We start from the raw sequence: 57671 nt of genomic DNA, 5'->3' as shown, positions 1-57671 counted from the left end.
TGGCTGCACCCTCCTGCGCAAGTGCCTTGGTGAAGCCGAGGTCGCCGGCCTTGGCCGCCGAATAGTTCGCCTGCCCCATCTGCCCCTTCTGGCCGTTGATCGAAGAGATGTTGACAATCCGCCCGTAGCTTCGGTCGCGCATGCCACCCCAGACCTGGTGCGTCATGTTGAAGAGTCCGGTGAGGTTGGTGTTGACGACCTCGTGCCACTGTTGCGGCGTCATCTTGTGGAACATTGCGTCCCGGGTGATCCCGGCGTTGTTGACAAGGACGTCGACCGGACCCAGTTCAGCCTCTACCTTCGCGATGCCCTCACCGCATGATGCATAGTCGGAAACATCCCATTTGAAGACGGGAATGCCTGTCCTGCTGTGAAAGGCGTTCGCCTTCTCGTCGTTGCCCGCGTAGTTGGCGGCAACTGCATAGCCTGCATTCTTCAGTGCGACGGAAATCGCGGCGCCAATGCCGCGGGTACCACCAGTGACAACAGCCACCCTGCTCATGTTCAGCTCCCTCATTTGAAGGCCCCGCTATCCTGCGGGGCTCAGGTTATGGTTGGATTGCCTGCTGTTCAAAGAGCTTCAAAGCACATCGCGACGCCCATGCCGCCACCGATGCACAACGTCGCCAATCCCTTCTTGGCGCCACGGCGCTTCATCTCGAAGAGGAGCGTGTTGAGCACCCGCGCGCCGGACGCGCCGATTGGGTGACCGATCGCGATCGCGCCACCGTTGACGTTGACGATCGAAGGATCCCAGCCGAGGTCCTTGTTGACCGCGCATGCTTGCGCGGCAAAGGCTTCGTTTGCTTCGACCAGATCGAGATCGCCGACAGACCAACCCGCCTTTTCCAGCGCCTTGCGCGACGCTGGGATCGGTCCGGTTCCCATGACCTGCGGATCAACGCCTGCCGTAGCCCAGGAAACAATGCGGACGAGCGGCTGGATACCACGACGGGAGGCCTCAGCTTCAGTCATAAGCACGGCTGCAGCAGCGCCATCATTCAGGCCGGAGGCATTCGCCGCGGTCACCGTGCCTTCCTTGTCGAAGGCAGGACGCAGCTTGGCCATCGATTCGAATGTCGCACCATGACGGATGTACTCGTCGGCATCGACAGTGACGTCGCCCTTTCGTGTCTGGATAACGTACGGAATGATTTCATCGGCGAAGCGACCCGCCTTTTGCGCGGCTTCCGCCTTGTTCTGCGACGCGACGGCAAAGCGGTCCTGCTCCTCGCGGGAGAGCTGCCACTGGCGGGCAATGTTCTCGGCGGTGATGCCCATGTGATAGCCGTAGAAGGCGTCCGTCAGGCCGTCCTTGATCATGGTGTCGACCATCTTCATGTCGCCCATTTTGACGCCGCCGCGCAGATGCGCAGCATGCGGCGCCATCGACATCGACTCCTGACCGCCGGCGACGATGATCTTTGCGTCACCGAGCGCGATCTGCTGCATGCCGAGCGCCACCGCCCGAAGACCGGAGCCACAGAGCTGGTTGACGCCCCATGCCGTCGCCTCCTTGGGAACGCCCGCCTTCATGGCGGCCTGGCGGGCCGGGTTCTGGCCTTCGCCAGCCGGAAGAACTTGGCCGAGAATGACTTCATCGACTTCGCTGGCATCGACGCCTGCACGCTCCAGCGCACCTTTGACCGCGGCCGCACCCAGTTCATGGGCCGGAACGGTGGCGAACGCGCCATTAAATGAGCCAACGGCTGTGCGGCCTGCACTAGCGATGACGATGGATGAACTCGACATGACGATCTCCTGTTAACTCCATCAGATACAGAGGAAACTGACAAAGCTTCAGCGCCAAGTCAAACGACAAGACGCTAACATTCAATTTTAGGCACTGCTTACGCTGGGGCAAATTATCTCTGCTGCAAAAGGGGTTGCCGCATCGCACAAAGAGATTGTCACTGGGCTTCGTTTGCGTCTACATTCCTCCGTGGAGGAATTTCCATAACAATCAGACGGGCTTCGGGAGACTGATATGGCGAAGAATGACGGGCAGATCGTAATCAAGAAATACGCCAATCGCCGCCTCTACAACACAGGCACCAGCACTTACGTAACGTTGGAAGACCTGGCGGAGATGGTAAAGAAGGGGGAGGATTTTACGGTCCAGGATGCAAAAAGCGGGGACGACATTACCCACTCGGTACTGACACAAATCATTTTCGAACAGGAATCCAAGACGGGCAACACGCTCCTGCCGATCTCGTTCCTCCGCCAGCTGATTACCTATTACGGCGACCAGATGCAGATGGTCGTTCCGAGCTTCCTGGAACACTCCATGCGCGCCTTTACCGAACAGCAGGCGCAGATGCGCGAGCAGGTCACGCGCGCTTTCGGCGAAACGCCGATCGGCAAGAACCTGCAACTGCCGATGCAGCTGGTCGAAGACCAGGTCCGTCGCAATACCGAGATGTTCCAGCAGGCCATGCAGATGTTTTCACCGTTCATGACGCCGCCGGCCAAGGAGAGCCGCAAGGCGGAAGCAAAGGACATCGACGAGCTGAAGGAACAGCTGCGCGCCCTTCAGAACAAACTCGATAGTCTCTAAGCGTCAGAGCCCGATCGAAACATCGCGCCTGGCGGTGCGAATAGATACGGCAAAGCCGCCAATCACATCGATCAACACAATCGTCATCAGGATGAAGAAAACCTGGGTGGCCGCATCCTGGACGAGGAGAAACTCGACCAGGAAGGCAATAAAGACGAGCATCGACAATATGTGATTGGTAAGGCTGCCGTCATTGCGGGTCGCCTTCAGTATTTCGAAGAACAGAACCGCAAGCGCGATGACGATGAAGAGGTCGCCGAGCGACATGCTCCACATGGCCCCCGAAATCATCGACAAAACGATGACATCGTTTTCGAGCGATGGAAGCCCGCCGCCGCCCATCAAGCCCAGCATCGACATATTGTAGAGAATGAACGGAATAACCATCAGCGGCACAGCATTGAACATGTGGCAAATCTCCCCCAGCGAGAGAATAGTGCCGTAAATCGCCGCGTGACTTCAAGCCATCCAAAGAATGTATTTGTCGTCGGAAAAAGCAAAAGGCCGGCACATGGCCGACCTCGCAAGTCTTACTCAGACAGAGCGCAAATGTATTATGCGCTTTCCTTCGGCGTCAGAACCTGACGGCCGCGATACATACCGGTCTTCAGATCGATATGGTGCGGACGGCGCAGTTCGCCGGAGTTCTTGTCTTCAACGTAGGTCGCAGCCTTCAGCGCGTCGGCAGAGCGGCGCATACCGCGCTTGGACGGGCTCGTTTTTCTCTTCGGTACAGCCATTTCTCTTACTCCACTTCACGGGCAAACACATCCTACGGCCAGACTGGCGGCCGAAACGACGTATCGCGATTTCGGAAATTTTGCGCGCTTATACATGCCTTGAGGGGGCTTGACCAGTCCCCAAGCTTATTTTTTGAGATTCCTGCGATTCAAGGGTCAGACCTCGTCTTCCTCGACAATCCAGGGCTCGGATCGCGCCGCCTCTTCCCACTTTTTCCAGGCGGGATGCGCCTTGATGGCTGCAATATAACTGAGCGTGTCGCCGGCAGATACCAGGTCGTATACATCGAAACGACTGACAACTGGCGCGAACATCGCGTCGGCGCCTGAAAAACCGCCAAAAAGGAACGGCCCGCCGGAGTGGGCGCGCAGGTCGCGCCAGATCGTCTCGATGCGGGCGACATCGGCCATGACCCCATCAGCAAGCGCGATCTTGCCCTTCGGCCGCCGGATATTCATCGGGCAGGCGTTCCGCAGGGCTCCGAAACCCGCAAGCATTTCCATGGAAACAGCGCGCGCGACCGCTCGCTTCCCACGCTCCCTTGGCCATAGCCCGGCTTCCGGGAAGAGCTCGGCAACATATTCGATGATCGCCAGTGACTGCCAGACACGAACCTCGCCGTGCAGAAGCACAGGAACCTGCCCCGTTGGCGAGAACTCCCTGAAGCGCGGATTGCCGGCGGGAAAATCGAAGGGAACCAGCACCTCCTCGAAGGGAATGCCGGCGGCCGTCATGGCGATCCATGGCCGAAGCGACCAGGACGAATAGTTCTTGTTGCCGATATAGAGCGTGAGCTTGTCCATGAAATCTCCCTTTACGCTGCAGGCGCGAACACAAGCCGCTCCTCGAAATGGTTCATATCGTCGAAAGAGCAGAAGGCCGGAGGCTTCAATTCTATCACCGGAGCGGTTTCGCGCAGTGTGGCAAGCGCGCCATCGAGCATCGCCTGCCATGCCGGGAGCGCCGCTTCCGGCAGCCTTGCGATCGGATAGCAGAATGTGACGTGGAACGCATAGGTGTCATGATCCGGGTGCCGGTAGCCGAACACAGGGGCGAACGCGTCCCGCCAGTCCTTCATGATCCGCCGGTCCGCTGCGGTAATGCCGTCCACCGTAAGTCCGACCGGCGTGACCTCGGTGACTTCAACCTCAAACGGGCCCGGTGGCTCGTAGGATTGCAGCCGATCCAGAAAGATCTCGCTCATGCGCTCGATCCCGGTATCAAGCGCCACGTCCTCCGGCCAGTAAGGCGGCGTGCGGCGATACTCGATAATACCCTGAAACAGGGTCATGTGCAGGCTGGAGATCGGCGTGAAGGCGAACTGCGAAGCTTCCGGCATCGCCAGAAACGTCTCACGCGCTTCAACGATCGCCCGCTGCGAGCGCGATCCCTCGACCAGATGACAGACTACCGTATTGCCGGGCTCGCGCAGAAACGTCCCAGTTGCGTCGTAGCGGGTCCCGAGATGCCTCGGCGGGACAGGATTATGAATGGCGGAATAGGTCAGAAGGCTGGGCGAAAGGGCAGAAATCATCGCTGGTAATCCGGTCTTTGATGGAGGGATTTCCGTCCATAATTTTAAAGCACGAATGCCAGATGACACTCATGAGCACCAACGACTTATTGCGATATCAATCATAAATGCATCTGATGTAATCGCCCGACCCTCGCGCGCGGCGCTCGATCAGGCCGGCGAGCCGTCGCAAGCCACGCCCGGGCTTGCCGGCGTTGCGATCGAAGGGGTTGGGAAGCGACACGGCAAGAAGAGCGGCCTGCCGACTGGTCAACTTCGATGCCGGCACGTTGAAATGGTGACGTGCCGCGGCCTCGATGCCGTATACCCCCGGCCCCCATTCGGCAATGTTGAGATAGATCTCCATCAGGCGCCGCTTCGACCAGACGAAATCTGCGGTCACAGCCAACGGCAGCTCCATCGCCTTGCGAACGAAGGACCGGCTATTCCAGAGGAACAGGTTCTTCACCGTCTGCATCGGGATCGTACTTCCGCCACGGGTCGCCTGGCCGCTCAGCGTATCCTCCAACAACATCCGCATCTCGCCCCAATCGACACCGCCGTGGAAGCAATATTGTCCATCCTCGGACATCATCACCGACTGGACGAGAACCGGCGAGATATCGTCGAGCGATACCCATTGCCGGTCGTAGCCGCGCAGCAGCACCAGATCGCGAAGCATGAGCGTGGAAACGGGGTGAACGAAAGGCAGCAGATAGAGGACAATCAGGACATAGGGAAGAATGACGAGCGCCGCCAGTGCGAGAGCGATGCGCATGATCACGGGCCGGCCCTTGAGCCAAAACAACGCGTGCCTGTGAAACGGCACGGTCATGCTTTCCTCTCTCTCCGGCGTGATGTCCAATTCCCCGACCCAGTCTCTTGCCCTTCTCCTCCATACCGTTTGCGAACTGGCATTGCCAGAGACAAAGGAAATCTTCGCCGGATGATCGACAATTCCGTTGCAGAGGGAAGGCAGCTCATGCCAAACAGCGCGCCATGGACGCAAGCTCTGAAACATTCGAAGCCAGATTGACGGCCACCGCGCGCGAGGTCGAGGCTGTGCTCGACACCCTGCTGTCGTCATCCGTATTGAACGGCGAGATCGCCCGTCCGGAACGGCTGCGTTCAGCCGTGCACTATGCCAGCCTGAACGGCGGCAAGCGGCTCCGCCCTTTCCTGGTCATCGAGGCGGCATCGCTGCTCGGCGGGGACAGAGACGCGGCGCTGCGTGTGGGCGCGGCACTCGAATGCGTGCACTGTTATTCGCTGGTTCACGACGATCTGCCGGCAATGGACGACGACGACCTGCGTCGAGGCAAGCCGACCGTGCACATCGCCTATGACGAGGCGACCGCCATCCTCACTGGCGATAGTCTGCTCACCTATGCCTTTGACATCATCGCTGCGCCCGAAACGAAATTGCCTGATGCCGCCAAAGTGGCGTTGACGCTCGCGCTGGCGCGAGCCGCAGGCATCGGGGGCATGGCAGGCGGTCAGGCACTCGACCTTGCCGCCGAGAAGCAGGCGCCGGACGAACAAGGCATCGTGACGCTGCAGGCAATGAAAACAGGCGCGCTCATCCGCTTTGCCTGCGAAGCCGGCGCCATCATTGCCGGCGCTTCGCCGGAGGATCGTACACGACTGCGTCAGTTCGGCGAGAGGATCGGCCTCGCCTTCCAGCTCGCGGACGACATTCTCGATCTCACCTCCGATGCAACCACAATGGGCAAGGCGACGGGTAAGGACGCCGGTCGCAGCAAGGGCACATTGGTGGCACTGCACGGCATGGCATGGGCGGAAGCCAAGCTTGCCGAGCATGTGCGCGAGGCCGAAGCACTGCTGTCTCCCTATGCCGGGCGCGGCACAGTTCTGACTGAAGCAGCTCGCTTCATTGCCGGACGCAAGAGCTGAAAAAGCGTCACCGAGACAATATTTCCGCCACCTGACGAGATGCAGTCCCTTGTCGTTCGCGTGGAGCCGGGGCAAAAAAACCGGCAATAGCCGAGTGGCCGAACAAGAGACGCAAGATGCATGAGATCCCGACCTACCTGCCGCAGATCCTGCCGGCCTACGTCGCCTATCTGATCGCCGTCATCAGCCCTGGTCCGGCAATCATGGCCATCGTGTCGACGTCGATGACGCACGGCCGGAAGGCAGGCATGACCATCGCGCTTGGCATCTTCGCGGGTTCGTTCACCTGGGCCTGCGCCGCCGCTCTCGGTCTTGCGACCATCCTCCAGACCTACGCCATCGCGCTTGAGATCCTGAAGGTCTTCGGCGGCCTCTATCTGCTTTATCTCGCCTACAAGGCCTTCAAGGCCGTACGCGCCAACAATGACCTGCCGACAGCTGTCGTGCAGAGAAACCTTTCGACGCGGGCCCAGTTGCTGCGCGGCTATGGTATCCACATCACCAACCCGAAGGCCATTTTCGCGTGGCTGGCGATCATCGCCCTCGGCATGCCGCAGGGCGCGCCGGCACCCGTCGCCGGCCTGATCATCGGAGTGTGCATGGTGACAGGCTTTACCGTCTTCATGGGCTACGCCGTGTTGTTCTCGACACCACATGCGTTGAAGATCTACCGCAACATACGCCGCTGGATCGAGGGGGCCATGGCCGCCTTCTACTGTGTCGCGGGGCTGAAGCTGCTGACCAGCCGAATCTGAGCGTTTTCGATTGCCGCTTATTCGGCGGCCGTCTTCTGCCCGAAGCGCTTTTCGATGTAGTCGACCACGAGCGCCTCAAAGTCAGAAGCGATGTTCGGCCCGCGCAGGGTCAACGCCTTCTTGCCGTCGATGAACACGGGCGCAGCCGGCGTTTCGCCGGTGCCGGGCAGGGAAATGCCGATGTCGGCGTGCTTGCTTTCACCTGGTCCGTTGACGATGCAGCCCATGACCGCAACGTTCAGCGCTTCGACACCCGGATATTTCTCGCGCCAGACCGGCATGTTCTTGCGAAGGTCGTTCTGGATGTTCTGCGCCAATTCTTGGAATACGGTCGAGGTCGTGCGCCCACAGCCGGGACAAGCCGCAACGACAGGCACGAACTGGCGGAAGCCCATCACCTGCAGCAGCTCCTGGGCAACCTGCACTTCGCGCGTCCGGTCGCCATTCGGCTCCGGCGTCAGCGACACGCGGATCGTATCGCCGATTCCCTGCTGCAGCACATAGCCCATGGCAGCCGATGAAGCGACGATCCCCTTGCTGCCCATGCCGGCTTCGGTAAGGCCGAGATGCAGGGCGTGGTCGGAGCGTTCGGAGAGCATCGAATAGACGGCGATCAGATCCTGGACCTGGCTGACCTTGGCGGACAGGATGATGCGGTTGCGCGGAAGGCCGATCTCTTCGGCCAGATTGGCCGAGATCAAGGCGGACTGCACGATTGCCTCACGCGTCACTTGACGCGCCGAAAGCGGTGAGCCAGCCTCGGCGTTCTGGTCCATCAGCGCCGTCAGCAACTCCTGATCCAGCGAACCCCAGTTCACACCGATGCGCACCGGCTTGTCGTAGCGGATCGCCATCTCGATGATGTCGCCGAACTGCTTGTCCTTCTTGTCCTTGAAGCCGACGTTGCCCGGATTGATACGGTATTTCGCCAGTGCCTCGGCGCAGGCCGGATGGTCGGCAAGAAGCTTGTGGCCGATGTAGTGAAAATCACCGACGAGCGGGACGTCCATGCCAAGGCGCAGCAGCCGTTCGCGAATCTTCGGAACCGCGGCAGCGCTCTCGTCGCGGTCGACGGTGATGCGGACAATCTCGGACCCCGCTTTGAAAAGAGCCGCCACCTGCGCAACGGTGGAGTCTATATCCGCAGTGTCGGTATTCGTCATCGACTGGACGACAACAGGCGCACCACCACCCACGATGACGCCACCAACATCGACCGCAACGGATGCGCGGCGCGGCTTCGGATCAAAATCTGCAGCAGAAGACATATAGAGTTCTTGAACCCCTGAATTTCGTGTCTTTCAGGTGGATCATGCCCGCTTTGTTGTCAACCGCCCCGCACATCACTTTTGCTTGGAGCCGTCTCAGTGACCGCCACCCGATATGCCGTCGGCATAGCGTGCAAGGTTCGAAAACAGCAGCACGACGACCAGCAACACCGGCAAAGCCATGAAGACGACGCTGAAGCCGATATGCTCCGCCACGAAACCGATTGCCGACGGAGCCACCAGCATGCCGGAATAGCCCATGGTGGTTACCACCGAGAGGCCAATGCCGGCGCGCAGGCCCGGAATATTGCCGGCAGCCGAAAAGGCAATCGGAACCATGTTCGAGATCCCGATCCCGCAAAGCGCAAAGCCTAGGATCGCAATTTCCGCATTGGGCGCAAAGGCGGCGAGCAGCATGCCTGATATTGCAAACAGCGTGCAGATCCGAAGCGTCATCACGCCGCCAAGCCGGTCGCGAACAAGATCGCCGCCAAACCGCATGACCGACATCGTCAGCGAAAACGCCGCAAAGCCGAAGCCGGAAAGCGCCACCGATGCTCCCAGTTCTTCACGCAGGTAGAGCGCGCCCCAATCCAGCACAGCGCCCTCGGGAACCATCGAGAACAGCGCCATCAATCCGATCAGCCATGGCAGCGGCACCAGAGGCAGCCGGAGCTTTTCCTTCTTCTCGTCGGGATGCGGAGGGTCCGCAAGGATCATCCTCCAGGCGATACCCAAAACGATCGCCGCAAGCGCAGTCGCAATCTGCGCATGCCAGAGCACGCCGACCTTGGCGATCAGCAGGCCACCGAGGCCGGCACCGATCAAACCGCCCAAACTCCAAAAGGCGTGGCACGAGGACATGATCGACCGCCGCATCGATTGCTCGACCGCAACCGCATTCGCATTCATGGCAACGTCCATGGCGCCCATGAAGCCGCCAAACAGAAAGATCGAGATCGCCCCTGTCGCAACGTTCGGCGCAAGCGTCAGTGCAAGCAGCGCAGGCAGAAGGCACACCGCGGCGATCTGCGCGACAAGTTTCGAGCCATAGCGCGCGATTTGCGCCCCCGCGATTGGCATCAGGGTAAGCGAACCGACACCAAGAACCAGGATCATCAGACCCAACTGAAACTTGCTCAGCTGCAGGCGCTCTGCGAATTCGGGAATTTTCGGCGCCCAGCAGCCAACGATGAAGCCGTTGACGAGAAACAGCAGCGAAACCGCTATCCTGTTCTTCGTTACGTAGCCGCTTCTGACCATCGGCGCTGTGTTAACGTGGTTATCCATGTCTCTTCCCACAGTGTCTCGACGTCGGCACTCGCGCCCGACGCGTTTATTGAATGGTAGTTACGTCGTTCCGCCAGCCACGATCGTCCTGCAGCCGCTGTCGCGATAGCGCGCCAGCATGGCCGGGTCGGCGTCCTGCTCGACCACCAGGCATTCGCACTGCGCCACCGGAAGTACACTGTGCGGCGCGGCAGTGCCGAACTTGTCGGACGTCGCGGCGACCAAAACCTTCTTGCTTCGCGATGCTGCAAAACGCTTGAATTCAGCATCTTCGAAGCCGAAAGTCGTCACGCCAGCCGTCAGATCTATCCCGCAAGCACCGAGGATGCAAAGATCGGGCGAGAGGGACTCCATGTCGCGCATGGCCTTCGCGCCGAGCGCACCGCTGACCTGCCGGTCGATAAGCCCGCCGATCAGGATCACGTTAACCGCCGGCTTCTCGATCAGGGCGGCGGCGATCGCTGGCGCGTTGGTCGCTGCCGTCAGGGTCAAATCCATTGGCAGGGCCGTCGCAATTGCGAGGTTGGTGCTGCCCGCATCGAAAAACACGGTCGAGCCGGGAACGATCTGCGACACAGCGGCGACGGCGAGCGCCTGCTTGCGATCCCGCGCGATCCCTGCCCGGTGGCCAAGGCTCCCGCCGGCGGGCGCAACCGGCAACGCGCCACCATAGACGCGCTCGCACAGGCCGGCAGCTGCCATCTCGCGCAGGTCCCTGCGGACCGTGTCTTCGGATACACGGAATTCAACTGCAAGATCTGCGGCTAGCACCCGACCATCACTCTGTAGCTTCCGCAGGATGACGCTTTGGCGCTCCTGCAGGAGAAGTTCGTTCATGTTCATGCCGACTTCAGCCTGGTTGATCAAAAACTGATAAAAACATGCATAAACGGATACAAACGTGCACGCAAGTGTGGTGCGCTATCTCGATCTTCACAAACTGAAACAGGGCGCGCCAAATCTGTGATAAATGAGAAAAATATTCGCAGATGCCGATTTTCTTCGCAGTTTTCTACGCTTCGCAGCGATCAGCTTTTCTGCGATTTTTCGTGCATCAAACACCCTGTGAATTGGATAAAAAAATGAACCTCCTGAAGACCATCGCCGCTGCAGCACTGATCCAGGCCGCCGCCCTTCTTCCCGCCGTTGCCGGCGAAAACCTCGCCGCCGTCAAGTCTGCGGGTGTCTTCAAGATCGGCACGGAGGGTACTTACGCCCCGTTCACCTATCATGACGATAGCGGCAAGCTGGTCGGCTTCGACGTGGAGATCGGCGAGGCGGTTGCTGCCAAGCTCGGCGTCAAGGCCGAATTCGTCGAAGGCAAATGGGACGGCCTGATCGCCGGTCTTGATGCCAAGCGCTACGACACGGTCATCAACCAGGTCGGTATCACCGAAGCCCGCAAGCAGAAGTACGATTTCTCCGAGCCCTACATCGCATCCAAGGCCGTTCTCATCATTCGCGACGGCGACGACAGCATCAAGGGCTTTGCGGACCTGAAGGGCAAGAAGTCGGCTCAGTCGCTGACCAGCAACTTCGGCAAGCTTGCCGAACAGTCCGGCGCAGAACTCGTCGGTACCGATGGTTTCGACCAGTCGATCCAGCTCGTATTGACCAAGCGTGCAGACGCGACGATCAACGACAGCCTCTCCTTCCTCGACTTCAAGAAGCACAAGCCTGACGCTCCGGTGAAGATCGTCGCCCAGCAGGAAAATGCCGATTTTTCCGGCATCATCATCCGCAAGGGTGAGCCGGAGCTACTGGAAGCCATCAACAAGGCACTGGCCGACATCAAGGCCGACGGCACCTACAAGAAGATCTCCGACAAGTACTTCGGTCAGGACGTTTCGAAGTAACTCGTAACGCAGGCGGCTTGCTGCCGCCGCCACATCCTTTATATGTTCCCGAGAAAGCGTTCAGCGAAACCTCGCTGGACGCATCTTCTTTGAGGATTGAACCTTGCCGCACTGGCTTCAACTGATGGCGGAGTCGCTTGGTCCGCTCCTCTGGGCCGGCCTGATCTTCACGATCCCGCTGACGCTCCTGTCATTCACACTCGGTCTCATCCTTGGACTGCTGACGGCAATCGCACGGCTTTTCGCGCCGGCGCCGGTCGCCGCCATCGCGCGCTTCTATGTCTGGGCCATCAGGGGCACGCCGCTGCTGGTGCAACTCTTCGTCATCTTTTACGGCCTGCCGAGCATCGGCATCCTGCTCGACGCCTTTCCGGCAGCGCTGATCGGCTTCACCCTCAACATCGGCGCCTATAGCTCCGAAATCATCCGCGCCGTCATCTCCTCCGTGCCGAAGGGGCAGTGGGAAGCGGCCTATTCGATCGGCATGAGCTGGCGCCAGGCGATGAGCCGCACGATCCTGCCCCAGGCCGGGCGCGTTGCTGTACCGCCGCTCTCCAATACGTTCATTTCGCTGGTGAAGGACACGTCGCTGGCGGCCGCCATTACGGTCCCTGAGCTGTTCCAGGCTGCGCAGCGCATCGTCGCGACCACTTACGAGCCGCTCATCCTCTACATCCAGGCCGCATTGATATACCTTGCTTTGAGCTCCGTCCTATCAGCGTTGCAGGTTCGCCTCGAGCGTCGCTTCGCGCGCTATGGCGGCATGCTGGAGGCAAACGCATGATCGAGCTTTCCCATATCGAAAAGCGCTTCGGCGACGCCGTCATCCTGAAAGACATCAGCATCCGGATTCCGGAAGGCAGCGTCACCGCACTCGTCGGCCCCTCGGGCGGAGGCAAGAGCACGCTGCTGCGATGCATCAACCTGCTGGAGATCCCGACAGCAGGCACGATCCGCCTCGGTGACGAGAAAATAAGCTTTACGCTGGGCCAGAAGACCGGCTGGCAGGCGATCCAGAAGATCCGCCGGCAGACCGGAATGGTATTCCAGAACTTCCAGCTCTTTCCGCATCAGACGGCCATCGAGAATGTAATGGAGGGCCTCATCACCGTGCTCAAGTGGCCGAAGGAAAAGGCGCGTGAACGGGCGATGGAATTGCTGACAAAGGTCAACATGGCGCACAAGGCCGACGCCTGGCCTTCGACGCTCTCGGGTGGACAACAGCAGCGCGTCGCAATCGCCCGCGCGCTCGCTCCCTCTCCGCGAGTTCTTCTCTGCGATGAACCGACGTCGGCGCTCGACCCCGAGCTTTCCGCCGAAGTCGTCGATGTTCTTGGCCGTCTCGCCCGCGAGGGCACGACGATGGTGATGGCGACGCATGACCTGCGCCTTGCCTCGAAGATCGCCAACGACGTTGTCTTCCTCGAGGCCGGCAGTGTGGTCGAGACGGGAAGCGCAAGGAACATCTTCACGGCGCCGGAGCGAGAGCGCACCAAACGCTTCATCTCGACGATCAACGCCGCCCATACCTACGATATTTAGGGGGCGCGTCGAGCGACAGCGCGCAGCGCGTTCCCCCGACAATCTTGAGCTTGCTCATATCAATTCGCGCATAAAAAGCAGAAGGGCGGCCCGAAGGCCGCCCTCTTTTTGTCCTTCGCATCTTCGTCAGCCCGCGTAGCTGACCAACAGATCCTTGGCGTCGATCTGGTCGCCGGCTTTGACAAGCACTTCCGCGATCGCACCGTCCTTTTCGGCGTGGATCGCCGTTTCCATCTTCATAGCCTCGATGGAAACAAGCACGTCACCGGCATTGACCGCCTGCCCGGGCGAGACAAAGACGCGCGAGATGACGCCTGGCATCGGCGCACCGACATGCGCGGCATTGCCCGGTTCCGCCTTGCGGCGGGCGGCGGCACCGGTCGCACCATGGGCGCGATCCGGCACCTTGATGCGGCGCGGCTGGCCGTTGAGTTCGAAGAAGACAGTCACCATGCCTTGCTCGTCGGTCTGGCTCATCGCCTGGTTGACGACGACAAGCGTCTTGCCCTTTTCGATATCGGCAAACAGTTCCTCGCCATCGGCAAGGCCGTAGAAATAGGCCGGTGTCGGCAGGACGGAGACCGGGCCGTAGGTGTCGGAGGCCAGCGCAAAGTCGGTGAAGACTTTCGGATACATCAGGTAGGACGCGAATTCGAAGTCATTGACCTCGCGCTCCAGCTTGGTCTCGATCGTGTTGCGCTCGGCATCGAGGTCAGCGTCGGCAAGCAGCGAACCCGGACGCACCGTATAGGGCGCATCGCCCTTCAGTGCCTTCTTCTGCAGCGCCTCCGGCCAGCCTGATGGAGGCTGACCGAGATCGCCCTTCAGCATCGAGACAACAGATTCCGGGAAGGAGACTTCCTTGTCGGCGCTGACGACATCGGCAACCGTCAGGTCTTGCGAGACCATCATCAGTGCCATGTCGCCGACGACCTTCGAGGACGGCGTCACCTTGACGATATCGCCGAACATCTGGTTGGCGTCGGCATAGGCCTGCGCCACTTCGTGCCAGCGCGTCTCGAGGCCGAGCGAACGGGCCTGTTCCTTGAGGTTGGTGAACTGGCCGCCCGGCATTTCGTGCAGATAGACTTCGGAGGCCGGTCCCTTGAGGTCGCTTTCGAAGGCCGCGTACTGATGGCGCACCGCTTCCCAATAGAAAGAGATCCGACGGATCCATTCCGGATCGAGACCGGGATCGCGCTCGGAGCCGCGCAGGGCCTCGACGATCGAGCCAAGGCAGGGCTGCGAGGTGTTGCCGGACAGTGCATCCATTGCCGCATCGACCGCGTCGACGCCGGCATCGACCGCCGCGAGAACCGTCGCCGCTGCAATGCCCGAGGTGTCGTGCGTGTGGAAGTGAATCGGCAGGCTGGTGGCGTCGCGCAACGCCTTGAACAGCACCTTGGCGGCAGCCGGCTTCAGCAGGCCCGCCATATCCTTCAGCGCGATGATATGCGCACCGGCCTTTTCGAGCTCAACGGCGAGGTCGGTGTAGTACTTGAGATCGTACTTCGGGCGCGCCGAATTCAGGATATCGCCGGTGTAGCAGATCGCCGCTTCGCAGAGCTTGTTCTCCTCGGCCACCGCATCCATCGATACGCGCATATTCTCCACCCAGTTCAGGCAGTCGAAGACGCGGAAAAGGTCGATGCCACCGGCAGCAGCCTGCCGGACGAAGTATTTGACGACGTTGTCAGGGTAGTTCTTGTAACCGACGCCGTTTGCGCCGCGCAGCAGCATCTGCAAAAGCAGGTTAGGCGCGGCTTCGCGCACCAGCGACAGACGTTCCCATGGATCTTCCGTCAGGAAGCGCATCGAAACGTCAAACGTCGCGCCGCCCCAGCATTCGAGCGACAGGAGGTTCGGCAAAGCGTGCGCATAGGTGCCGGCGATCCGCGCGATGTCATAGGTGCGCATGCGGGTCGCAAGCAGCGACTGGTGGCCGTCGCGCATCGTCGTATCGGTCATCAGGATGCGCTTTTCGTTGCGCATCCACTCGCCGAACTTCCTCGGGCCGAGCTTGTCGAGAAGCTGCTTGGTGCCGTCGGCGATGCCGCTACCGTTGGTATAAGGGACGATCGGCTCGGCGATATCGGCGGACGGCTTCGGTCGATCCTTGGCTTCCGGATGGCCGTTGACCGTCACATCAGCGAGGTAAGTCAGAAGCTTCGTCGCGCGATCCTGTCGCTTGACCTGCTGGAAGAGCTCCGGCGTCGAGTCGATGAAGCGCGTAGTGTAGCTGTTATCCTTGAAATTCGGATGCGTGATGATCGCTTCCAGGAAGGTGAGGTTCGTCGCAACGCCGCGGATACGGAACTCACGCAATGCACGGTCCATGCGGGAGATCGCTTCCAGCGGGTTCGGGGCCCAGGCAGTGACCTTGACCAGCAGCGGATCGTAGTAGCGGGTGATGATCGCGCCGGAATAGGAGGTGCCACCATCGAGACGGATGCCGAAGCCGGATGCCGAACGATAGGCGGTGATGCGGCCGTAGTCCGGAATGAAGTTGTGCTCCGGATCCTCTGTCGTGATGCGGCACTGCAGGGCATGGCCGTTGAGGCGGATGTCCTTCTGCTCGGGAACGCCCGATTCCGGTGTACCGATCGCAAAGCCATCAAGGATGTGGATCTGCGCCTTGACGATATCGATGCCTGTAACGACTTCGGTGACCGTGTGCTCGACCTGGATGCGCGGATTGACTTCGATGAAGTAGAATTTGCCGGTGTCGGCATCCATCAGATATTCGACGGTGCCCGCACCGATGTAGTTGGTGGCACCCGCGATCTTCAGCGAGTACGCCGCCAGTTCCTGGCGCTGGGCTTCCGACAGGTAAGGCGCCGGCGCACGCTCGACGACCTTCTGGTTGCGGCGCTGGATCGAGCAGTCGCGCTCGAAGAGATGAACGACATTGCCATGCGTGTCGCCAAGGATCTGGCTTTCGACATGGCGCGCACGCTCGACGAGCTTTTCGAGATAGACCTCGTCCTTACCAAAAGCCGCCATCGCTTCGCGCTTGGCCTCCGTCACCTCGCGTGCAAGGTCGGCTTCCGAACGGATGACGCGCATGCCGCGTCCGCCGCCACCCCAGGAGGCCTTCAGCATCACAGGGTAGCCGATCACCGCCGCCATCTTGGCGACCTCAGCCATATCATCCGGCAGTGGCTCGGTTGCCGGCACGACAGGCACGCCGACCGAGATTGCCAGATTGCGTGCTGCGACCTTGTTGCCGAGCTGGCGCATGGTATCGGCCGTCGGGCCGATGAAGATGATGCCCGCCTTGTTGCAGGCATCGACGAATTCCGGACTTTCCGACAGCAGACCGTAGCCGGGATGGATCGCATCGGCGCCGGAAAGCTTGGCGACGCGGATCACCTCATCGATCGACAGATAGCTTTCGATCGGACCGAGGTCGCGGGCAAGATGCGGGCCGCGGCCAACCTGATAGCTTTCGTCTGCCTTGAACCTGTGCAGCGCCAGTTTGTCTTCTTCCGCCCATATCGCGACCGTTTTTATCCCGAGCTCGTTGGCCGCGCGAAACACGCGGATGGCAATTTCCGAACGGTTGGCAACAAGTATCTTGGATATGGGCAATGCAGTCTCCTCACGGCATCGAAACGGGCAATGCTGCACCCGCGAAGAGAAGTCTTAACGCGCTGTCACGGAAAGTTCAATTTCCGGAACCGTCCGAAATAGAATTTCTCTAAGACTAGGTGATCAGCCCATGCCGGAAGGCGACAGCGACCGCGTGCTGTCTATTCTTTGCCTTCAGCTTGTCTTGCAGGCCGTTCATGTACCAGTCGACGGTGTGGTTTGAAATCTTGAGGCGTTTGCCAATCTCAACCGAGGTCATGCCTTCCGCGAGATATTGAAGTATTTCCATCTCCCGGCGCGTCAAACGCGTGTCGATGCCGGAAACTTCTTCAAGCGCATCCGCCTCCCCCTTAAGCTCAAGAAGACGCCAGAAAGCCTTTCGGGCAACGGCATCAAAGAGCGAGATCTCGACAGGAGAGAGGTCTACCGGTGTCCCGCCTATGCTCATATTACCAAGGATGCCGTTTCTGCCCTGGATGGGGAAAATGTAGCCGTCCTTCAGGCCATGGCTATGCGCGTCGGCCATCATTTGCTCCATCCGGCGGTGATGCGGGTCCTTCCGGAAGGCCGCCAGACTATCCTTCCAGCGAAACGGCCTTTGCGCATATGCGAGATAGCGAACCGTCGGATCGCTGAGAACGTATTTTTTCGAAATATAGATCTGCGGCCATTTCTCTGGCCAATGACCGGCAAACATCAGACTGATTGGATCTTCAGTCGCTTTCAGGTGTCGCAAAAGGCCATAATACTGGAAGCCGTAGGCGTGGATGACATGCTCCAGTTCGCCAACAACTCCTTCGGGTCTTCGACACTCTTCCAGAACGACAAGCAATTGAATTAATGAATGAATACTCAAAATAAATGCCCCTACGCCAGTTGGGCTCCTAGCGGAATGATCACGACCAAGGGAAGTGTTTGGTTGGGCGCCCCTGCGACGCATTTAGACGTCAATCTATGGTGTGCCAGCGCGACCATGCAACGCAAGTGAAAATTGCGAGATTTGCGATACGTCCCAAAAAAGTTCAGTCCCTCGGAATGGATTGCTGTGGGTGCGCTCCGTAAAAGAATCTTGCCGCGACCGCTCGTCTGAACGCTTCGTTAATCGCTGGTTCAGGTATCTTTTTGTAGCGTTGCAGCGTCCATTATTTCGCAAATGCACAAGAGGTATCGCCGTGTCGCTATTCAAGGTCTATGCTAGAGCTTTGCGCTATCTCGGCGCCTACAAGCTCCGCGTATCCCTGGTCGTTATTGCGAACATCGTGCTTGCCGCGATCACAATCGCCGAACCGATTTTGTTCGGTCGCATCATCGATGCAATTTCAGGCAAGGGCGAAGTCAAACCCATCCTTTTCATGTGGGCCGGCTTTGCCGTTTTCAACACCATAGCGTTCGTTCTTGTCGCTCGTGAGGCCGACCGGCTGGCCCATGGCCGCCGCGCCACACTGCTGACGGAAGCGTTCGGCCGTATCATCTCCATGCCGCTGTCCTGGCATCATCAGCGTGGCACGTCGAATGCGCTGCATACGCTGCTGCGCGCATGCGAAACGCTCTTTGGCCTTTGGCTCGAGTTCATGCGCAACCACCTGGCGACTGCCGTTGCCATCGCGCTTCTGGTGCCGACTGCGATGTCGATGGACCTGCGTCTTTCGGGCGTGCTGGTCGTGCTCGGCGTCGCCTACTGGCTGATTGGTCGTCTCGTCATGAGCCGCACCAAGGATGGCCAGGCGTCGGTCGAAAACCACTACCACACCGTTTTCTCACACGTCAGCGACTCGATCAGCAACGTATCGGTCCTCCATAGCTACAATCGCATCGAAGCAGAAACCAAGGCACTGAAGTCGTTTGCCGAGCGCCTGCTGCAGGCTCAGTATCCGGTTCTCGACTGGTGGGCTCTCGCGGGCGCCATGAACCGCATGGCTTCGACCATTGCGATGATGATCATCCTCGTCATCGGCACGCTCATGGTTCAGTCCGGCGAGCTGCGCATCGGCGACGTGATTGCCTTCATCGGCTTTGCGAACCTGCTGATCTCGCGTCTCGACCAGATGCGCCAGTTTGCCACGCAGATTTTCGAGGCCCGTTCGAAGCTCGAGGATTTCTACTCGCTCGAAGACTCCGTGCGTGAACGCGAAGAGCCTGCCGGCAATGACGATATCGCCGACGTGAAGGGTGAAGTCGAATTCCGCAACGTGTCGTTCCGCTTCGGCAACACCGCGCAGGGCTTGCACAACGTGTCCTTTACCGCCAAGGCTGGTCAGACGGTTGCGATCGTCGGTCCGACCGGTTCGGGCAAGACCACGATGATCAACCTGCTGCAGCGCGTGTATGACCCGGATAGCGGCCAGATCCTCGTCGATGGTCACGACACGACGAAGATCACCCGCAAGTCGCTGCGCCGCTATATCGCGACGGTGTTCCAGGATGCCGGCCTGCTCAACCGCTCGATCAGCGACAACATTCGCCTCGGCCGGGAAGGCGCCTCGGATGAGGACATGCGTCGAGCAGCTGAAGCGGCCGCTGCCGCCGACTTCATCGAGACGCGCGAAGAGCAGTACGACACCCATGTCGGCGAACGCGGCAACAGGCTCTCCGGCGGCGAACGTCAGCGTGTGGCGATTGCCCGCGCCATCCTCAAGGATGCCCCGATCCTCGTGCTAGACGAAGCGACAAGCGCGCTTGACGTCGAAACCGAAAATCGCGTTAAGGCCGCAATCGACAACCTGCGCCAGAACCGCACGACATTCATCATCGCGCACCGTCTTTCCACTGTTCGCGAAGCGGACAAGGTCCTGTTCCTGGACGGTGGCCGTGTCGTCGAAGAAGGCAGCTTCGATGAGCTCAGCCATAGCAACGGCCGGTTCGCGGCGCTGCTGCGCGCCAGCGGCATCCTCACGGACGAAGAAGTTCGCAAGGCACACACGACCGAGGCCGCATAAGACGGATCGCTCAAGGGAAAAACAGAAGCCGGACGGTACCTGCCGCCCGGCTTTTTTCTTGCCCGCGGGGAGTTCGCGCATAGCTTAAGGGAAACGGTATTGCCGGAGGCGATATGAAGGTCCTGCGAATCGTAGCGAACATCGAAACAGCCGATCCGGCCGCTGCCAAGGTCTTCTATAAGGATATCCTTGGCCTCGACGTACTGATGGATCACGACTGGATCTCCACCTATGGCTCAAACCAATCAATGCGGGTCCAGGTGGGCTTTGCGAGCGAGGGCGGCTCAGACACACCGGTTCCAGGCCTCTCGATCGAGGTCGACGATGTTGACGAGGCCTTCGCAGCCATGAGTGCATCAGCCTTCGAAATCATCTATGGGCCGGCCAATGAGCCCTGGGGCGTTCGGCGCTTCTACGTGCGCGACCCCTTTGGAACAATCGTGAATATTCTTTCTCATAGACCGTGAAGCCGGCAACGCCCGACTCCTCGGGCGGGACGCGCTGCGCCATCCAGCGGCAATTCGCGCGAAGGTGTTAGACTAAAGTCATAATCCCAAAGCCGCTCTCTGTATGGATGAGCTTTTCTGTCACACTCTTGTCAGGCGAACCGCGACCCGAGGGTATGCTTTGAGGAGAGCATGGTGGTCGCGCGCCGCGTTTCACATCATTCTGTGGAGGACAGAAAATGGCAAATATCGCAAGCGTCGACGGCCCCAAGGCCGGTCCGATGACGGGCGAGGAGAAGAAGGTTATCTTCGCTTCATCGCTCGGCACCGTTTTCGAATGGTACGACTTCTACCTTTACGGTTCGCTCGCAACCTATATCGGCGCGACCTATTTTACCCAGTATCCGGAAGCAACGCGAAACATCTTCACGCTTTTGGCCTTCGCTGCCGGCTTCCTCGTGCGTCCGTTCGGCGCACTGGTCTTCGGGCGTCTCGGCGATCTCGTCGGACGCAAATACACGTTCCTGGTGACGATCCTTATCATGGGCCTCTCCACCTTCCTCGTCGGCATCCTGCCGGGTGCGGCGACGATTGGTATCGCAGCACCGATCATCCTGATCGGACTTCGCCTCTTGCAGGGTCTTGCGCTCGGCGGTGAATATGGCGGTGCGGCGACTTACGTGGCCGAACATGCCCCGCATGGACGCCGCGGATACTTCACGTCGTGGATCCAAACCACGGCTACGCTCGGCCTCTTCCTGTCACTTCTCGTCATCGTCGGCGTCCAGTTCCTGATGGGCAAGGAAGCCTTTGCGGCATGGGGCTGGCGCATTCCGTTCCTCGTCTCCGTCGTGCTCCTCGGGATTTCCGTCTGGATTCGACTGAAGATGAACGAATCTCCGGCATTCCAGCGCATGAAGGCCGAAGGCAAGGGATCCAAGGCACCGCTGACGGAAGCTTTCGGTCAGTGGAAGAACGCCAAGATCGCCCTGATCGCGCTTCTCGGCGCAACGATGGGTCAGGCGGTCGTCTGGTACGGCGGCCAATTCTATGCGTTGTTCTTCCTGCAGAACGTGCTCAAGGTTGATCTGCAGTCGGCAAACATCATGGTCGCCATTGCGCTCTTCCTGGGCACGCCCTTCTTCGTCATCTTCGGCGCCCTGTCCGACAGGATCGGCCGCAAGCCGATCCTGATGGCCGGCCTCTTGATCGCCGCCGTTACCTACACCCCGCTGTTCAAGGCCATGACCTGGACTGCCAATCCGGCGCTTGCGGAAGCCCAGGCTTCTATCCGTGCAACCGTGACGGCCGATCCGGCGGATTGCAAATTCCAGTTCAACCCAACTGGAACGTCGAAGTTCACCAACTCTTGCGATGTGGCCACTGCCTTCCTGACCAAGAACTCGGTGCCTTATGATGTCGTGCCCGGCCCGGCAGGCCAGCCTGCCACGATCAAGATCGGTGACGAAACCATCCCCAGCTTCGACGTCGTCGCCGCCGGCGACAAGGCAAAGGCAATGACGGGCGCGTTCGAAAAGGGCGTCAACATCGCCCTTCATGATGCCGGATACCCGCTGAACCGCGGCGCCATCAAGGTGCCGGATGCGAAGCTGGACCCCTTCATCGCGGCCAACCCTGAGCTTGCCCTCAACGCTGACGCAGTACGCGCCGGTGAAAAACAGACCGTACCGGTCGACAAGCTGGTTGCCGACAAGCTGCTGACGGCCGATGAAGCAAAGGGCGCCACCGACATGGCGGTCTATAACATTGCCAAGGGTGGCAGCTTCTCCATGGTAGCCGACCCTGCCCGTGTCAACTGGATCGGCACGATCGCCATTCTGTTCGTGCTCGTTCTCTATGTGACGATGGTCTATGGCCCGATCGCAGCCCTGCTGGTCGAACTCTTCCCGACCCGCATCCGCTACACCGGCATGTCGCTGCCTTACCATATCGGCAACGGCTGGTTCGGCGGCTTGTTGCCGGCGATGGCCTTTGCAATGAGCGCGGCCAAGGGCGATATCTACTTCGGCCTCTGGTATCCGATCGTCTTCGCAGCCATCACGCTGGTCATCGGCCTGATCTTCCTGCCGGAAACGAAGGACCGCGATATCCACGCCATGGATTGAGCCGATTGAGGACTGCAAACATCTGCCCGGCGCTCTCAAGGCGCCGGGTATTTTATTTATGGAAGGCTAGAGAAGACGGCTCAGCCGCGGCGTCGGCCAGCCGCCATCGCGATCGATGGAGAACACCAAGCCGAAGCGCGCGAAGAGGACCGAGGTGGCAAAGGCGAACCAGGCGCCCAACGCAAGGCCGGCCACGACATCGCTTGGATAATGCACGCCGATGATGACGCGTGTGGCGCCAAGCCAAAGGCCTATGCCGATAAAACCAAGGCGAAAGCGCGGGAAGAGAAGTGCGAGCGCCACGAACAGCGCGCCGATGTTGGCCGAATGGCCCGACGGAAAGCTCTGATGCAGGAAGTCAGCATTGAAAGGCGCGAAGCTGAAGATACCCTCCTGCTCATAGATCAGCGGTCGGGCCCGGCCGATTGCAAACTTCAGCACGTTGGCGACGATGCTGGTGGATAGAACGGACAGCCCGACATAAGCCGTCATCTGTCCAAAATAGATCATGCGGAACTGCCTGCGCACCTTCCAGAGCCGGCGGCGAACGAGATAGCTGGTGGCGAAGATTGTGCAAAGGCCCGCCAGGATCCAGGCGAGCCTGCCGATATCGGTAATGTCCCCGGCAACGGTGATCAGCCGCGGGGCCAGGTCCTTGGCCGCCTGTCCGAGCGGACGGTCGAAGACGAAGAAAGCAATGGCAACCGCGTTGATGGCGGTGAACACGAAGCCCTTCCAGGGAACCCGCCGATGGATCGTACGCCGCGTCTCATAACGCTTTCGCAGATAGTTCCAGAAACTTGGCTTGCGATCGACGGCCCCGCTCATTCCACTCCGCTCTTTCCTCAATGCAGAAGGGAGATAGGGGCGACAATAACTGCCTTCAAGCAAAGGCCCTCCGCATCGGTGGATGCGAAGGGCCAAAAGCGTGTTTCACGTGAAATATCAGGCAGAAAGCGCCTTGAACTCGGCGAGGATCGCGTCGCCCATCTCAATGGTTCCAACCTTCGTGCAACCTTCGGCCATGATGTCGCCGGTGCGGATGCCCTTGTCGAGGACGTTGGCGATCGCCTTTTCGAGGTTGTCGGCTTCCTTCACGAGGTTGAAGGAATAGCGCAGGCACATGGCGAAGGAAGCGATCATCGCGATCGGATTGGCGATGCCCTTGCCGGCAATGTCAGGAGCCGAACCATGCACCGGCTCATAGAGCGCCTTGCGCTTGCCGGTCTTGGCATCCGGGGCGCCAAGCGAAGCCGAAGGCAGCATGCCGAGCGAGCCCGTCAGCATGGCGGCAACGTCGGACAGCATGTCGCCGAACAGGTTGTCGGTGACGATGACGTCGAACTGCTTCGGCGCGCGCACCAGCTGCATGCCGCCGGCATCCGCCAGCATGTGCTCGAGCTTGACGTCGGAATACTTGTCCTTGTGCGTCGCTGTGACGACCTGGTTCCACAACACGCCCGACTTCATGACGTTGCGCTTTTCCATCGAGCAGACGCGATTCTGACGCGTGCGGGCCATTTCGAAGGCCACGGCCGAGATGCGCTCGATTTCGTATGTATCGTAGACCTGCGTGTCGATCGCGCGTTTCTGGCCATTGCCGAGATCTGTGATGGTCTTCGGCTCGCCGAAATAGACGCCGCCTGTCAGTTCGCGGATGATCAGGATATCGAGGCCTTCGACCAGCTCCGGCTTCAGCGAGGAAGCGGAAGCGAGCGCCGGGTAGCAGATGGCCGGACGCAGGTTGGCGAAAAGCTCCAGATCCTTGCGCAGGCGCAGCAGGCCGGCTTCGGGGCGTACTTCATAGGGAACATCATCCCACTTCGGACCGCCGACGGCGCCGAAGAGAACGGCGTCGGCTGCGAGCGCCTTCTGCATGTCGCCTTCGGAGATCGCCGCGCCGTGCGCGTCATAGGCGCTGCCGCCGACCAGACCTTCGTCGGTGACGAAGCCGGCATTCATTGCCTCGTTCATATAGGCAATGATCTTGCGGACCTCGCCCATGGCCTCTGGGCCGATGCCGTCGCCCGGCAGCAGGAAAAGATTGCGCGCTGTCATGAAACCCTCCGCGGAAAAACAAGTTGCGGCTTCTTAGACCTGCAAAAACGGCATTTCAAGCGAGTGGGCGGCCGATTCGGTACGGTTGCGGAATTACTGCCGCGATCCCTCGTTGACCGATCGGCGCATGCGGGTCCACAAGAAGAGCCTCCATCGCCACGGTCATCGGACACCATCATGCCATCTGCACCGCTCCACCTCGACACGCCGCTTTTCCGCACCTCCGCCGACTACAGCGCAAGCAACAAGCCGCTTTGGCTGAAGCTCGACGCGCTGCAGCCCTCTGGAAGCTTCAAGCTTCGCGGTGTTGGCAGGCTTTGCCAGCACGAGATCGAGAACGGCGCACGGGAGATCTTCTGCGCCTCCGGCGGCAATGCGGGGATCGCCGCCGCTTATACGGGACGGGCGCTCGGCATTCCGGTGACGATCGTCGTACCGGAGACGACGTCGCCGGAAGTGCGCCAATCGATCGAAGCAACCGGCGCCACGGTTCTCGTGCATGGATCGGTGTTCGACGAAGCGAATGCCTTCGCAATAGAACACGCGAAGGCCAGAAACGCAGCCTACGTGCAACCCATTCGATCATCCCCTTCTGTGGGAGGGGCACGGCACTTTGATCGACGAGGTTGTCGCAAAGGGCGCCGAGTTTGATTGCGTCATCACGAGCGTCGGCGGTGGCGGCTTGCTGGCGGGCATCGTAGCCGGTCTCGAGCGAAACGGCCTGTCTGATGTGCCGGTCATTGCCGTCGAGACCGAAGGGGCCGCTTCGCTTTATGCCAGCCTTGCTGCAGGCGAGCGCCTTACCTTGCCGGCGATCACCTCAATCGCCAGTTCGCTTGGCGCACGTCAGGTGGCGCAGCACGTCTTCGATCTGCCGAAGCACCACCCGATCGAAAGCGTCACGGTCACGGATGCGCAGGCGGTCACCGCCTGCCTGAAGTTCGCCGATGCCTATCGCATTCTGGTCGAGCCCGCCTGCGGGGCCGCCCTGGCGGTGGCCGACGTGCATTCCGATATTCTCGCCCGCTTCAATAATCCGCTGATCGAAGTCTGCGGCGGCATCGGTGTCTCGCTGGAAAAGCTGAAGGTTTGGAAAGAACGGTTGCTGTAAGCAGCAAAAGAAAAGCCGGGCGAAAACCCGGCTTTCTCGAATGCTATGTTTTTAAGACTTAAGCAGCCCAGGGGCGCGATGCCGCGTTCTTGGCTTCGAAGCTGTCGATTGCCTTGCCCTTCTCGAGTGTCAGGCCGATATCGTCGAGGCCGTTCAGCAGGCAGTGGCGCTTGAACTCGTCGAGATCGAACTTGATCGAACCGCCGTCCGGACCGGTGATCTCAAGGTTTTCCAGGTCGACCGTCAGGATCGCATTGGAGCCGCGCGAGGCGTCGTCCATCAGCTTGTCGAGGTTTTCCTGGCTGACCTTGATCGGCAGAATGCCGTTCTTGAAACAGTTGTTGTAGAAGATGTCGGCGAAGCTGGTCGAGATTACGCAACGGATGCCGAAGTCGAGAAGCGCCCATGGCGCATGCTCGCGCGAGGAGCCGCAACCGAAATTGTCACCGGCAACCAGGATCTTCGCATTCTGATAGGCCGGCTTGTTCAGCACGAAATCCGGGTTCGGAGAACCGTCTTCATTGTAACGGGCTTCGGCGAAAAGACCCTTGCCAAGACCGGTGCGCTTGATCGTCTTCAGGTAATCCTTCGGAATGATCATGTCGGTGTCGATGTTGACAACAGGCAGAGGGGCAGCAACGCCCGTCAGCTTTACGAATTTGTCCATGGCCTGGCTCCAATGTCAGCAGACGTAGTTTTGTTGATCAGCGTTTAGTCCAGATTTCGGCCAAAATGAAGGAAAATTTACACCGCGGAAAAGGCTGCGCGCGGATTCGACGCGCAGCCATCCATGGATATCGTGAGATCAACTTGCATTCGCTGGCGCATTCATTGCCCAGAGAACCCCGAACGGATCGCGAAGCTGGCCATACCGATCGCCCCAGAACATCAGCTGAACGGGCATGATCACCTCTACGCCAGCCTGAACCGCGCGCTCCCACCAGAAATCGATATCGTCGATAACAAGCTGGAGACTGAAGCCCTGGTGCTTTTCGAAGGGATGACCATGCTCGGGGTAGGCATCGCAGAGCATCAGCGAGCTTCCGTTGACGTAGAGGTGAACATGCATCGTCCGCCCGTTTTCGTCAGGAGGAACGACAAAAGCCTCCTCGGCGCCGAACGCACGCTTGTAGAATTCCGCCGCCTTCAAAGCACCGTCGACGGTGACATAAGGCAACAAGCCATTCTTGACCGGCGGCATTTTCGTTGCGCCGGTTTCCGTTGCGGTATCCATTCTGTCCTCCATTGTTTGATTTGGTTTGGGCAAAAGCCCTGGCCTTTCAAAGACGCGGGAAGATCAGCCGAGCCGACAGCGATGTCGAAATTTTTCTGGAAACGACCCGACGGTCAGAGGTCGATGATCGTGCCGCGCCCGTCATTCCAGATACGCATGCTCTCGCCGGAATGTGACTTCGTTCTGGCGGTGGCGCGAACGGGGGCCGGTTTCATCTTCAGCGAAAGCGCGCGGCCAACCATGAGCACCGTCAGGATACCGCCAACTGCGAGCGTCACAGAAAATGTGAGGAGCGCCAACGCAATGAAGGCTGTGATGCCTGCGAGCAGGAGGAAGACGGAACGAATGCTTTGCATGGTTTAGACCTTTCTTCGGAAAGGAATGTGGTCCTTCATTTCTTTCTCTGCAAGGTGAGCATGGCTTTTTGTTGTCTTGCCACCCATCACAAAGCTTGGCACAGATTTGTGATGACCCGCAACTCTCCGACTCGTTCCTTGAATCTCCGCCGTTCGGTGCTAAGCGTTCCGGCCATCAATGCACGCGCCTTGGAAAAGACCCATGCGCTCGATTGCGACGCCGTGATCTTCGATCTCGAGGACTCGGTGGCGCTGGAGCGAAAGGCGGAAGCCCGCGACAATCTGAAAGCCTTTTTTTCGGGCCCTCCTCTGGTGAACAAGGAGCGGATCATCCGCATCAATGCGCTGGCTTCCACATTCGGCAATGCCGACATGGAGCTGGTCTTGGCATTGGAACCGGATGCCGTGCTTCTGCCGAAAGTGGACGAGCCTCAGGATGTGATGTCCATCAGCGACCGGCTTGCCGATGCCGATGCGCCGGAAAGCCTCCGCATCTGGGCGATGATCGAAACGCCCCGCGGCATTCTGAACGCGGCGGCGATCGCCGAAGCCGGACGCACGCCGGGCTCAAGACTCGATTGTTTCGTCGTTGGCCTCAACGACCTGCGCAAAGAGACCGGTGTCTTGCCGCAGCCCGGCCGCACCTATCTCGTGCCCTGGCTGATGCAGGTGGTTCTTGCCGTGCGTGCCTATGGCCTCGACGCGATCGACAGTGTCTTCAATGATTTCAAGGACGCAGATGCCTTCGACGCCGAATGCGCGCATGCCCGGGCCATGGGCTTCGACGGCAAGATGCTGATCCATCCTGCTCAGATCGAAGCGTCAAACCGGCATTTCGGCCCGGACAAGGCGGCAATTGCCGAGGCGGAGGCAATCATCGCCGCCTTTGCCGACCCGGCTGCCGAAGGTCTGAACGTCATCAATGTCAATGGACGGATGATCGAGCGGCTGCATCTTGTCCAGGCGGAAAGTCTGGTTCATAAAGCCCGCCTGATTACTGAGCGCCAAACGGCGAAGTGAAAGACGACTCTAGATGAAGCTTTATCGCCTTCTGACCGGCCAGGATGATGCCGCTTTCTGTCATCGCGTAACCGACGCCCTCAACAAGGGCTGGTCGCTGAACGGCTCGCCGTCGCTGACCTTCAACACCCAGACCGGCCAGGTGATGTGCGCTCAGGCGATCGTCAAGGAAGTCGAAGGCAAGGACTACCACCCGGACATGAAGCTATCCGAACAGTAAGCGAAGGCTTAGCGTTCGGCCGCCTCTTCGGCACTTGCCTCGATCCGTTCCATGTCGTCGTCGCTGAGACCGAAATGGTGGCCGATCTCGTGGATGAGGACGTGGGTGATGATATCGCCCAGCGTCTCGTCGTTCTCCGCCCAGTAGTCGAGGATCGGCCGCCTGTAGAGGCGGATACGGTTCGGCAGTTCGCCGGTTTCCATCGTGAAACGCTCCGAGATGCCCCGGCCTTCAAAGAGGCCGAGAAGGTCGAATGGCGTTTCCAGCGCCATGTCCTCGAACACGTCGTCGTCAGGGAAATCCTCGATCTCGATGGTCAGATTGGTGGTCAGCGAGCGGAATTCTTCCGGCAGGTGGCTATATGCCTCCATCGCCAACGACTCGAAGGTACTGATCGTCGGCGCGTGGCGATCCCGCCAATCCTCGCTCTGGTCTATGCGGGCCATTAATATTCCTTCCTTTGCCGCCCATATAGAACCTTTGCGCACGATTTTCGAGAGCGGAATCAAAGGCAGGAATAAATTCACATCAAATGCCTGTTGACTCTTTCGCCCGCCTCTGGAATCCATAAGAACATAACAGGAACATATGAGACTTGGAGAACGTCATGGCACAGTCGGCCGTGACGCGCGAGCGGCTTTTTGCGCTCCGCGAAACCATTGCAAAGCTTGAAGGGAAGCCCGCGCCGGCCTTGGCGGCCGCGCAAAGCGAAGCCTTGGCCGACAATGGCCTCGCCGCCAAGAACGACAGCGGCCCGCGTCTTCCTCTTGGAATACCCGCACTCGACGAGGCGATCGATGGCGGCTTGCCGCTCGACGGGATCACCGAGGCTCGCACCGACCTCTTGCGGGAGGCCGGTGCCGGCAGCGGCTTTGTGCTGGCGCTTGCCGCCATGCTGCAGCGTCAAGTCGAGGAGAGCCACAGTGCGCCGCTACCGATCCTGTGGATCGCGGACATGGTTTCCACGATGGAAGCAGGCGTCCCCTACGCCGTAGGGTTACGAGATTTCGGTCTGAAACCGGACCAGTTCTTCTATGCCAGTCCGCGCAAGCTTGAAGACGCTCTCTGGCTTGCGGAATCTGCAGTCGAAAGCGGCGTTTTTCCTGCGACGGTTCTGGAGATCCGCGGCAACCCAAAGCCCTTCGGCCTGACGGAGAGCCGTCGTTTGAGCTTGCGGGCGAAAGCATCGAAACGCCCGCTTTTCCTGTTGCGGCAGGCTGGAGAGGAAGAAGCCAGCAGCGCTTATTTCCGCTTCCTTGCAGCACCCGCGCCGGCACAGGCGCGCCCCTTGCCGGATGGCACGATGCTGGGCGGTAGCATCGGCAATCCGGTTTTTCATCTCACCCTGGAGAAGAGCCGCAACCCGGCTCCCCTCTCCTTTCTACTGGAGTGGAACCCCCATGACCGCCGTTTTTTCGCCGTCTCCCAATCAGCCAACCCTCGCCTTCCAGACGAACGCGCAACGCATTCTGGCACTCCACTTTCCGCACCTTCCAACCGACCGGATCGCAAGAAAGAAATGGGGGCTCTCCTGGCGTTCGCACGGACGTCCTGAAGCCGCACCGATCGTCTGTTCCAGCCGCCTCAACAATACGATGCGGCTGACGGCACTGGACGAGGCTGCCGAAACACTCAATCTCCGAAAGCATATGGGTGTCGCCGAAGCCCGCGCCATCTACCCCACGCTTGATGTGATCGAGGACGACCCAGCCGCCAACCGGCGCTTCCTGGAAGCGATCGCCGACTGGTGCGATCGCTATACCCCGCTTGTTGCTCTCGACGGCGTCGATGGCTTGTTCCTTGACATTACCGGGTGCGCCCATCTGTTTGGCGGTGAGACGCCCCTTCTCAAGGATATTCTCGCACGGCTCTTCCAGATGGGAATTGACGCCCGCGGCGCCATCTCTTCCTCGCCTGGATTGTCCTGGGCCATCAGCCGTTTTGGCCAAGGCGGCATCATCGAGCATGGGGAGGCAGAACAGGCGTTGGCTCCCCTGCCCGTCGCGGCCCTGCGTCTCGAGGACGAAACCATAGGGGGCCTGGACAAGATGGGCCTCAAATATGTCGGCGATTTGCTGACCGCGCCCCGCGCCCCCCTCGCCCGCCGCTTTGGGGGAGCTGTGCTCTTGAGGCTCGATCAGGCGCTTGGGACCGATGAAGAGCCGGTCTCTCCACGCCTGCCGGTCGCAAGCCTCTCGGTCGAACGTCGCCTGATTGAGCCGATCGGAGCCGAAGACGATATTCTCGCACTCACGGGTCAGGTTGCCGTCTCCCTGAAGCCCTCGCTGGAAGCCCGCGGTGTCGGCGGCCGTATCTTCGAGTTGGTCCTGTTCCGTGTCGACGGCAAGGTTTTTCGCATTTCTGCCGGGACCGCGCAGCCCTTGCGGGAGCCCAAGCGCATTGCCGCCCTCTTTGCCGAACGCCTGCAGGCAATTCACGACGATTTCGATGCGGGTTACGGATTCGAGATCCTTCGTCTCAATGTACTCCTGCACGAAGATTTCGTGACGTCACAGGGAGACTTCGAACACCGCCAGCAGAAGGACGCGTCTCTTGCTGCCTTCGTGGATCGGGTTTCAGCTCGCCTCGGAGAAGACTGCCTGCAAACCTTCCAATTGCGGGAGAGCCACATACCGGAAAGAGCCTACACTACAGTGCCGGCAATCGAACATCTGTCCGCCCCGAAAACCCGGGAGGGGCATCTGCCACCAGCCAGGAGCGAACGGCCCATCCGGCTATTGCGGAAAGCGGAGCCGATGGATGCCTTTGCCATCGAAATCCCTGATGGCGCACCAGCGAGCTTTCACTGGCGGCGCATGCAGCACCGTGTCTTGAAGAGCGAGGGCCCGGAGCGGCTGGCAATGGAATGGTGGCTCGATGGCGTAGATGGAAAGGATGCTGGGGATCGGGACTATTTCCGGATCGAAGACGATAAGGGGCGCCGCTTCTGGATCTATCGCCAGGGTCATTATGAGCGTGACACAACACAGAGTTGGTTCATGCACGGGGTCATTGCCTGATGTCCGCCTTCTTCGAAATCGGCGCCAAGACCAATTTCTCGTTTCTGGAGGGCGCCTCCAAGCCCGAGGAAATGGTCGTTCAGGCTGCCGTTATGAAGCTTGGAGGCCTTGGCATTGCCGACCGCAACTCAGTTGCAGGTGTCGTCCGGGCCCATGCCCAGGCAGAGGCGATCCGGAAGAAGTTCGAACGAATGAAAGCCGGGCTTCTGGAGGAGCGCGAGAAGAAGGACATCATTCCCGACCCGATCCGTTTCCAGCCGGGAGCCCGCCTCGTCTTTGCGGATGGAACGCCTGACATTCTTGCCTACCCCCGAGATCGCCAGGGCTGGGCGCACCTTTGCCGGTTGCTGAGCGCTGGAAACCTGAGAGCCGAGAAGGGTAAGTGCATTCTGTCGGAAGCAGATCTGATGGAATGGGGCGACGACATGATGCTTGCAATCATTCCGCACCCGTCCATTGCCGACGATAACAATCACGCCGCGTTCGAAGCCTGTCTGGAGCGCTTCAGAAAACGCTTCCGGAAAAACATCCACATGGCGCTCGCTCCCGCCTATGACGGCCGCGATAGGCGCATGTTTGCGACCATCTCCATGCTAGCTGACCGTAGCCGCATCCCGCTGATCGCCACCAACCAGCCACTCTACCACGATACGGCCCGCCGCCCCCTCGCCGATATCGTTACGTCGATCCGGGAGCATATTCCCATTCCCGAGGCTGGCTTTCTCCTGGCTCCGAATGCCGAACGCTATCTCAAGAGTGGCAACGAAATTCTGCGCCTCTTCAGAGACTATGCGCACGCCGTAACAAACACAGGGAAGTTCTTTGAAAGCCTTTCCTTTTCGCTCGACGAACTGGAGCACAACTATCCCTCCGAGAATGACGAGGGGGAAACACCCTATGAAACACTGGAACGCCTTACCAATTCAGGTGCAGCAAAGCGCTTCCCCAACGGCGTGCCTGAGAAAGTTCAGAATAACATCGAATACGAGTTGGATCTCGTTCGTCGTAAGCAATATGAACCATACTTCCTGACGGTCCACAGGATCATCCAGTACGCCAGGCATGAGAAAAAAATCCTCTGTCAGGGTCGCGGCTCCGCGGCAAATTCCGTCATTTGCTACTGCCTTGAGATAACCGAGGTGAATCCCGAGAAAAGCACCCTGCTTTTCGACCGCTTCCTGTCGATGGACCGCGACGAACCGCCGGATATCGATGTCGATTTCGAGCATGAGAGGCGCGAAGAGGTCATCCAGCATATCTATGAGAAATACGGCAAGGAGCATGCGGGTCTCACCGCAGGGGTGACCACTTATCGCACCCGGTCCGCCGGACGTGAGGTTTCCAAAGCCTTCGGTCTCTCAGAAGATGTCCAGTCCGCGATCGGCAGCTTGGTCTGGGGCTGGTCGGAAGAGAAGCTATCCGAACGGGAAGCAAAGGCGGCCGGGCTCGACATTTTCGATCCCATGACCAAAAACGTGCTGAAATATGCATCCGAGCTTCTCGGTTTTCCCCGCCATCTCACCCAGCATGTCGGGGGGTTCGTCATCACTAGGGACAGGCTGGATGAAGTCGTTCCGATCATGAAGACGGCAATGCCCGGACGCTACATGGTCGAATGGGACAAGGATGATCTCGACAATCTGAAGATCCTCAAGGTCGATATCCTGGCGCTCGGAATGTTGACCGCCCTGAAGCGGGCATTCGATCTGCTTCTCCTGCATTACGACGTGAAGAAGACCCTCGCCGATCTCGGCAACGATAAGCATGAGGATGAGGAGCCCGTCTATGCGATGATGTGCCGGGCCGACACGCTTGGCGTCTTTCAGATCGAGAGCCGAGCGCAGATGAGCATGCTGCCGCGCCTGAAACCCCAAAAATTCTACGACCTCGTCATCGAAGTCGCCATCGTCAGGCCAGGCCCCATTCAAGGAGACATGGTCCACCCCTACCTGAAACGCCGGGAGGAAAAAGCGCGCGGTATCCCAACGACATATCCAAGCGAGGAACTGAAGGGAGTTCTGGAGCGAACGCTCGGCGTGCCGCTCTTTCAGGAGCAAGCCATGCAGATCGCAATCACCGCTGCGGGATTCAAGCCGGCCGAAGCAGACCAACTGAGGCGGGCCATGGCGACCTTCAAACGAACAGGCACCATCGGCAATTTCGAAACGCGGTTCATCGAAGGCATGGTCGCGAAGGATTACCCCCGCGACTTTGCCCAGCAATGCTTCAACCAGATCAAGGGTTTTGGCGAATACGGCTTCCCGGAAAGCCACGCGGCCTCGTTCGCACTACTGGTATATGCCTCTTCCTGGGTGAAAGCCTACTATCCTGATGTCTTCTGTGCTGCGATGCTGAATTCGCAGCCAATGGGTTTTTATGCCCCCGCGCAGCTCGTCAGGGATGCAAGGGAGCATGGGGTTGATATCCGGCCCGTCGACATCAATGAATCGAACTGGGATTGCTTGCTTGAGGAGGCAGAATTTAACAAGCGTTCAGTCGATTTCCGGCATGCCAGCATGCGGAATGTCATCAAGACAAAGCGAGCCGTTCGGCTTGGCTTCCGGCAGATAAAGGGCCTTTCGGAAGCGAGTATGGAACAACTCGTCGCCAACAGAGGCAGGGGCTATTCTTCCATTCGCGATCTCTGGCTACGCTCAGGCCTGCAGAAAGCGGATATAGAGCGGCTTGCTGATGCGGATGCCTTTCGTTCCATAAAACTGTCGCGGCGGGAAGCGCTCTGGGCGGTGCGGGCGCTTGATGCGAAGAGCGCTGCCGAAAAGCTTCCTCTGTTCGACCAGGTGAGCCACATCGACTTGCAGGTCGAGCCTGAGACGCGGCTGCCGCAAATGCTGCCTGGCGAACAAGTCATCGAGGACTATCGCTACCTCTCGCTTTCCCTGAAAGGTCATCCGGTCTCGTTCCTCCGCGACGAATTCCGCAAAGCCGGGGTCGTGCGGAGTGTCGATCTTCTCACCGTCCCGAACGGCAGAAGGGTGACGATCGCCGGCCTGGTTTTAGTGCGTCAGCGCCCGGGCTCCGCCAAGGGCGTCATCTTTATGACACTGGAAGACGAAACGGGCGTTGCCAATGCCATTGTCTGGCAAAGGGTCTTCGAGAAATATCGCCCGATCGTCATGGGAGCACGACTCGTGAAGATTCATGGCAGGCTTCAGAGCCAGAGCGGCGTGATCCACATCGTCGTCGATCATATCGAGGATATGACCCCCGCGCTCGGCATCCTGCAGAAGGAAGCCCGTCGTTTTGGTAGCGATCGTTCGGATCAAGCGCTCAATCCGACGATGGATCCGCGTCAAAGGAAACTCGCAAACTCAGTTGAGAACGCCGTGATGGAGAAGAGTTTCATCTCCGGCAGTCATGGAGCACGGGAAACAGCTCAGATCATGCCAAAGGGCCGCAATTTCCATTGAGAACGTGCATCAGAACGCCGGATTTGAGGCTTTGCAATGTAGCGGAGAGTACCTTCGACAGTCCCACAATGTGCGACGAATGGCCTATTCCGCGAGTCGATTTTTTCTTGACACCTATCATCTTCTTTTGCAGAAAAGGGGATAGTGAATGTCATGTTTGGAATGACGCCGTGCTTGTCTGCAGCTGCAACTACATAACCGATCACGAAATCCGGGAAGTCATCAAAGAACTTCTCGATGAGGATTGTTGGCAGCTTATCGTGCCTGCAAAGGTATACCACGCCATGGGGAAACGGGGCCGCTGCTGTGGCTGCTTCCCGAACGTGGTCGACATCATCATCCAGACGACCGAGGAATATCACGCCCGTCACCACTCGACGGAAGCCGAAATATTTGATTTCATGTCCCGCCTCAGAGAATTCCATGAAGAAAACAGGAGAGCGGACATTGAAAGGCGACAAAAAAGTCATCGAGCGGCTTAACGAGGCCCTCTTTCTCGAGCTCGGCGCCGTCAACCAATACTGGGTCCATTACCGACTTCTTGAAGACTGGGGCTACACCAAGCTCGCCAAGAAGGAACGGGCAGAATCCATCGAGGAGATGCATCATGCCGATCGTCTGGTCGCGCGCATCATCTTCCTCGAAGGTCATCCCAACCTTCAGACTCTTGCCCCGCTTCGGATCGGCCAGAACGTCAAGGAAGTTCTGGAAGCCGACCTCGCCGGCGAATACGATGCCCGCACGGCCTACAAGAAATCACGCGACATCTGTCATGAGGCCGGGGACTACGTCTCGATGAAGCTTTTCGAGGAGCTCCTGGCAGACGAGGAAGGTCACATCGACTTCCTCGAAACACAGCTGGAGCTGCTCGGCAAGATCGGCGAATCGAAGTACGGCCAGCTCAATGCCGACTCCGCCAACGAGGCCGAATAACGATTGACATGACCGGCAGCCCTGGCCGCCGGTCATTCACTCTGCGGCGCTTAGGCCAGCCAAGTGCCTGAACTCGTCGACCACCTGCTCATAGACCGCCCGCTTGAAGGGCACGATGAGACCGGGCAGACTTTCCATCGACTTCCAATCCCATGCATCGAATTCCGCCGCATGGCCGCCGGGCGGCGGATTGATTGCGATCTCCTTCTCATCTCCATTGAAACGGAAGGCAAACCAGCGCTGCGTCTGACCCCGGAATTTCCCCTTTAGCCCAATGCCCACCAATTGGGGTGGCAAATCGTAGTTGATCCAGTTCCTGGCTTCCGCAAGCAGCGTCACCGTGCGAATGCCCGTTTCCTCGTAGAGTTCCCGATAGGCGGCATCCAGCGGATCCTCGCCCTTGTCGATGCCGCCCTGCGGCATCTGCCAAAGCTGCGGCGATCCATCATATTCGGAATTCTCTTCCGGAATCCGCCGCCCCGCCCATACGAGACCCTGGCGGTTGAGGATCATAACGCCGACGCAGGGGCGATACGGCAGGTCTTCGGCGTTGACGATCAGCTTGCTCATCAGCTCTCTCTATTTCAGGGTCTCTTCGGGTCGTTGGTCAGCGCAGCGACACCGACGATCTCAATGCCTCGCATCGCGGCCTCCTGCGTCCATTGCGCGATGGCATCAATACTCTCATCGAAGGCGGCGGCAACACCGATTGCCTGGCCATTGCGCTTTGCGACGCGTTCAAGCTCGTCCAGCTTCTGGATGATGGCGTTCACATCAAGCTGCTTGTCCAACTGCACATCAGCAAAGGCGTAGGGCGCCTCCGTTCCCTTTGCGACTGCCGCGGTTTTGGACTGGGCCGACGTTCCGTCGTCAAGAAACAGCAACCCGCGCTTTCCGATATCCCGCATCACCGGCTCCATGGCGTTGGGGTCGGAAAGGAAGCGCCCGCCCTGATAATTCATGATGCCCGTATAATTGGTGATCTCGCCCATCGCCCGGTGCAGGCTTTCAATATTCTTCGCAGCCGACGTCGACGTCAGCAACGTATCCGGCCCGGGATCGTTTGCCGGGTAATCAAAAGGCTCGAATGGAACCTGCAGCAGGATTTCGTGGCCGCCGCGGCGCGCTTCCTGCATCCAGCGCTGCAAGCTGTTGCCGCTGGCGGCAAAAGCGAAGGTGACCTCCTCCGGCAACTGCTGGATCGCCCGCTGCGTGCCTGTCTGGCTTACCCCTAATCCGCTCACAACGATCGCGATACGTGTTCCGTGTGCACCGGACCATGGTCGCGCGTACTGGTCCATCGGGCGACGTCCGTCCGGCCCGACGATCGGGAGCCGCCCCAACGGCGTATTTTCCAGAAGCGCATCGTTCGGCAACGCCGCCATCCGTGGGTCCTGCCCGACCTGCGAGGCATCAACTAGCACCGGGCCATTTCCGTCGCGTTGTCTCGGGGAGTATTTCGTGACGACAGATCCATCGCCCGTGACCATCTGCTCCACATTGGCACCCGATCGGGGATCGGATGGCACCATACCATTTGGAGCGGCAGGGGTCGAAGACCGCGACGGCACCTGGTTCTGAATAGTATCGGATGGCGGCAAAGCCGCCTGGTGTTGAACTGGCGGCTTCTCGCGCTTCAGCCCATCTCCGCGGAATGCCGTATAAAGCGACGAAACCCCGATCAGAACGAGGCAAATCCCGGCGACGACACGGCCCGTCCGCAGAATACCCGGCCGCTGCCGCTTAACCTTACGGCCCTGTCCTAGTGGTGCGTGCAGATCGGTATTCAAGCTCGTTTCCGCTTCAGAATCAGGACAGCAAAAAGGCGTCAGGCCGGATACACCATCCGGCCTGACGCCTCAAATTGCAATTACTTGGCGCTAACGGCCTTGTCCGGATTGGGCGGGAAGGACGGGTCCGTCTTCTTGCCGCGAAGCAGGTCAAGCGCGTAGTTGAGCTGAACGTCGTCCTTCGGATCCGGCGGAATATAGGCAACCGAACCGGAGCCTTCGTCCGTCTCGCTCTGGCCCTTGATGTGCCCACGCAGGCTGGACTCGCCTTCGGTGGTCATCTTGCCCTTCAGATCGTCCGGCAGCGGCTCTTCGACCTTGATATCCGGCGTGATGCCGGTGCCTTGGATCGAGCGGCCCGACGGCGTGTAGTAGAGCGCCGTCGTTAGTCGCAGCGCGCCGTTTTCGCCAAGCGGGATGATCGTCTGAACCGAGCCCTTGCCGAACGAGCGCGTTCCGAGAACGGTAGCACGACGCAGGTCCTGCAACGCGCCGGCAACGATTTCCGAAGCAGATGCCGAACCGCCGTTGATCAGGACGATTACCGGCTTGCCGTCCGTGAGGTCACCCGGACCAGCGTTGAAGCGGCGGGTCTCATCGGGATTGCGGCCGCGGGTGGAAACCACTTCGCCACGCTGCAGCAGCGCATCCGACACCTGGATCGCCTGGTCGAGCAGACCACCCGGGTTCAGACGAAGGTCGAGGACGTAGCCCTTCAGCTTGTCAGCCGGAACCGTCTTCTTGATCTTCTCGATCGCCTTCTCGAGATCGGGGTAGGTCTTCTCCGTGAAGGAGATGACGCGCAGATAGCCGACATCATCCTCGACGCGCGACTTCACGGCCTGCACAGCCACAACGTCGCGAACGATCGTCAGCTCTATAGGCTTGTCGGCACCCTTGCGGATCAGCGTCAGCTTGATCGGCGTGTTGACCGGGCCACGCATCTTTTCGACCGCGTCTTCCAGCTTCAGGCCGCGAACGGACTGACCGTCGATCTCGGAAATGTAGTCGCCAGCAAGAACGCCAGCCTTTGCCGCCGGCGTGTCGTCGATCGGCGTGATGACTTTGACGAGCTCGTCTTCCATGGTGACCTCAATGCCGAGACCGCCGAATTCACCCTTCGTCTGGGTCTGCATGTCAGCCGCATCCTTGGCATTCATGTAGCTCGAATGCGGATCCAGCGAAGAAAGCATGCCGTTGATGGCATTTTCGATGAGTTTGTCCTCGGCCGGCGGCGTCACATACTGTGCGCGCACACGCTCAAAAACGTCACCAAAAACGGAAAGCTCCTTGTAGGTGGAGGCTCCGGCTGCTTCCGCAGGCACGCCTGCCGAATAGATGACGCTCATCGCGGTCGCACCCATCAATGCGCCGACCAGAACAAGAGAAGCCCTACGAATCATTGCGTGCCTTTCCAGTGTCTTTAGCGGTCCACCAAGGCCGGGAATCGACCGGTTTTCCATCTTTTCGAAATTCAATGTAAAGCGTCGGACGGTTGGTTTCCAGCGCCAATGCTGTCGCGCTCGCCACTCTTTTCGCGCCCATGGCTGCAAGTGGCTCGCCGGAGAAGACGAACTTCCCCTGGCGCGTGCTGATCGTCTCCATTCCGGAGAGGACAAGGTGGTAGCCGTTGCCGGCATCGAGGATGATCATCTGGCCGTAGCTGCGAAAAGCACCCGCGTAAACGACAAGCCCATCTGCGGGAGCGGTAACCACCGTTTCCGGATTGGTGGCAAGCGTCATTCCCATCGCCTCATGGCCGGTTCCGTCGGCATCGCCGAACTGGCGGAGGATATCGCCTGCCACAGGCAATTCCAGCTTCGCCTTCAATTCTCCGAAGGGATATGCGGGCGCAATGCGGTTTTTATCAGGCACGCCGCTCTCCGCGAGGGCCTTGGCCTGGGCACGCTGCTCGTCGGTTAAGAGCTTGCGGTTTTCCTCGGCCTGGCGGGCCGCGGCGGCGGCGTCGCGAACCGATGCGATCTCGGTTTCCATCGATGCCACCAGTCCCTCGAGACTTGTTGCCTTGCTGGCAAGATCCTCCGACCGCTTCTTCTCCGCATCCAGTTCCGCCACGCTGCTGCGGCTCAGCTTCTCGTTTTCAGCGAGAAGCAAGTCCATCCGGCGCTCTTCCTCGATGCTATTGGTCATCGTCGTGGTGAGCGCCGTTTTCTCCGCAGCGCTTGCCGTTTGCAACGCAGACAGGTTGGCAAGATCGGCGACGAGCTTGTCAGTTTCCTTTCGGATACCGGGAACCACCGCGCCGAGCAGGATTGCGCTGCGAACCGAAGCGAGCGCGTCGTCAGGTGTCACGAGAAGGGCCGGCGGCGGATTGCGGCCCATCCGCTGCAGGGCACCCAGCACCTCGGCCAGCAGGCCACGCCGCTCATGCAATGACCGGCGGACCGCGTCTTCCTTGACGCCGAGATCGGCCAGTTTCTTCTCGCTCTCCAGGATCTGCTTCTCGAGCGACTTGCGCCGCGCCGCGGAATCGATCAGCGCCTGGCGAACGCTGCTGGTGCTCTTGTCCAGATCCGCGATGCTCTTCTGAAGCTCCGCAACCTTATCGGACGAGAGGCTGATGGTCTTCGATAGGGCTTCAAGCTCTGCGCGCGTCTCGTCTCGCTTCTTCGCAAGGTCGGCCGCCGGATCGGGCGGCGGCTGGGCAACCGTTGCACTTGCCAGGGCAGGGGCCTCCGGCGGCGAGATCCGCGCAGCTTCCGGCGCATCCTGCGCGGAGGCGCCGGAAGCGAAGGGGCGGTTCGCAACTGCCGCCACAGACACGCTCAAGCCTGCAGCCAAGGCCGACAGAATGACGTATTTTGGCTTGAACGCGCGTGTCGGCATACGAGCTTCGAAATCCCTTCAAATCGCGCGGAGATTAAGCTGATTTGACATTCTTTGCCAGATCGATTGAGGGACTGAGCACACCAGGACGGACACGCTCACGTGAGCAACGCAATCCATCAGACGCGATGATAGGGGTGGCCGGAAAGGATCGTGACGGCTCGATAAAGCTGCTCGGCGATGAGCGTGCGAACCAACTGATGCGGCCAAGTCATCTTGCCGAGACAGAGGGTTGCATCGGCAACGTCGTATAGCGACGGATCGAGGCCATCGGCACCGCCGATGGCAATCATCAGGTCGCGCTTGCCCTGGTCGCGATAGTTTCCAAGGAGATTGGCAAAGCCTTCACTGTCCAGCGCCTTGCCGCGCTCGTCCAACAGGATGAGAACACTCCCCTCGGACAACGACTTCTGCAGCATCGCCGCTTCATCGCGCTTGCGCGTATCGGCATTCGACGCACGACTTTCAGCCACTTCGGCCACGCGGGAGAATTCGAGGCCGACCGCAGGACCGGCCTTGGCAAAGCGATCGAAATAGCGGGCCGCAAGATCCTTCTCGGGGCCGGACTTCAGCCGCCCCACCGCAAAAAGACCAACACGCATCATCCGCTCCCGCAGTTCGGCAACCGGCGGCACACACCTGCCGCCAGCCGGATTCGTCCGGCCAATAAATGCCGTCTATCAGGCCGCGGACACAGCGTCCAGCAGCCTGTTAGTGCACCGTTTCCTCGTCCATATCGGGCGCGGCCCACATCTTTTCGATGTTGTAGAACTCGCGTATTTCTGGACGAAAGACATGGACGATGACATCGCCGGTGTCGATCAGGATCCAATCGCCGCCTTCCTGACCTTCGACGCGGGCGCTTCCAAGGCCCTCGTCTTTGAGATCAGACAGCAGGTGGTCCGAGATCGCCATGACATGCCTGCTCGAGCGCCCGGAGACGACGACCATGAAGTCTCCCAGTGCCGATTTTCCAGCAATGTCGATGGTGACGATATCTTCAGCCTTAGAGTCCTCAAGGCTAGTGAGGACGGCGTGCAGGGCGCGGGCGGCAGCATCGGCGCCACGTTCCGGGCTCTTCGGGACAACGGCAAGCGTTTTTCCCTTGGCGTGTACTGTTGTCAGTGCTTTCCCTTTCTCGGAATGACAAAACATGCACATCACTGATTTGGTGACCAAATCATAGTTAAGATAGGCACCAAACCATTAACGTTTCAAGACGCGCACAATCACAAAGCGTGAACGACCATTTGACGCGATAGATCATCTGTGGATGAAAGACCGAATGTGGCCCGGCTGTGTACAGTCCTTGCAACCACACGTAAAGTAAGATCGTTTTCGACTATAGAAGACTTGCCGATGAAAAGCCCCGCCGTTGATACGCTCACACCGATACTCCGCATCAGTTTTCCTCATGAAGACCGCCTCGGGCGCGGCAAGATGGAACTGCTCGAACATATCAGGGAAACGGGATCGATTTCCGCGGCAGGCAGGGCGATGGACATGTCCTATCGTCGCGCCTGGTTGCTTGTCAGCGATATGAACCGGATGTTTCGCGAGCCCGTCGTCGAGTCCCAGCGCGGCGGCCCAAAAGGTGGAGGTGCGGCGCTGACGCCGTTCGGCGATGAGCTCCTCGCCCGCTTTCGCAAGATGGAGCAGATGATGAAAACCACTCTTGCGGAAGAACTGGCATGGCTGGAGGCCAACCGATCGCCTGAAAGCAATCGCTGATCATGGCTCAAGCGCGACCGTCTTTATCACAGCAAAAACAGGCGACCCAATCCCCACGCCCAGCCGCTCTGCCGAAAAGCTTGTGATCCGGGAAAGAATGGTGTCCCCACCGCAATCGACGAGAACGTCAATGGTCGCGTCGTCTGCCTGCGTCATGTTCTGAACGGTACCTTCAAGCACGTTGAGCGCGCTCAGCGCTTCCGGCTTTCTCATCGCCAGCATCACGTCGCGAGATGGAATGCGGACGCGAACGGGCTTACCGAGGTTTAGCATCGCTCCCGGGACGTGAAGCCGAGCTGATTTCAGGGCAATTGTCGCAATGCGGTGCTGCACGTCGAGGCTCTCCACCGTCCCTTCAAGAAGAGCCCCCGCATCACGCCGCTCGAATGATGCAGGCGGATGGCTTAGCACATCCACGGCTGAGCCGACTGCCTCCACCTTTCCGTCGCGCATGACCACGACCTGATTGGCGAGGCGGGCGACTTCGGCGATCGAATGACTGACATAGACGATCGGAATGTCCATCTCGTCGCGCAGGCGCTCGAGATAGGGCATGACCTCGGCTTTCCGGGCGTCATCCAACGCCGCCAGCGGCTCGTCCATCAACAGCAGACGGGGAGCCGAAAGCAGGGCTCGCCCAATGGCAACGCGCTGCTTCTCGCCACCGGAGAGCTTTTCCGGCCTGCGCTCGAGCAGGCTTTCGATGCCCAGCAACGAAACAATATGATCCAATCCCTCTGCCGAACCGGTGGCTCTGGCAAACCACCGGCCATAGGACAGGTTGTGACGGACACTGAAGTGCGGGAACAGCCGCGCCTCCTGGAAGACATAACCGAACCTCCGTCGATGCTTGGCGACAAAGATCCGCCGCTCGGTATCTGTCAGGACTTCGCCATCGAGGACGACCTGGCCCGCGTCGGGCCGCGCCAACCCGGCAATGATACGGATCATAGAGGTCTTACCAGAGCCGGAACGGCCGAAAAGCGCGGTGATCCCGCGCCCCGAGGTAAACGCGGCATCGAGCGCGAATGCACCAAGCCGCTGTTTTGCTTTCACGACAAGCGTCATTCCGGATCAATCCTTCGGCCGACGATGCGCGACAGCAATTCCGAGGCAAGCAAGGCAGCCATTGAAATCACGATAGCGACGAGCGTCAACCGCAGGGCGCCGGCATCACCACCCGGGACCTGCGTGAAGGAGTAGATCGCCGCCGAAAGCGTCTGCGTTTCCCCCGGGATGTTGGAAACGAAGGTGATGGTCGCTCCGAACTCCCCCATGGCCTTCGCAAAGGAAAGGATCATTCCTGCTATGATGCCAGGCAGGGTAAGCGGCAATGTTATCGTCATGAAAACCCAGAATGGGCTGGCTCCCAAGGTGCCGGCTGCCTCTTCCAGCTTTCGATCGACCGCTTCGATCGACAGCCGGATGCTGCGCACCATCAACGGAAAGGCCATGACCCCGCAGGCGAGCGCGGCACCCGTCCAGCGAAACGAAAACACGATGCCGAAGTAGTGATCGAGAAAGCTGCCGATCGGTCCGCGCCGCCCGAAAAGGATCAGCAAAATGAAGCCCGTGACGACAGGCGGGAGGATCAGCGGCAAATGAACGACACCGTTGAGAACGGACTTACCCCAAAACCGCCCCCGCGCCAGCAGCAGCGCAACGCCGATGCCGAATGGCAGGCTGGCCAGCATCGCCACCACCGACACGCGCAGGCTGAGCAAGATTGCCGTCCATTCATCATCGCTCAGGCCGAGTGCGTCCAAGCCATTCTCTCCAAAAATAGAAGGCCCGTATCGACGGGCCTTCTCACGCTATGTCTTCGTGCGAGAATTCGCAATCATTTCAAGATGGTGAAGCCCTGCTCGGTAAAGAAATGAGCCACCTTTTCCGATTTCAGGAAGTCGAGGTATGCCGCGGCGTCTGGGTTCTTGCTCTCGGACAGAATAGCGACCGGATAAATGATCGGCGGGTGCGAATCCGCCGGGAAGGTGCCGACAACGGCAACGCCCGGGTCCGCGGAGGCGTCGGTCTGGTAGACAACGCCATAGGGCGCCTCGCCGCGCGATACCAACGCGAGCGCGGCGCGAACGCTTTCAGCTCCGGCAACCTTCGCCTCAACCGAGGGCCAGACGCCCAGCGCTTCAAGCGCAGCCTTGCCGTACTTGCCGGCCGGAACCGACTTCACCTCACCCATGGCGAGCTTGCCATCACCGAGCAGCGTGGCGAGCTCGAAGCCCTTTTTGATCTCGACCGGCTTGGCGTGGTCCCTGGTTGCGACAAGTACGATTCGGTTGCCCAAAAGATTGGACCGGCTGTCGGCCTTGATCAGATTCTTCTTCGCAAGATAGTCCATCCAGTCCAGGTCGGCGGAGATGAAGATGTCGGCGGGTGCGCCGCCTTCAATTTGCTTTGCAAGCGCTGAGCTCGCAGCATACGAGGCGACGGCCTCCTTGCCGGCTTCCTTCGCCCACGCGGCATTCGCTGCATCAAGGGCGTTCTTCAGGCTGGCCGCTGCAAAAACGCTGACCTTTTCCGCAGCGGCGGCTGGCGTTGCGGCAACGCCTAAGAAGACAGCCGAAATGGCTGTGACGGCAAACTTCATCCATTGGCGACGACTGTGCATGATCTCTCCCGAAGCTTTGGAAATATCTGTAGAAATATAACGTCGCTTGCGACTTGGCTAGCGCTATATTTTAGCAAGCATAACCGTCTGCGCGTCTCAGACTTCACACATTCGTGATGCGCATGACTGCGGAGATCCCAGTTCCAAAAACGGCGAAAATTCCCCGCCATTTTAGGGGGGAAACCGACAGGAGTTTGAAATCTCGACGAAAATCGTCTCGAATGCCAAAGAATTGGGCAAAATAGAGGAGGGTTTTGGCTACGGCCATGCTTGTAGCGCATTGCTGCAATGCAATGGACCCGCTTCAAGAATCCGGGGACTATGGTACAACACACTCATCGAACGGCGATCTCCTCCTCCCAAAGCCGTTGGATAGGATCGACAACACTCCTCCTCCCAGTTGTCGATCGAGTTTACGAAGCCCGACGGATCTCCTCCCCCGTCGGGCTTTTCATTTCTACGTCTTCCCTGAAAAGTCGAACTATTTTACGGTGCCGTTCGTAGCGCGGATAGCCGTCGAGCTATGACTGGAGCGCGGACCGTGTATGAAGGTCCAGGCTGGTGCCTGGCGCTTCCAGAGCGCGCGGGAATCATCTTCGTCAACGCGGGCAAAATCGAACGTCCTCGCCATCTTCGATGACAGGAACGACAGCGTGGAGCCCGGGCGGTCGATCACGGCAATCGGAAATGTGTTGACGATATCCTGCCAGCGTTGCCACTGATGGAAAGTCTTCAGGCTGTCGGCCCCCATGATCCAGATGAAATGGACATGTGGGTTGCGCGCCTTGACGCGCGCCAGCGTGTTTGCCGTGAAACTCGTCGCGAAATCGCGTTCGAACGCGGTGACCTTGATCGAAGGGTGTCGGGCTAGCCGCTCGCTCAGAGCGATGCGCTCGGCAAGCGGCAGCAGATGTCGCCGATCCTTCAGCGGGTTCCCGGGCGTGACCATCCACCATAGCTGGTCGAGGCCGAGCCGCTTGATCGCGATTTCGGCGACCAGCGCATGTCCGTCATGCGGCGGATTGAAGGAACCGCCGAAAAGACCGACCACCATGCCCCGCTCGCTATGCGGCATGCGAAGATGGCGCCGGTCGATTTCGTCGTTGATCACGTCAGGGCCGGGTCTGTCCGGTGCCGTGCACGCGGTATTTGAAGGAGGTGAGCTGCTCGACGCCGACAGGGCCGCGGGCATGCATCTTGCCGGTCGCAATGCCGATCTCGGCACCCATCCCGAACTCGCCGCCATCGGCAAACTGCGTCGATGCATTGTGCAGCAGGATCGCGGAATCAACCTCGGTGAAGAACCTCTGCACCACATCGGGATCGTCGGCAATCACCGCCTCGGTGTGGTTCGAGGAATAGGTCTGGATGTGCTCGATCGCACCCGAAATGCCATCGACGACAGCAACCGAAACGATGGCATCCAGATACTCGGTCGACCAGTCCTCCTCGGTGGCCGCCTTCGCGCCAGGCATTGCCTGGACGACCGCAGCCGAACCGCGGATTTCGCAACCGGCTCCAGCAAGGGCCTCCAGCAGCGGGCGAAGATGGCTCTTGGCCACGGCGCTGTCGACGAGAATCGTTTCCACCGCACCGCAGATACCGGTGCGCCGCATCTTGGCGTTGACGACGATCTCCTTGGCCATGCCGAGATCGGCCGATGCATCCACATAGATATGGCAAAGCCCCTCAAGGTGCGCGAAGACGGGCACCCTCGCCTCGTTCTGGACACGCGCAACAAGGCTCTTGCCGCCGCGCGGAACGATAACGTCGATCGCACCATCCAATCCGCGCAGCATCGCGCCGACGGCAGCTCGATCGGTTGTCGGCACGAGATGAATGGCATGCTCTGGAAGTCCCGCGGCCTTCAGGCCCTGCACGAGGCAGGCATGAATTGCGCGCGATGAGCGCCGGGAATCCGAGCCGCAACGCAGAATGACCGCATTGCCGGCTTTCAGGCAGAGCGCGCCGGCATCCGCCGTGACGTTCGGACGGCTCTCGAAGATCACACCGATGACACCGAGCGGCGTCCGAACGCGCTCGATCTTCAGTCCATTCGGGCGTTCCCAGGCGGCGATCACCTCGCCGACCGGATCCTTCAGCGCCGCGATCGCGCGGATACCCTCGGCCATCTCGGCAATGCGCTTGTCGGTCAGTGTCAGACGATCGACGAAGGATGCGAGCATGTCCGTGCCGGCGACATCTTTCAGATCCTTGGCATTCTCGGCGAGGATGTGATCCTTGTTGGCGAGGATCGCATCCGCCATGGCGTTCAGCGCCTTGTTTTTGGCTTCAGTGGACGCAAAGCCTAACGGTCGCGCCGCAGCCTTGGCCTTGCGGCCGATGTCATTCATCAGCGCGTCAATGTCAGGGCTCGGCGCAACTGTATCAAGCATAGCTTGTGTCCTTCTTCTGCCTTTCCGATTTTGAACTGATTTGCGACGTCATCACCATGTCATCGCGATGGATCATTGCCGCACGTCCCGCGTAGCCGAGGATTGCCTCGATCTCCGTCGACTTGCGGCCGGTAATCTGCCGCGCCTCTTCGGCATCGTAGCCAGCAAGTCCGCGCGCGATCTCCCGGCCATGCGGGCCGACGATCGCCACCGTATCGCCGCGGCTGAAAAGCCCGACAACCTTGCGAACCCCGGCAGGAAGCAGGCTCTTGCCGGCGCCGAGCGCAACAACGGCACCCTCGTCGACGTGGAGTTCGCCCGCCGGCTGCAACTGACCAGCAATCCAAGTCTTTCGCGCCGTGACGGGCGTCCCTGAAGGAGCAAACCAAGAGGAGCGCGCCCCATTCTCGATCGCCGAGAGCGGGCTGTCCGCCTTGCCTGAGGCGATGATCATTGCGCAGCCGGCCGTCGTCGCAATCTTGCCGGCGTCGATCTTGGTGCGCATGCCGCCACGCGACAGCTCGGACGCAGCGCCACCCGCCATCGCTTCGATTTCAGGCGTGATCTCGGCGATCGTGGCAAGAAATTCCGCCTGCGGATCGAGGTGCGGCGGCGCCGTATAGAGACCGTCAATATCGGACAGCAGAATCAGCAGATCAGCACCGGTCATGGTCGCGACCCGCGCAGCCAGGCGATCATTGTCGCCGTAGCGAATTTCGCTGGTAGCAACGGTATCATTCTCGTTGATAATCGGCACGGCGCCGATCTTCAGGAGCTGATTGATGGTGGCACGCGCGTTGAGATAGCGACGGCGCTCTTCCGTATCGCCGAGCGTCAAAAGGATCTGACCAGCAACGATCTCGTCGTGGGACAGACTTTCCGACCAGGCACGCGCCAGAGCGATCTGGCCGACGGCCGCCGATGCTTGACTTTCTTCGAGCTTCAGGGCTCCCGAAGGGAGATCGAGGACCGAACGGCCGAGAGCAATCGCGCCGGACGAAACAACGAGGACGTCGACGCCCTTGGCCTTCATGGCCGCAATATCGCGGCACATTGCGTCGAGCCACGCCTTCTTCAGACCGGTCTTGCGATCGACGAGGAGAGCCGAGCCGATTTTAATGACGATGCGGCGATAGCGCTCAAGCGACTTACGCGTCGTCATGGGCCTCGCCTTCATCATCCGACACCGTATCGCGATGGCGGAGCTTCGGTGCCTTGGCGAGCTTTTCCGCCCCGCCGGCATTCGCCTCGACAATCACATCCCGCAAGGCTCGCAGCACTTCCGTCATGCCCTTGCCCGTCGCCGCGGAAATCTGGAACGGCGTCTTGCCGCAGGCCTTGGCCAGTTCCTTCGTCTTCTTCTTCAGCGTGGCGTCATCGAGAACGTCGATCTGCGACAGGGCGACGATCTCGACCTTTTCGCCAAGATCACTGCCATAGGCCTCGAGTTCGCGCCGGACGGTCGTGTAGGCCTTGCCGACCTCTTCCTCTTGCGAGGAAACGAGATGCAACAGAACGCGCGTACGCTCGACGTGGCCGAGGAAGCGGTCACCGATCCCGACGCCTTCATGCGCGCCTTCGATCAGCCCCGGAATGTCGGCAAGGACGAATTCCTGACCGTCAACGGTCGCGACACCCAGGTTCGGGTGCAACGTCGTAAAGGGATAATTTGCAATCTTCGGCCGGGCACGGGTGACGGCTGCAAGGAACGTGGACTTGCCGGCATTCGGCAATCCAACAAGGCCAGCGTCTGCAATCAGCTTCAAGTGCAGCCAGATTGTCTTTTCCTCACCGGGAAGACCGGGATTGGCCCAGTCCGGCGCCTGGTTGACCGAGGATTTGAAGTGCGCATTTCCGAAGCCACCATTGCCGCCGGTAGCGAGCCGGTAGCGTTGGCCTTCCTCGGTGAGATCGCAAATGAGCGTTTCCTTGTCTTCCTCGAAAATCTGCGTGCCGACGGGCACCTTAAGTGTCACGTGCTCACCATTGGCGCCGGTACGGTCCCTGCCCATCCCGTGCGTACCGATCTTGGCCTTGAAGTGCTGCTGGTAGCGGAAGTCGATCAGTGTATTGAGACCGTTGACCGCCTCGACCCAGACATCACCGCCGCGTCCGCCGTCACCGCCATCGGGGCCACCAAACTCGATGAACTTCTCGCGTCGGAACGAGACGCTGCCCGCGCCGCCGTCTCCGGACTTGATGTAGACTTTTGCTTCGTCGAGAAATTTCATCTTACTTCCATTGTGGCCGTTCATCGCTCCTCGTGCCGCTTTCGATATAGGCGGTTCAATCGGAGGTCAAAGGATTATCGTGAGGTTTGCGAGCTATAGCATACAGTACGGCTGCGGTCTTGATGGTATCTACGACCTCGACCGATCGGCAACATCATCGCATCCAGCAACCTGAAATCCGCGAAGATCGACATAGCTCCGACCATTTCCGCATCTGGGACGTTATTCGGTAGTTGGGGTTGAGGCGCCCCGACGATCGGGACGCCTCGCGTTCGTCTCAAGCAATCCTGGCCTGTTGCAGGGCACCCGGCTTCAGCATCGTCTCGACATGCGTGACCATGGTGTTGCGGGCGAAGCTGTAGATTTCGCTGCAACCGGTCATGCGGAAGCCGAGCCTTTCCTGCAGCTTCAACGAAGCCGGGTTGTCCGCGAAGACCCCGGAATGAACCGTCGTCTCCGGCATACGGCGCGAAAAGCGCTCCAGCACGGCCGTTACCGCCTCGCTCATATAGCCGCGCCGCCAGTAGAAGCGGTTCAGCCAGTAACCGAGGTGCCAAAGGCCATGGCGAAGCTCGATGGCGGCGACGCCGATATGAGCGTCGTCGCCAGTCGTGATGGCAAACTGCCAGTCGGCCATGCCACCCGCCGTCACCGGAACCAGCCAGTCGAGTGCGTCCTGCCTGTCATAAGGCGCAGGAACGCGCGCGAGCATGCGGGTAACGGCGAAGTCGGACAGCGTGTCCGCGATCGCATCGGCATCGCTCAACCTGTGCGGGCGGAGCACCAGCCGGTCGGTGGTGATGACCGGCAATGGGCCGGGCGTCATCGACTGGCTCCTGGGTCTCTGAAGGCTGATCGCGTTCATAGGACGCTCCCCCAGCTTCTCAGCGACATCCAGGTCTTGCGGTCGAGCCTGTACCATTCGACGGGCACATTGCTGCCGAGAGCCAGCGATGCCGCCAACCCCGATCCCTGGAACTGGAAACCGCACTTCTGGATGACCCGCCGCGAAGCGACGTTCATCACCCGGCAACGAGCATCGATCTGATCGACATCCTGACGCGTGCGAAAGACCATATCGACCAAAGCATGGCATGCCTCGGTCATAAAGCCTTGATTCCAGTACGGTTCTCCAAGCCAGTACCCGATCTCGACGGTCCGCCCGTCAAGATGCGGTTCGACCCCGCAGCACCCTACAAAGGCACCGTTCTCGGCCTTGGTGATCGCATAGACGCACTTGCCAATCTCGCCATTTTTCGTGCGTCGCACGAAGTCGGCGGCATCATTGGCCGTGTACGGGTGCGGCATGCGCGACACCATGGTGGCGACTTTGGCGTTGTTGGCGAGATGGGCAAGGGCGTCGATATCTTCTTCGTGCGGCGCGCGCATGACGAGCCGCTCCGACAACAAGACAGGGCAATCGGTCCTTAACCGCTCCGGCCTCAGCCGTTCCTTGGGAGACCGCTGGTCTTCCCTGAAAGACCGCAATTGGCCTTCCCTCAACAATTCGCCTTGCATGTTCAGTCCTCCTTCGTTGGACAAGAAAAAAGGGGAGATGGCGCCCCATCTCCCCTTTTTTCTGGACTGAACCTGATACGCTCAGCCGGGTCGATGAGACGCCGGCTGTTTTAGAGCGCTACCGGCTTATTCCGCTGCTTCCGCTTTCGGCATTACAGACACGTACACGCGGCCATTGGCCTTCGTACGGTAGTTCACATTGCCGGCCGTAAGCGCAAAAATGGTGTGGTCCTTGCCGAGGCCGACGTTGGCGCCCGGATGCCACTGCGTACCGCGCTGACGCACGATGATGTTGCCTGCGATGACGGTTTCGCCACCGAACTTCTTCACGCCAAGGCGCTTGGATTCGGAATCACGACCGTTGCGCGATGAACCGCCAGCTTTTTTGTGTGCCATTGGTGTTCTCCTTTAAACCTTAAAGTCCCGTGATCTTACTTAGCAGCCACGATGTCCGTGATGCGGACAACAGTGTGGTGCTGGCGATGGCCGCGCGAACGCTTCGAGTTCTGACGACGGCGCTTCTTGAAGGCGATGACCTTCTTGCCGCGGTTGTGCTCGACCACTTCGGCCTTGACGGAAGCGCCCTTGACGAAGGGAGCACCAATCGCAGCGTCGGCGCCTTCGCCGATTACGAGGACTTCGGTGAATTCAATTGCGTCGCCAGCGGTTGCTTCAAGCTTCTCGATGGTCAGCACGTCGTTTGCCGCCACACGGTACTGCTTACCGCCGGTCTTGATGACTGCGAACATTTTTTATCCTTTCATGTTCGTTCCGGCTCGTGCCCGCCAATCAGCAGGTGGCCGTCTTTTTATCAGTCGAGGTTAAGCAGGGATTTCAAAGGCTTTAGCCCAGAACTCTCGCTGCCGGTGATGTGCCTCGCGAGCGCGAAGCATGCAAGGCGCGGACTTATCCACACCTATTGCGCAGCCGAGATACGCGAGCATAAAAAAACTGTCAAGGCAAAAGGATGAAAAGCTTTGAGATTTCGTCTTGCCAGCCCGTCATTCTGTCGCTATGTAGCCCCCCGCGCCGAATAAGCGCCGACCTGACCGCGGAGAGGTGGCAGAGTGGTCGAATGCACCGCACTCGAAATGCGGCATACCTGCAAGGGTATCGTGGGTTCAAATCCCACCCTCTCCGCCATTTTCCCCAATTAGCTGCCTTGTTGTGGTTTTCTCTAACTCCGGCGGCGGAGCCCGTCTTGGTAACGAGTCGGATCCAGCGCGTGAAGTGCGCCCGGCGACCATGCTCGCGGCGACCGCGTGAGCTGCACGCTGAATGGCACCGCTCACGCCAACATGCATGCGCCAGCAGAGCAATCCTCGTTATCGCTAATCGACGGTATCAGGATGCGTCGATGCCTTCAGATCGGCCAGACCGCGGTTTGCATCCTTGTTGCCGGTCGAGGCCGCGGCAGTGAATATCCGCTCGGCATCGCCGTACATCTTCATGTTCAGGTAGGCATATCCGCGCAGCACCATCAGATCGATCGGTTCCTGGCGAAGCTGGGCGCGCTGATCGAGATATATCAAGGCCTCGCGATAGCGCTTTGCATCGAAGGCGGCGAGAGCTCGGTCGGCCAGGATCGCAATCTGCAATTCGGCCGCGCGCTGTTGCGTCTGCGGTGCCTTCGTCGCGGCTACGGCAGCATTGTTGGATAGGCCGGCGCGCAGGAAGGCGAGGCTCTGGCCGTAGGCTGCGTCCTCGCGCGTCTTGCGGTTTGAACTGGCGAGCGCTGCGTCGAAAGCCTTGGCTGCCTCCATCGGACGATTGATGTCCATCAGGCACCAGCCCCGTGACAGTGCGGTTTCCGGATCGAGCAGTTGCGCATTGACCGTGGTCGTGCATCCGCGCAGTTGTCGTGCACCGCGGCGAACCGTGACCGTTTGCATCGCAGGCTGGCGTACGACCTCGGTGACGGCTGGCGGGTTTGCACTTTCGATGCGCTCCGGCGGTGCCCGGACAATCTCCGGTGACGCTGCCGTTGGACCTTGCGGCACCATCTGCCCGGGAGGAGCGGGCAGGGAAGGTGTTGTGGTCCGTTGGTTCGTGGCCTCACCCAATTGTGCGATGCGCTCGGACCTGCCACCCCACAGGCGCTGGATCTCAGCTACGCCCGCCCGGTCCCGCAACTGCTGGCGCGTGATGGCCAATCCGTAAGCGGACGGTTCGTCATCCGGCTTCCAGCGTAGCGCCGTCTCGAACCAGCGCGCCGCTGTTTGCGGTTGATTGAGAGTGCGGGCAAACCAGCCGAATTGCTGTGCCGTCGGCACATATTTCTGGGCAATGATTTCGCTGGCGATGCGCGAAAGTACCTCTTCGCTGAGGTTGGCAGGCGGCTGCAGGGCCATCAGGTTCGCCGTCGCAGCAAGATATGTCGCGGTCGCATCCTTGGAGGCACCACGCCACTTGTACATGACGTCCTCCGCCTCTTGCGGTTTCTTCTCGGCAATCAGCGCCAGCGCCAGACCCTGGGAAGCGATTGCCGAGTCTTCCTTCTCCCGCGCTGCCCGAAACCATCTTTCCGCATCGGGATAGTTTTCCCGGCGAAGCTGGTACCAGCCGAGAAGAAGGCTGTCGGATGCCAGCCGCTCCGTTTCAGCAAGTCGTTGCACGATTGAAAGATAAGCCGGCGCCACAGCCAGATCGGGGTCATCGTTGCCGGCGGCGACAAAGCGGCGGGCAAGCTCATTGCGAATGCCATCGAATTCGCGGCCGCCGTTGCCATCGGGGCGTTCAAGCGCCAGGAGATCCTGCATCACTGCGTAGGAAAGCAAGGCGGACGCCTTCTGAATGGTCGCCACACGCTCTTGCGGATTTGTGCAATTCTTCAGGATATAGACATAGGCATCCCGGGCGCGCGGTGCGCGATCGGTCTTCGCGAAAGCTTCGGCAACCCGCCATAGCACGTCGATGTCGCTGCATGTCAGGAGGCTCGGTGTATTGGCGCCGATCTGGACGACGGTTGCATATTGCTTCAGGTCCGACGCATTGACGAGGCGCGCGCGAGCCTCGGCGACATCCAGCCGGTCAAGCAGGTCAGGCGGCGGCTGCCATCCCGATTCGGACGCCTGCCGGTCGGCAATCGCCTTGCGGAGTTCCGCGTAGCGTCCCTCCGAATACAGTTGCCACATCTGCTCCAGCTGCCTGTCGCCACTCTGCGGAACAGCCAGAGGATCGGCGGGCGGCACCCAGTTCGGGTACAGCGCCTGAAGCCGCGCGATCTCGGCCTGCAGTCGCGCCTTGTCGCCGCGGCTGGCGAAATAGCGCAAGGCACTCTCATCGACTTTCGGCTGGGCTGACTTGGCTGGCTGAGCCGCCGTAGGCTGCTGTTGAGGCGCCTGCGCGACCATCAACGACTTTTCGGCCTCGTCACCGGCGGTCTCACCCTGTTGAGGAAGCGGCGGAACCAGTGTTGCTGCGTGTAGCCGATCGGCAATGGCCTGGACGTTGATCTGCGGCTTGGGACTGGTTTCCGGTCCCGTGACACGACCCATGAGCATGAATTGTGGCGCAGCTGCGTGACCCGACTGCCCGAAGCCCAGCATCTCCTGAAGTGCCACGCGGTCCCTCAGGGCGGTCACCAGACCAGCCACCGCCACCGCAACGACAATTGCAACGGATGAGGATTTCACAGACACTCCGGATGCTTCTCCCCGACAAATGCCAACCCAAGAAGATGAAGGGTCGATGGATAGTAGAGCGACGGCTCAAAATGCTGCGACGACTCAGGCAGCTTGGTTCCTTCCGTCACACAGGCCACGACATCGTTAACAATTCGATAACCCGGGTCCGACAGCAGCGCCTTCGGCTTGCCGGACGAGAGGTCGATTGTCGCCGGAGTGCCCTCCTCGGCGGTCATTCCCTTTCGCAATCTTGACAGCAGAGCCTTGTCCGAAACTCCCGCGCGCACGAGATAGAGCGGGATGCGCAGGCTGTTGTATCCGAATTCCGCGTCGAAGCCGGCTGCGGGCTCCGGCATGCGATTGAGGCTCACCCAATCGGCGGGCAGTTTTCGTGGTCCGAACTGCATGGCCTGCAGCAGCTGCAGACCGTCGTCCGACAGCTTCTGCCAGGCGTTGGACGGGGCCAGGAGCGCCATGACCGGGATCGCCTCATACACCCAGTAGGAGGGATTGATGACGGGGCCGTCCTTGCGATCAGGGGAATTGAAACCGCTGACGCCAGGGAGCAACAGGGTGTGTCCGTTTGAACTGATGACGACATGCGAAAGAAGGGCCTGAGCCATCTTCGCAGCCGCCTCCATATAGTCGGTCTTGTTCCACGCAGACCCCGCAAGGGCCAACGCATAGGCGATCAGCAGATCGCCATCCGATGCATTGTTGCTATCGGTGACATGCGGCGTGACGGCAGGATCCCATCTCCAGGCGGCCAGGCCGTCATCGCGCAGCAACAGTTCGGTGCGCGTGAAGTACCATATTTGTTCGAAGTCAGCTGGGTTGTTGGCAAGGTAGGCAAGCAGCAGGCCGTAACCCTGGCCTTCGCTGTGGCTGATATTGCCGTTGCCATCATCGACGATGCGGCCGCTGGCATCCAGGAACTTCGCCTTGTAGGCGCCCCATGCCTGCGGGCTAATTCCGGGACCTTGCGCCTGCGCGGGCTGGCAGACAGCAACAACCGCGAAGCTTGCGGCGCAGAGCAGTTTCAGCAACCTCTTCATTCGCGCCTGCCCAGCCGGGAAAGCATGCTTGCCGTGGTAACACCGATCAGCAGCGAAAGGACGACCAGAAGGAAGGCGTAGGACAGTATGTTCGTTGATAGCCAGTTCGCAGCAATCAGGCGATAATTTGAGAGGGACCAGGGCTGAGAGGCCACGAAATCGAAGCGACCGACCGGGACGCTTTCGACCTTGCCGGTCTTGCTGGAATAGGTGGTGATATGACCCGCGATCTGCGGCCAGTTGACCTGTGTGGTCACGGCTTCGGCGCCCTCGCGCAGGTCCTTGGCGGAAGGAGCCGTTACAATCGTCCAGGAGGATCCCCCGGCAGCGCTTTTGCCCTGAGCGATCAAGAAGCTGTCGTCGTTCGAGGGCGTGAAGACTTCCTCGGACCCTGGTACGAACTGCAGTGAACTCAGCGAAATGTCGAAGTTGCGGCGCAGCCACTCCTGAAATGATGTGATCTGCCCGCGCCATACCCCGCCGCTGACCTTGGAGCGCCAATCGTCAAAGGTCACAGAAGGCTCGGTCTGGTTCGATTGGACGGCGGCGGGCGGTCGCCAGGACGCCTGACTGGTCGTTGCTACATTCAACTGCGTCAACACGGCCGGCGGCATCTGCGAGATCGAGCCGATGAAAATCGCATCCCGTTCGCCGATGGCGCCCGGTGTCGCGGCCGGTTCAATGTCGAGCGGGCGGCCGGCAACCACTGCCATTTGCCCGAGTAGCGTAGCCGTCGCCGACAGCGTGTCGCTATCAATCCGGTCGATGAACAGCGGAATGGGCTGTGTCGCGCGATTGTAGGGATAGCCAGTCCCTGACAGTCCGGCGAGGTTTGGTCGCTGCCCGATGCGGGCAAAGTCCGGAATGTGAATCTCGCTGGTGTCGAAGAGCGCAAAGCGCGGCGTGGTACCGGCCGTCGTGCCCGGCACGCAGATGTCGTCCTCTTTCGTCATCAGGATGGCTTCGAGAGACAGTGTGTTTAAGCCCGGCTTGAAATGCCGCATCGTCACGCGAATGGGCAAGTGCCGGAAGATGCCCCCACCCGTTGATGAAATCGGCACCGTTGAAGCGATGTTGCCGTTGACGTAGATGTCGATATGGCTGCCGGGCAGGACATTCTGCGTGAAGGCGGCGTCCAGCAGTACCGTCGCATCGCCATAGGCGTTCGCGTAGAAATCAGACGGCACGGCGATGTTGAAACTGGTCCGGAAGCGTCGTCCCGAAAATTCCGTTGTCTTCACGCCCAACTGCGCAAATGTCAGGTTTGTGGCCGAGAGAACAAGCGGTGCATCCGGTGCGCTCCAACGCTGGGTTACCAACGTATCGCGAATGGCGGTCGCGGGCCGATCCACCGTCGACACAATGGTTTCAATCGCGGCCGAAATTGCGGGCCAGGACGGGCCGCTGATCAAAAGAACGGGTGCCCCCGACTTCGGGTCGGTCACAAAGGAGGCCAGCGGCGCCGCTTGCGCGGCCGGCGGGGGGGCGAAGAATGGTTGGAGCTCTGCCGGCGTTCCGACAACCACAGTCATGCGCCCAGGACCAGACTGGGGCAGTGCATCCGCGCTGAAGGAGAATGTCTCGTTCGGCATGCCGCTCAGAACCGAGAGTCCCTGGGCAAGGCGCAGAAGAGGTTTTGTCGTGCCTGGCTGCTCGAGTGCCGGTACGACAAAATTGAACTGCGTCCTGCCGGTTTCATCGACGCCGATCGCGCGAATGGCGTCCGTGCTGGAAAACTTCGCTGCCTCTTGACCGCTGAAGCTCAGATAGGTCTTTGCCGGGTCGATATCCGTCCAAAGCTCGTAGGTCGATTCAATGGTGCAATCGGTGCGGTGGCGTTGTGTGGCTTCGAATGTCAGAAGATTCGCGCCCGGTTGCAGCAGTCCCGCGGGCACATCGAAGGAGACATTCGATGGTGCATCCGGTGAGGCGA

Annotated in this window: 55 protein-coding genes, 1 tRNA gene and 1 pseudogene (2 of these 57 cut by a window edge); 19 read left to right on the top strand and 38 right to left on the bottom strand. The window is 59.8% G+C overall.

Translation table 11 applies throughout. The annotated features are described in order from the left end of the window. Positions 1-502, bottom strand: the 5' portion of a protein-coding gene (locus tag IB248_RS16305) for a beta-ketoacyl-ACP reductase (RefSeq protein WP_018855905.1). Its footprint begins 224 nt before the window's first position; 502 of the gene's 726 nt are visible here — the first part of the coding sequence; it begins with the start codon at positions 500-502; its stop codon lies off the left edge, out of view. A 68-nt stretch (positions 503-570) separates the two neighbouring features. Further along, the gene (locus IB248_RS16300; RefSeq protein WP_018855906.1) at positions 571-1752 is read right to left on the bottom strand and encodes an acetyl-CoA C-acetyltransferase; all 1182 of its coding nucleotides are present in this window, start codon (positions 1750-1752) and stop codon (positions 571-573) included. 235 nt (positions 1753-1987) lie between these two features. On the opposite strand from IB248_RS16300, the gene phaR reads away from it, so the two are divergent. Further along, complete coding sequence (gene phaR, locus IB248_RS16295; protein ID WP_018855907.1) at positions 1988-2560, top strand: polyhydroxyalkanoate synthesis repressor PhaR; 573 nt, start codon at positions 1988-1990, stop codon at positions 2558-2560. Between the two features lie 3 nt (positions 2561-2563). Here the strand turns inward: phaR and IB248_RS16290 are convergent, their stop codons facing one another. The 5 genes from IB248_RS16290 to mtgA form a co-directional block, all read right to left on the bottom strand. Further along, the gene (locus IB248_RS16290) at positions 2564-2968 is read right to left on the bottom strand and encodes a hypothetical protein (protein ID WP_018855908.1); all 405 of its coding nucleotides are present in this window, start codon (positions 2966-2968) and stop codon (positions 2564-2566) included. Positions 2969-3114: 146 nt separating this feature from the next. Further along, a complete protein-coding gene (gene rpmF / locus IB248_RS16285; RefSeq protein WP_016556742.1) occupies positions 3115-3300 on the bottom strand; it encodes a 50S ribosomal protein L32 in 186 nt (61 codons plus the stop codon). A 156-nt stretch (positions 3301-3456) separates the two neighbouring features. Then, positions 3457-4104, bottom strand: coding sequence for a glutathione S-transferase family protein (locus tag IB248_RS16280; RefSeq protein WP_018855909.1), 648 nt, complete (start codon positions 4102-4104; stop codon positions 3457-3459). A gap of 11 nt (positions 4105-4115) precedes the next feature. Then, positions 4116-4835 carry a DUF1868 domain-containing protein gene (locus IB248_RS16275; RefSeq protein ID WP_192241230.1) on the bottom strand — a complete coding sequence of 240 codons (720 nt, stop codon included), beginning with the start codon at positions 4833-4835 and terminating at the stop codon, positions 4116-4118. A gap of 97 nt (positions 4836-4932) precedes the next feature. Continuing rightward, entirely contained in the window at positions 4933-5679 is a 747-nt protein-coding gene (gene mtgA, locus IB248_RS16270) for a monofunctional biosynthetic peptidoglycan transglycosylase (RefSeq protein ID WP_026371609.1), read from the bottom strand. Positions 5680-5813: 134 nt separating this feature from the next. Here mtgA and IB248_RS16265 point away from each other — a divergent pair, with 134 nt between their 5' ends. Then, positions 5814-6728 (top strand): polyprenyl synthetase family protein, encoded by a 915-nt coding sequence (locus tag IB248_RS16265; RefSeq protein ID WP_192241229.1) that lies wholly within the window; start codon positions 5814-5816, stop codon positions 6726-6728. Between the two features lie 116 nt (positions 6729-6844). Beyond that, positions 6845-7483, top strand: coding sequence for a LysE family translocator (locus tag IB248_RS16260; RefSeq protein ID WP_192241228.1), 639 nt, complete (start codon positions 6845-6847; stop codon positions 7481-7483). 17 nt (positions 7484-7500) lie between these two features. Here IB248_RS16260 and ispG read toward each other — a convergent pair whose 3' ends face one another. The 3 genes from ispG to IB248_RS16245 all read right to left on the bottom strand — a co-directional run bounded on the left by ispG (position 7501) and on the right by IB248_RS16245 (position 10878). Further along, entirely contained in the window at positions 7501-8751 is a 1251-nt protein-coding gene (gene ispG / locus IB248_RS16255) for a flavodoxin-dependent (E)-4-hydroxy-3-methylbut-2-enyl-diphosphate synthase (RefSeq protein ID WP_018855914.1), read from the bottom strand. 96 nt (positions 8752-8847) lie between these two features. Next, positions 8848-10041, bottom strand: coding sequence for an MFS transporter (locus tag IB248_RS16250; protein WP_192241227.1), 1194 nt, complete (start codon positions 10039-10041; stop codon positions 8848-8850). A gap of 60 nt (positions 10042-10101) precedes the next feature. Further along, on the bottom strand, positions 10102-10878 hold the full coding sequence (locus tag IB248_RS16245; protein ID WP_026371610.1) for a DeoR/GlpR family DNA-binding transcription regulator: 777 nt from the start codon (positions 10876-10878) through the stop codon (positions 10102-10104). A 245-nt stretch (positions 10879-11123) separates the two neighbouring features. Here IB248_RS16245 and IB248_RS16240 point away from each other — a divergent pair, with 245 nt between their 5' ends. The 3 genes from IB248_RS16240 (at position 11124) to IB248_RS16230 (ending at position 13439) form a co-directional block, all read left to right on the top strand. Then, on the top strand, positions 11124-11897 hold the full coding sequence (locus IB248_RS16240) for an amino acid ABC transporter substrate-binding protein (protein WP_113469741.1): 774 nt from the start codon (positions 11124-11126) through the stop codon (positions 11895-11897). A gap of 103 nt (positions 11898-12000) precedes the next feature. Next, positions 12001-12681, top strand: a complete 681-nt coding sequence (locus tag IB248_RS16235; protein WP_113469690.1) for an amino acid ABC transporter permease — start codon at positions 12001-12003, stop codon at positions 12679-12681. After that, positions 12678-13439: an amino acid ABC transporter ATP-binding protein gene (locus IB248_RS16230; protein WP_018855919.1), complete on the top strand. Its 762-nt coding sequence runs from the start codon at positions 12678-12680 to the stop codon at positions 13437-13439. The genes IB248_RS16235 and IB248_RS16230 overlap by 4 nt, the downstream gene beginning before the upstream one ends. 126 nt (positions 13440-13565) lie before the next feature. On the opposite strand, the gene pyc is transcribed toward IB248_RS16230, so the two are convergent. Both pyc and IB248_RS16220 read right to left on the bottom strand, forming a co-directional pair. After that, complete coding sequence (gene pyc, locus IB248_RS16225; protein ID WP_192241226.1) at positions 13566-17030, bottom strand: pyruvate carboxylase; 3465 nt, start codon at positions 17028-17030, stop codon at positions 13566-13568. Positions 17031-17145: 115 nt separating this feature from the next. Next, a complete protein-coding gene (locus tag IB248_RS16220; protein ID WP_026371612.1) occupies positions 17146-17886 on the bottom strand; it encodes a LuxR family transcriptional regulator in 741 nt (246 codons plus the stop codon). A 316-nt stretch (positions 17887-18202) separates the two neighbouring features. Here IB248_RS16220 and IB248_RS16215 point away from each other — a divergent pair, with 316 nt between their 5' ends. The 3 genes from IB248_RS16215 to IB248_RS16205 all read left to right on the top strand — a co-directional run bounded on the left by IB248_RS16215 (position 18203) and on the right by IB248_RS16205 (position 22538). Continuing rightward, positions 18203-19966 carry a glucan ABC transporter ATP-binding protein/ permease gene (locus IB248_RS16215; RefSeq protein WP_018855922.1) on the top strand — a complete coding sequence of 588 codons (1764 nt, stop codon included), beginning with the start codon at positions 18203-18205 and terminating at the stop codon, positions 19964-19966. Positions 19967-20079: 113 nt separating this feature from the next. Continuing rightward, positions 20080-20433, top strand: a complete 354-nt coding sequence (locus tag IB248_RS16210; RefSeq protein ID WP_018855923.1) for a VOC family protein — start codon at positions 20080-20082, stop codon at positions 20431-20433. A 218-nt stretch (positions 20434-20651) separates the two neighbouring features. Then, the gene (locus IB248_RS16205) at positions 20652-22538 is read left to right on the top strand and encodes an MFS transporter (protein WP_018855924.1); all 1887 of its coding nucleotides are present in this window, start codon (positions 20652-20654) and stop codon (positions 22536-22538) included. A 66-nt stretch (positions 22539-22604) separates the two neighbouring features. Here the strand turns inward: IB248_RS16205 and IB248_RS16200 are convergent, their stop codons facing one another. Both IB248_RS16200 and leuB read right to left on the bottom strand, forming a co-directional pair. Next, entirely contained in the window at positions 22605-23366 is a 762-nt protein-coding gene (locus IB248_RS16200; RefSeq protein ID WP_192241225.1) for a phosphatase PAP2 family protein, read from the bottom strand. Positions 23367-23483: 117 nt separating this feature from the next. Further along, positions 23484-24596 (bottom strand): 3-isopropylmalate dehydrogenase, encoded by a 1113-nt coding sequence (gene leuB / locus IB248_RS16195; protein ID WP_018855926.1) that lies wholly within the window; start codon positions 24594-24596, stop codon positions 23484-23486. 177 nt (positions 24597-24773) lie between these two features. Here leuB and IB248_RS16190 point away from each other — a divergent pair. After that, positions 24774-25707 (top strand): annotated as a pseudogene (locus IB248_RS16190) (pyridoxal-phosphate dependent enzyme). 58 nt (positions 25708-25765) lie between these two features. On the opposite strand, the gene leuD reads toward IB248_RS16190, so the two are convergent. From leuD to IB248_RS16175, 3 genes are all read right to left on the bottom strand, one after another. Beyond that, entirely contained in the window at positions 25766-26374 is a 609-nt protein-coding gene (gene leuD / locus IB248_RS16185; protein ID WP_018855928.1) for a 3-isopropylmalate dehydratase small subunit, read from the bottom strand. Between the two features lie 138 nt (positions 26375-26512). Then, a complete protein-coding gene (locus IB248_RS16180) occupies positions 26513-26941 on the bottom strand; it encodes a glyoxalase/bleomycin resistance/extradiol dioxygenase family protein (RefSeq protein WP_018855929.1) in 429 nt (142 codons plus the stop codon). A 113-nt stretch (positions 26942-27054) separates the two neighbouring features. Next, entirely contained in the window at positions 27055-27297 is a 243-nt protein-coding gene (locus IB248_RS16175; RefSeq protein WP_018855930.1) for a hypothetical protein, read from the bottom strand. 111 nt (positions 27298-27408) lie between these two features. Here IB248_RS16175 and IB248_RS16170 point away from each other — a divergent pair, with 111 nt between their 5' ends. After that, positions 27409-28317, top strand: a complete 909-nt coding sequence (locus tag IB248_RS16170; RefSeq protein ID WP_192241224.1) for a CoA ester lyase — start codon at positions 27409-27411, stop codon at positions 28315-28317. Positions 28318-28330: 13 nt separating this feature from the next. Next, the gene (locus IB248_RS16165; RefSeq protein ID WP_018855932.1) at positions 28331-28537 is read left to right on the top strand and encodes a DUF1737 domain-containing protein; all 207 of its coding nucleotides are present in this window, start codon (positions 28331-28333) and stop codon (positions 28535-28537) included. An 8-nt stretch (positions 28538-28545) separates the two neighbouring features. On the opposite strand, the gene IB248_RS16160 is transcribed toward IB248_RS16165, so the two are convergent. Continuing rightward, complete coding sequence (locus tag IB248_RS16160) at positions 28546-28983, bottom strand: metallopeptidase family protein (RefSeq protein WP_018855933.1); 438 nt, start codon at positions 28981-28983, stop codon at positions 28546-28548. Between the two features lie 161 nt (positions 28984-29144). Between IB248_RS16160 and IB248_RS31785 the strand changes: the two genes are divergently transcribed. The 5 genes from IB248_RS31785 to bfr all read left to right on the top strand — a co-directional run bounded on the left by IB248_RS31785 (position 29145) and on the right by bfr (position 35918). Continuing rightward, positions 29145-30092 (top strand): hypothetical protein, encoded by a 948-nt coding sequence (locus IB248_RS31785; RefSeq protein ID WP_246779254.1) that lies wholly within the window; start codon positions 29145-29147, stop codon positions 30090-30092. Then, a complete protein-coding gene (locus IB248_RS16155; protein WP_312867210.1) occupies positions 30004-31557 on the top strand; it encodes a DNA polymerase Y family protein in 1554 nt (517 codons plus the stop codon). Before IB248_RS31785 ends, IB248_RS16155 begins: the two co-directional genes overlap by 89 nt. Continuing rightward, entirely contained in the window at positions 31557-34985 is a 3429-nt protein-coding gene (locus IB248_RS16150) for an error-prone DNA polymerase (protein ID WP_192241223.1), read from the top strand. Before IB248_RS16155 ends, IB248_RS16150 begins: the two co-directional genes overlap by 1 nt. 68 nt (positions 34986-35053) lie before the next feature. Continuing rightward, positions 35054-35467, top strand: a complete 414-nt coding sequence (locus tag IB248_RS16145) for a (2Fe-2S)-binding protein (RefSeq protein WP_018855937.1) — start codon at positions 35054-35056, stop codon at positions 35465-35467. Continuing rightward, entirely contained in the window at positions 35433-35918 is a 486-nt protein-coding gene (gene bfr / locus IB248_RS16140; RefSeq protein WP_007528518.1) for a bacterioferritin, read from the top strand. Before IB248_RS16145 ends, bfr begins: the two co-directional genes overlap by 35 nt. Positions 35919-35954: 36 nt before the next feature. Here the strand turns inward: bfr and IB248_RS16135 are convergent, their stop codons facing one another. The 6 genes from IB248_RS16135 to rsfS form a co-directional block, all read right to left on the bottom strand. Further along, a complete protein-coding gene (locus IB248_RS16135; RefSeq protein ID WP_192241222.1) occupies positions 35955-36488 on the bottom strand; it encodes an RNA pyrophosphohydrolase in 534 nt (177 codons plus the stop codon). A 14-nt stretch (positions 36489-36502) separates the two neighbouring features. Next, complete coding sequence (locus IB248_RS16130) at positions 36503-37708, bottom strand: divergent polysaccharide deacetylase family protein (protein ID WP_192241221.1); 1206 nt, start codon at positions 37706-37708, stop codon at positions 36503-36505. 80 nt (positions 37709-37788) lie between these two features. Next, positions 37789-39111, bottom strand: a complete 1323-nt coding sequence (locus tag IB248_RS16125) for a S41 family peptidase (RefSeq protein ID WP_018855940.1) — start codon at positions 39109-39111, stop codon at positions 37789-37791. Continuing rightward, entirely contained in the window at positions 39101-40555 is a 1455-nt protein-coding gene (locus tag IB248_RS16120) for a murein hydrolase activator EnvC (protein ID WP_192241220.1), read from the bottom strand. Before IB248_RS16120 ends, IB248_RS16125 begins: the two co-directional genes overlap by 11 nt. A 119-nt stretch (positions 40556-40674) precedes the next feature. Further along, positions 40675-41157, bottom strand: coding sequence for a 23S rRNA (pseudouridine(1915)-N(3))-methyltransferase RlmH (rlmH, locus tag IB248_RS16115; RefSeq protein WP_113469685.1), 483 nt, complete (start codon positions 41155-41157; stop codon positions 40675-40677). 109 nt (positions 41158-41266) lie between these two features. Further along, complete coding sequence (rsfS, locus tag IB248_RS16110; protein ID WP_018855943.1) at positions 41267-41710, bottom strand: ribosome silencing factor; 444 nt, start codon at positions 41708-41710, stop codon at positions 41267-41269. 204 nt (positions 41711-41914) lie between these two features. Between rsfS and IB248_RS16105 the strand changes: the two genes are divergently transcribed. After that, on the top strand, positions 41915-42286 hold the full coding sequence (locus IB248_RS16105; protein WP_018855944.1) for a winged helix-turn-helix domain-containing protein: 372 nt from the start codon (positions 41915-41917) through the stop codon (positions 42284-42286). On the opposite strand, the gene modC is transcribed toward IB248_RS16105, so the two are convergent. The 11 genes from modC to rplU form a co-directional block, all read right to left on the bottom strand. Continuing rightward, a complete protein-coding gene (gene modC, locus IB248_RS16100) occupies positions 42287-43354 on the bottom strand; it encodes a molybdenum ABC transporter ATP-binding protein (protein ID WP_192241219.1) in 1068 nt (355 codons plus the stop codon). Then, the gene (modB, locus tag IB248_RS16095; protein WP_018855946.1) at positions 43351-44052 is read right to left on the bottom strand and encodes a molybdate ABC transporter permease subunit; all 702 of its coding nucleotides are present in this window, start codon (positions 44050-44052) and stop codon (positions 43351-43353) included. Before modB ends, modC begins: the two co-directional genes overlap by 4 nt. A 74-nt stretch (positions 44053-44126) precedes the next feature. Beyond that, a complete protein-coding gene (modA, locus tag IB248_RS16090; RefSeq protein WP_113469684.1) occupies positions 44127-44912 on the bottom strand; it encodes a molybdate ABC transporter substrate-binding protein in 786 nt (261 codons plus the stop codon). A 481-nt stretch (positions 44913-45393) separates the two neighbouring features. Beyond that, positions 45394-45987 carry a nicotinate-nucleotide adenylyltransferase gene (locus tag IB248_RS16085; protein WP_246734327.1) on the bottom strand — a complete coding sequence of 198 codons (594 nt, stop codon included), beginning with the start codon at positions 45985-45987 and terminating at the stop codon, positions 45394-45396. A gap of 37 nt (positions 45988-46024) precedes the next feature. Continuing rightward, positions 46025-47308 (bottom strand): glutamate-5-semialdehyde dehydrogenase, encoded by a 1284-nt coding sequence (locus tag IB248_RS16080; RefSeq protein ID WP_192241218.1) that lies wholly within the window; start codon positions 47306-47308, stop codon positions 46025-46027. Beyond that, complete coding sequence (proB, locus tag IB248_RS16075; protein ID WP_018855950.1) at positions 47301-48470, bottom strand: glutamate 5-kinase; 1170 nt, start codon at positions 48468-48470, stop codon at positions 47301-47303. Before proB ends, IB248_RS16080 begins: the two co-directional genes overlap by 8 nt. Beyond that, the gene (obgE, locus tag IB248_RS16070) at positions 48457-49539 is read right to left on the bottom strand and encodes a GTPase ObgE (RefSeq protein ID WP_192241217.1); all 1083 of its coding nucleotides are present in this window, start codon (positions 49537-49539) and stop codon (positions 48457-48459) included. The genes proB and obgE overlap by 14 nt, the downstream gene beginning before the upstream one ends. A 277-nt stretch (positions 49540-49816) precedes the next feature. Next, entirely contained in the window at positions 49817-50404 is a 588-nt protein-coding gene (locus IB248_RS16065; protein ID WP_026371617.1) for a GNAT family N-acetyltransferase, read from the bottom strand. Further along, a complete protein-coding gene (locus IB248_RS16060; protein ID WP_112655292.1) occupies positions 50401-51057 on the bottom strand; it encodes a GNAT family protein in 657 nt (218 codons plus the stop codon). Before IB248_RS16060 ends, IB248_RS16065 begins: the two co-directional genes overlap by 4 nt. 126 nt (positions 51058-51183) lie before the next feature. Beyond that, positions 51184-51453: a 50S ribosomal protein L27 gene (gene rpmA / locus IB248_RS16055; RefSeq protein WP_018855954.1), complete on the bottom strand. Its 270-nt coding sequence runs from the start codon at positions 51451-51453 to the stop codon at positions 51184-51186. 35 nt (positions 51454-51488) lie between these two features. Next, positions 51489-51806, bottom strand: a complete 318-nt coding sequence (rplU, locus tag IB248_RS16050) for a 50S ribosomal protein L21 (protein WP_007528566.1) — start codon at positions 51804-51806, stop codon at positions 51489-51491. Between the two features lie 304 nt (positions 51807-52110). On the opposite strand from rplU, the gene IB248_RS16045 reads away from it, so the two are divergent. Next, positions 52111-52200: transfer RNA gene (locus tag IB248_RS16045), tRNA-Ser, on the top strand. A gap of 188 nt (positions 52201-52388) precedes the next feature. Here IB248_RS16045 and IB248_RS16040 read toward each other — a convergent pair. The 3 genes in view from IB248_RS16040 to IB248_RS16030 are tightly spaced (each overlapping or abutting the next) and all read right to left on the bottom strand, a layout consistent with a single transcriptional unit that may run on beyond the window. After that, positions 52389-54692 carry a cellulose synthase gene (locus IB248_RS16040; RefSeq protein WP_192241216.1) on the bottom strand — a complete coding sequence of 768 codons (2304 nt, stop codon included), beginning with the start codon at positions 54690-54692 and terminating at the stop codon, positions 52389-52391. Further along, positions 54689-55738: a glycosyl hydrolase family 8 gene (locus tag IB248_RS16035; protein ID WP_018855956.1), complete on the bottom strand. Its 1050-nt coding sequence runs from the start codon at positions 55736-55738 to the stop codon at positions 54689-54691. Before IB248_RS16035 ends, IB248_RS16040 begins: the two co-directional genes overlap by 4 nt. Further along, positions 55735-57671, bottom strand: the 3' portion of a protein-coding gene (locus tag IB248_RS16030) for a cellulose biosynthesis cyclic di-GMP-binding regulatory protein BcsB (protein WP_018855957.1). 538 nt of this gene lie beyond the right edge of the window; only the last 1937 of its 2475 coding nucleotides appear in the window; the start codon falls outside the window, past its right edge; it ends in the stop codon at positions 55735-55737. The genes IB248_RS16035 and IB248_RS16030 overlap by 4 nt, the downstream gene beginning before the upstream one ends.

It is taken from the genome of Rhizobium sp. RHZ01 (genome assembly GCF_014851595.1).
Taxonomy (GTDB): domain Bacteria; phylum Pseudomonadota; class Alphaproteobacteria; order Rhizobiales; family Rhizobiaceae; genus Rhizobium; species Rhizobium altiplani.
The sequence above is the reverse complement of the archived record's forward strand: the minus strand, read 5'-3'. Positions and strand labels throughout refer to the sequence as shown.

Coding starts and splice junctions, on each gene's coding strand:
- IB248_RS16300 (WP_018855906.1), bottom strand. CDS start 1,752: ATGTCGAGTTCATCCATCGTCATCGCTAGTGCAGGCCGCACAGCCGTT.
- phaR (WP_018855907.1), top strand. CDS start 1,988: ATGGCGAAGAATGACGGGCAGATCGTAATCAAGAAATACGCCAATCGC.
- IB248_RS16290 (WP_018855908.1), bottom strand. CDS start 2,968: ATGTTCAATGCTGTGCCGCTGATGGTTATTCCGTTCATTCTCTACAAT.
- rpmF (WP_016556742.1), bottom strand. CDS start 3,300: ATGGCTGTACCGAAGAGAAAAACGAGCCCGTCCAAGCGCGGTATGCGC.
- IB248_RS16280 (WP_018855909.1), bottom strand. CDS start 4,104: ATGGACAAGCTCACGCTCTATATCGGCAACAAGAACTATTCGTCCTGG.
- IB248_RS16275 (WP_192241230.1), bottom strand. CDS start 4,835: ATGATTTCTGCCCTTTCGCCCAGCCTTCTGACCTATTCCGCCATTCAT.
- IB248_RS16265 (WP_192241229.1), top strand. CDS start 5,814: ATGGACGCAAGCTCTGAAACATTCGAAGCCAGATTGACGGCCACCGCG.
- IB248_RS16260 (WP_192241228.1), top strand. CDS start 6,845: ATGCATGAGATCCCGACCTACCTGCCGCAGATCCTGCCGGCCTACGTC.
- ispG (WP_018855914.1), bottom strand. CDS start 8,751: ATGTCTTCTGCTGCAGATTTTGATCCGAAGCCGCGCCGCGCATCCGTT.
- IB248_RS16250 (WP_192241227.1), bottom strand. CDS start 10,041: ATGGATAACCACGTTAACACAGCGCCGATGGTCAGAAGCGGCTACGTA.
- IB248_RS16245 (WP_026371610.1), bottom strand. CDS start 10,878: ATGAACGAACTTCTCCTGCAGGAGCGCCAAAGCGTCATCCTGCGGAAG.
- IB248_RS16240 (WP_113469741.1), top strand. CDS start 11,124: ATGAACCTCCTGAAGACCATCGCCGCTGCAGCACTGATCCAGGCCGCC.
- IB248_RS16230 (WP_018855919.1), top strand. CDS start 12,678: ATGATCGAGCTTTCCCATATCGAAAAGCGCTTCGGCGACGCCGTCATC.
- IB248_RS16210 (WP_018855923.1), top strand. CDS start 20,080: ATGAAGGTCCTGCGAATCGTAGCGAACATCGAAACAGCCGATCCGGCC.
- IB248_RS16205 (WP_018855924.1), top strand. CDS start 20,652: ATGGCAAATATCGCAAGCGTCGACGGCCCCAAGGCCGGTCCGATGACG.
- IB248_RS16200 (WP_192241225.1), bottom strand. CDS start 23,366: ATGAGCGGGGCCGTCGATCGCAAGCCAAGTTTCTGGAACTATCTGCGA.
- leuB (WP_018855926.1), bottom strand. CDS start 24,596: ATGACAGCGCGCAATCTTTTCCTGCTGCCGGGCGACGGCATCGGCCCA.
- leuD (WP_018855928.1), bottom strand. CDS start 26,374: ATGGACAAATTCGTAAAGCTGACGGGCGTTGCTGCCCCTCTGCCTGTT.
- IB248_RS16180 (WP_018855929.1), bottom strand. CDS start 26,941: ATGGATACCGCAACGGAAACCGGCGCAACGAAAATGCCGCCGGTCAAG.
- IB248_RS16175 (WP_018855930.1), bottom strand. CDS start 27,297: ATGCAAAGCATTCGTTCCGTCTTCCTCCTGCTCGCAGGCATCACAGCC.
- IB248_RS16170 (WP_192241224.1), top strand. CDS start 27,409: ATGACCCGCAACTCTCCGACTCGTTCCTTGAATCTCCGCCGTTCGGTG.
- IB248_RS16165 (WP_018855932.1), top strand. CDS start 28,331: ATGAAGCTTTATCGCCTTCTGACCGGCCAGGATGATGCCGCTTTCTGT.
- IB248_RS16160 (WP_018855933.1), bottom strand. CDS start 28,983: ATGGCCCGCATAGACCAGAGCGAGGATTGGCGGGATCGCCACGCGCCG.
- IB248_RS31785 (WP_246779254.1), top strand. CDS start 29,145: ATGGCACAGTCGGCCGTGACGCGCGAGCGGCTTTTTGCGCTCCGCGAA.
- IB248_RS16150 (WP_192241223.1), top strand. CDS start 31,557: ATGTCCGCCTTCTTCGAAATCGGCGCCAAGACCAATTTCTCGTTTCTG.
- IB248_RS16145 (WP_018855937.1), top strand. CDS start 35,054: ATGTGCGACGAATGGCCTATTCCGCGAGTCGATTTTTTCTTGACACCT.
- IB248_RS16135 (WP_192241222.1), bottom strand. CDS start 36,488: ATGAGCAAGCTGATCGTCAACGCCGAAGACCTGCCGTATCGCCCCTGC.
- IB248_RS16125 (WP_018855940.1), bottom strand. CDS start 39,111: ATGATTCGTAGGGCTTCTCTTGTTCTGGTCGGCGCATTGATGGGTGCG.
- IB248_RS16120 (WP_192241220.1), bottom strand. CDS start 40,555: ATGCCGACACGCGCGTTCAAGCCAAAATACGTCATTCTGTCGGCCTTG.
- rlmH (WP_113469685.1), bottom strand. CDS start 41,157: ATGCGTGTTGGTCTTTTTGCGGTGGGGCGGCTGAAGTCCGGCCCCGAG.
- rsfS (WP_018855943.1), bottom strand. CDS start 41,710: ATGTTTTGTCATTCCGAGAAAGGGAAAGCACTGACAACAGTACACGCC.
- IB248_RS16105 (WP_018855944.1), top strand. CDS start 41,915: ATGAAAAGCCCCGCCGTTGATACGCTCACACCGATACTCCGCATCAGT.
- modC (WP_192241219.1), bottom strand. CDS start 43,354: ATGACGCTTGTCGTGAAAGCAAAACAGCGGCTTGGTGCATTCGCGCTC.
- modA (WP_113469684.1), bottom strand. CDS start 44,912: ATGCACAGTCGTCGCCAATGGATGAAGTTTGCCGTCACAGCCATTTCG.
- IB248_RS16085 (WP_246734327.1), bottom strand. CDS start 45,987: ATGCCGCATAGCGAGCGGGGCATGGTGGTCGGTCTTTTCGGCGGTTCC.
- IB248_RS16080 (WP_192241218.1), bottom strand. CDS start 47,308: ATGCTTGATACAGTTGCGCCGAGCCCTGACATTGACGCGCTGATGAAT.
- proB (WP_018855950.1), bottom strand. CDS start 48,470: ATGACGACGCGTAAGTCGCTTGAGCGCTATCGCCGCATCGTCATTAAA.
- obgE (WP_192241217.1), bottom strand. CDS start 49,539: ATGAAATTTCTCGACGAAGCAAAAGTCTACATCAAGTCCGGAGACGGC.
- IB248_RS16065 (WP_026371617.1), bottom strand. CDS start 50,404: ATGAACGCGATCAGCCTTCAGAGACCCAGGAGCCAGTCGATGACGCCC.
- IB248_RS16060 (WP_112655292.1), bottom strand. CDS start 51,057: ATGCAAGGCGAATTGTTGAGGGAAGGCCAATTGCGGTCTTTCAGGGAA.
- rpmA (WP_018855954.1), bottom strand. CDS start 51,453: ATGGCACACAAAAAAGCTGGCGGTTCATCGCGCAACGGTCGTGATTCC.
- rplU (WP_007528566.1), bottom strand. CDS start 51,806: ATGTTCGCAGTCATCAAGACCGGCGGTAAGCAGTACCGTGTGGCGGCA.
- IB248_RS16035 (WP_018855956.1), bottom strand. CDS start 55,738: ATGAAGAGGTTGCTGAAACTGCTCTGCGCCGCAAGCTTCGCGGTTGTT.